A 57671-nucleotide genomic window follows, 5' to 3' on the forward strand; every position below is an offset into this window, starting at 1 on the left:
CAAATCCTCTAGGTGTTGTTTACAAATGCAGTGTCTGCAGATGCGAAGTAAGGTATTTTGAGTCAACATGGCTAGTGCCGAAAATAATTGACTAAAAACAAAGATACAAGTAAACATAGTTGTGCTTTCAACTAAATTAGTTGTTAATGCAACTAATGTCAAGTTTTAAGTATTCCCTTGCGTACTTTATTTTGCTTTATGGTAAGAGAAGAACGCTATAGTGTGATATAAGTTGTTACCGCTATTTTTACGTAAACATAAACCATAAGGTTTGTATTAATCACGCCTAGTGACGATAAGTTTAAAGAACACTTTATGAGCGATAAAAACGAAAACACGACAAAAACGTCACTTCTTATCTTAGAAAGGTATTTGCCTTACAGGCTGTCAATATTATCCAATAGAACCAGCTCGCTTGTGGCTCAGTCTTATAAAGACAGATTTGGTTTGTCTATTACCCAGTGGCGTATAATGGCGGTGCTGGGAGAGTATCCTGGTGCGTCAGCTGATGAAATATCAGCAAAAACGCAAATTGAAAAGTCCCTAATAAGCCGCGCAATAAGTAATCTGTTAAACCGTAATTTAATTCAACGGCAAATTTCTAAAGAAGATAAAAGACGTACTAAAATAGATTTAACTGAAACGGGATACGATGTGTACAGCCAAATTGTTCCCTTGTCTTTAAAGTATGAAGAGCAGATATTAAGCTGTTTATCCGATGATGAGCAAGCGCTGTTAAGTGAATTAATAGATCGTTTGTATGTTAATGCGGTGAAGCTACAGTTTTAATTTCATGCGACCAATAAGGCGACATAACACAGGCATAAGGGGTGTTGTTTTGCGTGGCTTTTGCAACCAGTCCAGTGGCCAAATCACTTACGCATTCACAAATTAAATTAATACTAGTTATGGCGTCGGCTACCACCACAATAATGCTTTGATTTTTTGTCGCAATATCCATAAATGCAATCTACATCTCTTTGTAGTGTATGTATGAGTGTCTTTTATACCTCTATATTTTGCTTGTTGTTAATGTAGCTTAGGTAAGTCTCGTTTCCATTTAGTATGGGGCCAAAGTGTAACAACACATGCTGACTAAACATGTGGTGCAGATATATGAAGGAATACTATAATGCAAAGCAATAAGCTTGAAGAAACCCCGTCTAACATAGGGTTGAGTACAATAAATTGGGCAGTGCTTGGCTGTGGTCAAATTGCTAAAACGTTTATGGCGGGTGTTAAAAGTCTAGTGCATGCTGATGTAATAGCCTGCGCTGCAAGCGACGAAGCTAGAGCTGCAGCCTTTGCTGAGAGCTTTAATATTCCTCAACACTTTGGTGACTATTTAAGCATGCTGCAACAGCGCTCGATTCATGCCGTGTATATCGCTACAACGCACAACTTTCATTTTGACCATATTATGTTGTGTCTGCAAAATGGTAAACATGTGCTGTGCGAAAAGCCCCTTACGCTTAATGCCCACCAAGCAAAAAAAGCGTTTGCACTGGCCAAGCAGAACAATCTTTTATTGATGGAAGGCGTGTGGACGCGCTTTTTGCCTGCAATTAGCGCCTTACAGGCGGTACTAGACAAAGGCAGCATTGGTAATATTCAATGCGTGCAGGCTAACTTTAGCTTGAATATGCAATTTCCAGACGCTCACCGCCTTAATAACCCCGAGCTGGCTGGCGGAGCCTTGCTCGATTTAGGTATTTACCCTATTACGATAGCCGATATAATTTTTAAAAAGTCGCCCGTAAAAATTACAAGCAGCTGGATCCGGACATCCACCGGTGTTGATAAAAACTCATTTTATACTTTGGAATACGACACAGGAGCAGTCGCCCAACTTTCAGCTGGGTTTAGAATGAGTGGTCCAACTTACGCAAACATAATGGGCGATAAAGGTGATATTTACGTGCCGTTTTTCTTGGGTGCTAAATCATTTAGCGTCACACTAAATGGCGAACCGCCCCAGCTACATCGTTACGATTTTGAAGAAAGCGACAATTTTAAATTTGAAATAGAGCACTTCACGCAGTTGTTGCTATGTGGCTCTGAATCAAGTCAAATCAATAGTCAAAGCCGCGCTGCAAAAAGCGACTGCAATGCTGAACAACTGTTGGTTAGTGACCTTATGCCAGAAAACACTACGCTAAGAGTCATGGGTATTATGGACACCATCAGAGAGCAATGGGGACTGCGCTACCCACATGAAGATGCGTAAATAGCTAAGCTTAAGGAAGCGGGATCTCCGCGCGTAAATACTGAAAAATTTCGCGTGCAGCCCCCGGTGGTTTATTCTCGGCTTCCTGTTTTTGCGCATTTCGTAGCATTTGACGCAGTTTCTGTCGTTCAAGTTGGGGATATTCTGTAATGACTTTATTTATACCGTCGTTGCCATGCTTAAGAATATCATCGCGCATTCTTTCAAGAGAATGAAAATGTCGGTTGGCGACTGAATGCGACGATCTTAAATTAGCTAATGCAGTTTCAATGGGCTCTACATCGCGGGCTCGTAGCCTTTTACCAATAAGCTGAAGCTGGCGTCTAAAGCCATCCTTTTTCCGATTTATGCGAGTGCATAACTCAATTGCGGTAAGCAGTTCTTCGTCAAGGGGAATTTTATTGCGCTCCCCTAGCGTAAGATCAACCAATTCCAAACCTAACTTTTTCAGCCTTTCAGAGTCTTGTTTAAGCTGTGTTTTACTAGGCGGCTCTTGTTCATCTTGCACGCTAACGTTTTTATCTTTACTGTTGTTTTGGGGTGAGTTGGTGGTCATCTACTGTTTTTCGGCCATTTAATGGTAAACTATCCGAATTGTAACGAGAGCCTGACCAATTTAATAGTTAAACATAGCGAAATTTATCATATGGAAGTAAAGCAACAACTTAGCGACATTCAAAATATAGTAGACGAGACCCTTACTTTTGCCAAGAAACTGGGCGCCACCGCCGCTGAAGCAAGTATGTCTAAAATACAAGGCATAGCGGTTGGCACACGATTAAGAGAAATAGAAACACTTGAATTTACTAATGACGGCGGTCTTGGCATAGCGGTATTTGTTGGCAATAAAAAAGGCAGTGCGTCAACCGCCGATTTATCCCCACAGGCCCTAAAGCTAGCCGTTACCAAAGCCATTGAAATTGCAAAGTACACCAATGAAGATAGTTGTGCTGGCGTGGCAGATGCCGACTTAATTGCAAGCGACTTTCCTGATCTTGATTTATATCATCCGCAGCCGCTAGACGCGGAATTTGCGCTAGCCCAAGCGCTTGCTTCAGAAACAGCAGGTTTAGAGTATTCTGATCTTATCGTGAATTCAGACGGTGCATCTTATAATGCCAATATAGGCGTGCGCGTATACGGCAATACCCAAGGTATAAATGCGGGCTATGCAAGCAGCCGCTTCAGCCTAAGCTGTGTGCTTATTGCTCAACAGCAGCAAGACATGCAGCGCAATTACGCGTACACCGTATCGCGCGATGCTAATAAGTTAGACACGCCCGTAAACATTGGGATTGAAGCAGCAAAAGAAACGCTTTCTCGCTTAGGTGCTCAAAAGCTTGGTACCACCAAAGCGCCGGTTATATTTCATCGCGGTATTGCCTCAGGCTTATTTGGACATTTGGTTGCGGCTATTAGCGGCGGCAGTTTGTATCGTAAATCGAGCTTTATGCTCGACAGTTTAGGCGAAACAATTTTCCCGACATGGCTAAGCATTAACGAGGTGCCTTATTTAAAGCAGGGCTTAGCTAGTGCAAGTTTTGACAATGAAGGCGTGCAAACCCATGATATGGATATTGTTAAAGACGGCGCCCTAGCTAATTACTTGTTAACCAGTTACTCCGCGCGCAAACTAGGTCTGCGCAGTAACGGCCATGCCGGCGGTATTCATAATTGTATAGTAAGCGACACTGGCCACAGCGACGAAGAACTATTGCGCACAATGGGCACTGGCTTGCTGGTAACAGAATTAATGGGCCAAGGCGTTAACATTGTTAACGGCGATTACTCTCGTGGCGCTGCAGGTTTTTGGGTTGAAAATGGCGTAATTCAATACCCAGTACATGAAATCACCATTGCGGGTAATTTACGTGACATGTTCGCTAACATAGCAGCTATTGGAGCGCAGCGTGAAGTACGAGGCTCTTTGCAGACGGGCTCTGTTTTGGTGAGTGATATGCAAATTGCGGGTGCCTAAACTGCAAGCTAAGTTGACTTCATAAACTGCAGCAAAAAAATCCCAAAGACGTTAAACTTTGGGATTTTTTGTTGTATACTATTTTAAATGCTTAGTCTACCGCGCCACAAAAACGGTAGCCTTCACCGTGAATGGTCACAATTAACTCTTCGTCGTTTGGTTCAGACTCAAAATGCTTGCGAATACGACGAATGGTGACGTCGACCGTGCGGTCATTAGGGCGTAATTCACGGCCCGTCATTTCCATAATAAGCTGCTCACGGGTGAGTATTTTACCCGGATTACTTAAAAATAAATGGAGCGCTCTGAATTCACTGCGCGGAAGTCTAAACTCGCGACCTTGATGAGAAATTAAGCTGCGGCTGTCACCGTCCAAAGTCCATCCGTTAAACTTAACTTTGCTAGGCAGGTCGTCATCTTCAGAGGCATTGCTGGTGCGCGACAGTAAATTGCGTGCGCGTATAGTAAGCTCACGAGGATTGAAGGGCTTAGTTAAGTAGTCGTCGGCACCAATTTCTAAACCCAATATGCGGTCAACATCGTTGTCACGTCCGGTTAAGAATATTAACCCAACGTTTTTGCGATTGCGCACTTCGCGAGCTAGTATAAGCCCGTTTTTGCCGGGCAAATTGATGTCCATAATAACAAGGTTTATATTATTATTCTTAAAAAATTCATGCATTTCGGTACCGTTTTCGGCTTCAAATACGTTGTACCCTTCAGCTTCAAATAAACTCTTTAAGGTCGTACGAGTTACTATTTCATCTTCTACTATTAATATATTTGGCGTTTGCATAAACTCTACACTGTATTGTTATAATTATTGAACTAATTAAGGTAACGAATAAAATTTTTGTTTAGTCGTTTTTATAAAGCATGACCCAATTCTTTGCTGAAACACGACTTTAACCTTTTGTTTACTTAATTTACTCTCTTTTGCGGAGTATTTCAAAAAAAAAGCACTTTGAGGGGCTCATTTTGTCGATCTGGGTTCAAAAACGGTGGCAATCATCCAGTTTACACTATATGCCTAGTTAAATTCTGTAAATCTACTTGCTTTTATAAACATGTTCGTAGTGCTTAGCGGCAGTTTCCCACGTGAATCGGGTCTGCATGCCTTGTTTTATCATTTTTTTTATTTTGCTGGGTGAGTCGTGATAGCTCAGCAAAGCATTACGAATGGTAGATAGAAGATTAAGCGCTGAAGGCTCAGTGAACGAAAAGCCGGTGGCATTAGACTGGCTAATATCAATAACGGTGTCGGCCAATCCGCCTACATGGCGAACGATGGGCAATGTGCCATAGGCCAGACTATACATTTGGTTTAATCCGCAAGGCTCAAATTCAGACGGCATTAAGAAGAAATCGCTGCCCGCTTCAATTAAATGCGATAGGTTGGGCTTAAAAGCTTCTAAAAAATGAAATTTATCAGGATGACGGCGGCTTATGTCATGTAGTTTAGCCACGATTGCGGCGTCTCCTGTGCCCATAATCACAAACTGGACCTTGTGCAACAGTAAATCTTCAATAATGGGCATAATAAAGTCAAAGCCTTTTTGCTTTGCCACGCGGCAAACCATGCCAATTAAGGGCGTTGATTTTAACTGCGGTAAACCGGCCGTTTTTTGCAGCACTTTTTTACACTCTTGCTTGCCCTTCATATTGCCAATCTCAAAATTCGCCGGTAGGTGTTTATCACTTGCAGGGTCCCACTGTGAATAGTCACAGCCGTTTAATATACCAATAACCTTGTGCGGTGCTTGGTTAATAACATCAGACACACCATGGCTGCCTAAATAACTAGTAATTTCATGCGCATAGCTAGGGCTAACTGGGCATATCTTGTTTGAAAACATAAGACCAGTTCGCAGCATATTCACATGATTGTTGTCGCTGTAAATATGGTGTTTGTCGTGGTCATTTAGCAAAGGCACACGGTCAAGTTTTTCTGCGCCTTGAAAGGCAGCATTGTGAATTGTTATAACACTTTTTGTCTGTGCAAAAAAATCGTGCTTGTTAATAAGCTGATGTCTTATTAAATAATCGCTGTGCATGAAATAAGGAGTAAGCGCAGTGTGCCAGTCGTTACAGTGTAAAATGTTAGGCGCAAAGTCTAAGTAGTAGCTTACGCTCAGCGCGCACAACGAAAGTAAACTAAAGCGCTGTGCATTGCTGGCTAAAGACTCGTCTGCGTATAAACTTTGCGCTTCACTAAAATAAGGGTGGTCTATTAAATAGATTTTAATTCCGTGAAAACCTAGCTCTTTAACCTTGTATGTATAATGAGCGCCGTTAATGTGCATAATTTGACTTTGTATGGTGTTTGTTAAATCAAGATCTTTAGCCACTTGCTTGTAGTAGGGCATAACAATGCGCACATCATGTCCTAGTTTTGACAAGGCTATGGGAAGAGCTTTGCCTACGTCGGCTAAGCCACCCGTTTTAATTATGTCTTCAACTTCTGATATAACAAACAATATTTTCATAATAGGTAGATTCTTTTGAGTCGCATAAGTTTAAGATTTCGCGAATTTTTTAGCGCCATATACGCGAAACTTGTTGCTAACAGCTACTTCGGTGAAGCCTTTATAAACAGTGTCTAAAATACCTGGGTAGGGTAAAAAACGGTTCGCTACTATCGTGATACTAGCATGGGGATGCGAGCGACTATAGGCCTGTTTTATAAAGTTGTCGGTAATGCTGTAGTCTTGTTGAATGCCTTCGTGAAACGGCGGATTTGAGACTATTACGTCAAACTTCGGATCGCACTGGGCAACGCCGCTGCAAGCAATAATGTTTACCTCTACTGCATTTAAACGCGCCGTTTGTTCACTGCAGTAAGTGGCTAAGGCTGAAATGTCGCTCATGGTAACGCGTTTGGTTTTTGTGATAATTTTGGCTAAGTAACAGCCAATAATACCCGTACCGCAGGCGAAATCGTATATATGGCCGCGTGTTTTAGCCAGTGACTCTGGGGTGAGCTGCTGTAGTAACAAATCGGTGCCCGGATCTAATTGTTTGTGACCAAACACGCCGGGTAAGGAATATATATGCATGCTTTGCTGGTTAATCTTGTACTCGTGCACTTGCGCGTAATCGGCTATTGTAAAGCTTGGCAGTGGATTGGTAACAGCAACGGCGAATAGGCCGCAGTGTTTTGCGCTATCTATTTTATTAACGTGCTCACCAATTTTATCTAACAGCTTCGGTGCGCTTTTTATACCGGCCTTATTCTCACCCACTATTAATACTTTGCCGTTTGGCTTTACTAAATAGCTAGCGTTATTTATGAGCATGGCCAATTGCTGTTTAGATTTTGGCATGTATATAACCACGCCGTCTAAAGCGTGTTTTGCTATGGCGTCAGCTTTATTTGCTTGGCTATTGGCGACGGTACTTTGGTCAGTAGCTTTTTCATCATCGGCAGTTTCGCCAAACACGCCTTCGCCAAAAGCAGCGCCAAAGTATTGAGCTTGGCTGCATGCACGTTCGCATTCGCTAAAATGATGATGATATTGATGTAGGCCAATTATATTAGGGTTATCGATATTGTTGAAAACCGCCGCGTCTAATGGGTTTATGAATGCCCACTTGCCTTGGCTGAAAAGGTCTTCGCTTCTAAGCAATAGCAGGCTTTGGTTTGATGTAGTGTTAAATGTAGACATATGCTTAAAAATAACCTTATTGTGTTCGCGTAAAAATAATATCCCAAACGCCGTGGCCTAACTTTTGGCCGCGTACTTCAAATTTGGTAATAGGCCGGTAATCGGGGCGCGCTAAATAGTCTTGACTACTTGACTTGTTTTCGAAGCCGTGGGCGATCTGCATCACTTCTAGCATGTGTTGGGCATATGGCTCCCAGTCGGTTGCCATATGAAATTCACCGCCAATTTTGAGTTTTGTACGAAGCGCCTGCACAAATTCGCTTTGCACAATTCGGCGCTTATGATGACGTGTTTTATGCCAAGGATCGGGGAAGAATAGTTGTAAGCGATCTAAGCTTTCATTGGCGATGCACTTGTCTAAGACCTCTACGGCGTCGTGCTCAAACACGCGTAAATTAGTTAGCTCAGCCTGCTGCGCGGATGCCAAGCAGGCGCCTATGCCTGGGCGATGTACTTCAATCCCAATAAAGTTGGTGTTTGGCGCGTTTTGCGCCATTTCTACCAAAGATTTACCCATACCAAAACCAATTTCGAGCACGGTTGGGACGTTGCGGCCAAAAACATGCTCTAAATTAAGCTGGCCTTGATCTATGCTTAGGCCCATGCTGGGCCAATTTTCTTCAATGGCACTGCCTTGAGCTTTCGTTAAGCGACCTTCGCGTTTCACAAAACTTCTGATCTTTGATATGTAAACGCCGGCGGCGCGTGCTTCTTCTTCAGAGTTAAACCGACTCATGAACTGTAGTGCTCTTGTAAAAACGTTGGCGCGTATTATCCCAGTGTTGGTGGTAATTGCAATTCATAATAGCTTGTGTGAATTGGCTTGCTGGCTTAACGGTGATTATTTTTAGTTTTCTGAGGTGTTAATGAAGCTAATTGCTGCAAAATCGAAAGCGGTTGCATAGAAAAAGCTTTTGCTTTAATTTGTATTTATTTGAATTTAGGGTGTTTGAACGGATGCGATCTGCAAATGAATTTTCCAGGTAGAAAAGTTAGCTGTTCCTCGTGTGATAAGCCGTTTTTAGAAAGTAGAGCCTATAAGTTTGATATTGAGCACCCTCGCGACAGCTTTACGTGCCCGTACTGCTCACAAGAATTCGGTGCTACTTTGTATGGCCAATCTATGCTTCGATTTCACACGGTAGGAATTGCAATTGCTTTGCTTGCATTCGCTGTGGTTTGGTTGTTGGTTGATATAATCGCAAAGACAATATTTGACTATAGCTCATTTCAAACGAGTTATTTAATCGGTATGTTTGGCGCCGTTCCAGCTTATGAAATATATAGAAGGAAATACTCACCAAAACTTATCATTACGCCTAAAAAAGGCAATAAATAGTTAGCCTTTACCTTTCAAATGAATTAGAAAAAATGCCCAATAAATTACCACCTTTTAATTTCAGTCAGCATTTGCTTGCATGGTTTGATCAACACGGCCGCAAGCACCTGCCTTGGCAGCAGCAAAAATCGCGCTATTCAGTGTGGGTGTCGGAAATTATGCTGCAGCAAACCCAAGTAAGCGCCGTAATTCCTTACTATGAGAGGTTCATACAGCGCTTCCCAAGCGTAATTGATCTAGCCAATGCGACGCAAGATGAAGTGCTGCATTTATGGACAGGCTTAGGATATTACGCCCGAGCGCGTAATATGCATAAAGCTGCCCAGCGTGTGCGTGATGAGTTTGGTGGTATATTCCCCAAAGATTTTGACGAAGTATTGTCACTTTCGGGCATTGGTCGCTCTACGGCATCTGCGGTGCTGTCGCTAGCAAGTAACCAGCCTTATGTGATTTTAGACGGTAATGTAAAACGCGTACTTGCTCGTTTTTTTGCAGTAGAAGGCTGGCCGGGTAATAAAAAAGTAGAAGACGCTATGTGGATAATGGCTGAATCACTTAAACCTAGTACCCCCAAATTAACCAAGGTTAGCGATAAAGATGACTATGATAATGTCTCAGACGCTACTAGCGAAGATGATTTACCTTTATCGATTAGTGATGATAAGCTGCGATTTGACGACTATACCCAAGCGATAATGGACTTAGGCGCAACGCTATGCACGCGAAGCAAGCCTAAATGCGATGAGTGCCCATTGCAGTCTCACTGTTTAGCTTTTGCTCAAGGCAGACAGCAAGAACTTCCGCACAAAAAGCCCAAAAAAGCGATTCCAACAAAATACACCTACATGCTCATTCCATTTACCAGCGGCAGCATTCTTATGCATAAACGACCCTCTTCAGGTATTTGGGGTGGTTTATGGGGTTTTTATGAAAGCCAAGAGCCACTAGAAACTTTGAAAGGAACGTTTAACGCTTCATTGCCCGCAGAGTTAGCTAGCCTGCTGGTGGATAAAAAGCCACAAATTAAAGCGCTAGAACCCTTTACACACACCTTTAGTCACTTTCATTTGCATATTTCGCCCATACTAATAGAGTTAGAAAGTGTGAAGCAATTACAGCAAAGCTCGGCTACACTAGCGTTTAATGAACCCGCGCCGCAAAGCGAAGTGGAAATTGAGACGCCAAGTAGCACGGATGTAAAGTCGCTTTGGTTTAATATTCAAGAAGCATCAAAAGTTGGCCTTGCTGCGCCCACGGTTAAAATAATTAAACAAATACAGTTAATGTATTAAATGAACAAGCAAAGGAAAATAAAATGGCTAGAGAAGTATACTGCGAACATTTCAAAAAAGACGCCCTTGGTCTAGATTTTCAACTATACCCTGGCGAGCTAGGCAAACGTATTTTTGATAACATATCAAAAGAGGCGTTTACGCAATGGCAGAAGAAACAAACCATGTTGATAAATGAAAATAAACTTAACATGATGGAAGCCAGCGATCGCAAATATTTGGAAGAAAAAATGAGCGCATTTTTGTTTGAAGGTGTCGAGCCAACTATAGAAGGTTACGTGCCGCCTACAAAATAGGCACTCAAACGATTTTTGGATGGAAAGTAGCAAATATGGCAAAAATTTGTTGACTTAACGCCCCAAAATCCGTTTAATACGCCCCTCAAGCGAAATGCTGCATTTTATGTAGCGTTTCATGCCTCGATAGCTCAGTTGGTAGAGCAGCGGATTGAAAATCCGCGTGTCCCTGGTTCAATCCCGGGTCGAGGCACCACTATCCTAAAGCCCTGCAAGAAATTGCGGGGCTTTTTAGTTTCAGGGTCAAGGTCACAGGTTCTTTCGAAGTAGGTGCTACCGCTATAGCCGCCTGCCATCAAGATAAAGGTACATGTAGGCGATGTCAAAATGCTATTAACGCTTAAACAGCCTACCTTTAAAATAATATCGCTCGATATAGACACCGCCCCGAAGGCTTTAGATAATCTATAACAGGCACTTTTGGCAAGATTATTAAGAGCTACTCTTATAAATTAGGATGATTTACGCAGCTTAGTGCCAAATGTCAAAACCCATAGCCCTGCTAAACTAATCACAAAATATGTCAACATCCGAATATAATAGCTAGTTGGTTCCTGCGCGAGTGTTAGTAATTGATCTCTGCGGACAACCTCTTGCAAGACATAACCGTCAAACAATTCTAGACCATAATAGACACATAAAGTGCCGGCTATTATCTTTACCATAACGAGTGGAAACAAACTCAGGCGAGCTACTGCAAAACTTAATTTTTTGCGCAGAGGTGATGTTTTACCTGAATCGATTTGTGGCGAGCCGTGCCCAGAAGGCTCAGTTTGTTGCCGAATAGAAATTTCACGAACAATCTCCTCATATTCATCAGGGTTTTCCTCTTTCTCGATACTGCGTTTTGCTTCAAGTAACTCGTCAATAGTATACCTTGCAAAATTTGGTTCCATACTAATTCCTTTTAAAAGCTAATTAAGATCTTTGATGCGCTTTTCTGATTTTTTCATGCCAGCCATAGCGAACATTTATTGCCAATATTTTTCATGCATATTATGTGAATATTGCAAGTTTGTCAGCGTATTCAACACAAATAAAGACATTAAAATATGTTTTTTATGTGCTCTTGCAAAATTTTGCTCGCTATGTTTTGCAAGTTATTTAGCATTGTTTGCAGCTCATACTTTTGAATGGGTTAATACAAAGCTTAACCTGTAGTAACAAATTCGGCATAAATCTGCGTAGGTATCACATTGTCTAAGCTTAACTGAAACGTTATCGGTTTATGGGAGGATTTATAAATATGCGATAAGTATACGCCCTCGCCGATATAAATGTAGGGCTGTACCACTGCATCTATCTTTCTGAATTTGCGCACGAAAAGGTGTAATTTAAGTCCTTTTTCTACATGCTTAATAATATCATCGCCGCGGCCTCTGTCTGGACGACTCGACTCTGGGCTGTCCCACTGCATCTGCTGTGGGCTAAGCAACTTGTCTTGATAGGCAATTGCATCTTCATCTTTATGCAGCTCTATAAACAAAAAATAATGCTGACGGTAGCTAAAGACACCCGCGCCTCTAAACGCACTGTGTTTTTTGCTATATTCGCATGCTAATGCAACATCGCGCATATTGTATTGTTTATAAAGGCCTAGGAAGTTATCACCGTTTATTTGGTCGCTAAATTCTTGTTCATGCCTGGCTAATGCGTAATTTACAGCGTCATGTAAAAAATGGCGCTTATCGGGTGAGTTTATGGCCTCGCTAAATGCGCTTGAGCGCGCAAATTCAAGCTGTGAATAAGATGGAAACTCATAGTGTTTGCCGTTAAAAGGTACTTCTTGCAGTTCAACAAAAGTCGCTTGAAAATATGCCTCCCAGCCACTTTTCGCTTTCACTGCGATGCTGCCTAAAGAGCCGTATTTTGCGATATCAATTTTATCAAAATAGTTACCGGCTAAATAGTTAAAGGCAAATACAATACTACTTGCGTTATAGCGGTAGCCGTTTTGAACGAGTAGCTGCACGACGTGCTGTATGCTGACTTTTTCTTGCGACAGAAGTAATTTTACAATATAAAGTTCAGGCACACGTTTAGCGGGCATATGGTCGCAGATGAAGCGATAAACTGATGTAAAACATCCCTCTAAGCGCAAGCCTTGAATAATAGCGTTATCGGGCTCTACTCTAGACAAAAATTCAATGTAAGTATTCGCATAAGCGACGAATTTTAATGGCTCGGGCGAGCCGTCAATCATCAGATAATGATTGAGCATAGGCAATTTTAATTCATTAGTATGTGCGCTGGTATTACACACTGCTTTGAAGCCGTAGTATTGTTCTTTTAAATACCTTAGTGAGCTGAAACTCTCATTTTCAAGCTGCGCGAGAATCTGCTCTTTAGCAATTTCATCTAAACTTACATGAGTACAACCGGGTAAATCTATAAAGTTGCGTTTAACAGCAACCTTTAGGCTGTCTTTGTCAAACGATGTATGCCCATATAAGGCAATCGCAATCATAAAACTACGATTATGATTGCCGATAAAGTCTAAAACCGTTAAGAAAGTTTTGTTTGTATGTTTACGCAACCCTCGCCCTAACTGCTGCAAAAAGATCACAGGCGACGCGGTAGGGCGCAGCATTAACACTAAGTTAATGGCTGGAATATCTATGCCTTCGTTAAAAATGTCAACGGTGAAAATCATGCACAATGGATGGCTGTCATCTGCTAATTGCCGCATAGCAAGCTGACGTTCACTTTCTGAATGAGTGCCGGTTAACGAAATAGCCTCATAGCCTCGCTGCTTAAATTGCGCTGCCATGTAGTGGGCGTGATCGATGTTTGCGCAAAAGCCAACTGCTTTTAAAGAGTCACCTTCATAGCCATAAAAATCAATTTTATCAACAATATGTTCAACGCGATAGTGAGTTTTTAGCAGCCTTGCGATGTCTTCAATTTTTAGCTGGTTGACTGTGTTGTAGTCGATGCCGCTGGCGTCGGTTATGCCAAAATAATGAAATGGCACCACAAGGTTTTCTTCTAAAGCGTGTCTTAGGCGTATTTCTAATGCAATATTATGGTCAAAATTTTCATAAATTGAATTAGCATCGCCGCGTTCAGGTGTGGCTGTCATGCCCAAGGTGAATTTAGCCTTGAAGTGTTGTACTACTTTTTGATAGCTACCAGCGGTAATGTGATGCGCTTCGTCTATTACAATATAGTCAAAATGGTTCGGCGAAAACTTATGCAGGTGATTGGCAATAGACAAGTTAGTTGCAAACAAAAATGGTGCGGTAATATTGTAAGAGCTGCCGGTTAATAGCCCAAATGAAGACTTTTCTACTTCAAGTACTTTGGCAAATGATTCCATCGCGTCAAGTAATATACTTTCTCGGTGTACTATAAACAACATCGTTTTGGGTTTAACGGCCTTCACGTCAAATGCCGACATAAAGGTTTTGCCACTGCCAGTGGCGGCTATCACTAAGGCCTTGCTTTGTTGGGCCTGTCTTAAACGGCTGAGCTTAAAAACAGCCTCTTCTTGCATCGAGTTGGGGACAATTTCGCTATTAGCGGTAAATAAAGTCGGATGAGAAACGGCGTGCGCAAACGACTTAATAAAGGCTTCGTATTTTGCAATAAGGGCGTCGGTAGACTGTTCTGACAGCGCCCATACCTTTTCAAACTCTGCGTACACAGAATCAATAAACGCATTCTTTTTAGAAATCGTTTTTACATTCCATTCAATATTACTTTTTAAGGCCGCTTGAGTAAGGTTTGATGAGCCCACAAATACTTTGTAATAGCCGCTGTATTCAAAGATGTAACTTTTAGGATGAAAGCCTTGCTCGCGCTTGGCCACAAATATTCGAAGCTCTATGTTATTAAAATTTCTCAGCTTGCGCATCGACTTAGGATCGGTGAAATTTAAATAGGTGGAGGTAATGACTTTACCTTTAGTGCCATTTAGCTCTGCATTTTTGAGTGTGTCTAGTAAAATTTGAATGCCACTAAAGGTCACGAAAGCCACGTTAATTCTAAACGAGATGCAGGTTTCAAAAGCTTCTACTAATTCACTATAGAAGTTTGCGCCCTTGTTGTTAACAGTAAGGAAATTTTGTGATCCTTGATGAGTGTCCAGCACGGTTAAGTTTCCTGAACTAAGCTTTGTAATTGCGACACAATAGGAATGTCGGCTGCCGCCCAATCAAGACTAGCTAACGCATCTTTTAGCAACCATTTTTGGTCGATATGCTCTGTGAGTTCAATTTCATCAGGATTGCTAATTGAACATAAAAAGCAGTGCATGGTAATGTGAAAATCGGGGTATTGATGCTCTACCGTAGTGAAAAAGGCTAGATGCTCTAACGTTACTGAAAGCTCTTCTGCTATCTCACGCGTAAGCGCCACTTCGGGCGATTCACCGGCCTCGATTTTACCGCCAGGAAATTCAAATTTCTTTGAAATATAATCAAGCTCAGAAGGGCCCCTTTGCACACAAAGAAAGCGCTCTTGATGTTGGATAATAGCCGCAACAACTTCAACTGATTTCATGATTTATCACCCTTTTTAGCCAGGATAAACATTAGCTTGCAAAATGTCTAGGGCCTGATCTTTTTAAAAGCAGGCCTTGTTCTTATCACAAGCACGTCTTTAGTTGCTTTGTGAACATTAAGCAAGTAGACGAAAGGGGTTTTCACTTGAACAAGTAGATACATTGTGTGTGCTTAAGCCATTAGCACTTAACGGTGCTTACACATAAAATTTGAAACGGAAAGTAAACAATGGGGCAATTCATTAGCGCTAACAGTTTCTGCTGCGATGGTACAGAAACCTATGCTCGCGAGACGTCTTAAAGTTGAAGTCGAAACTTCAAATAATAAGCAAATCAGACCTTACACTGCTTACCTGCAATATAAGTCGCCTCAACCGCCCGCTCATCACCTATAAAACTCAACGCGAACAGAATATCTTCGCCACTTTCAAAATTAGCCATGCGTAACTCTGCAAGTTGATTGAAATGCGGGTCTAAAACCACAAAATCAGCAAAAGTGCCGGGGTTCAAATTGCCAATTTCATCTGCCATCGAATAGGCTAGCGCTGGTCCTTGAGTCATCAAATATAAGCCTTCTAAAGCGCTTAAGGGATTGTTTTGTAACTGCCCAATTTTATAAGCTTCACCATAGGTTCGCAGCATGTTAAAGCTAGTTCCGCCGCCTACGTCAGTGGCCAAGGCAATAGACACATCATTTGCTTGTGCTTCTTTGAGGTTGAACAAACCGCTGCCTAAAAACAAGTTAGAAGTAGGGCAAAATACTGCTGTTGCCTTAGCCTCAGCTAGGCGTTGCCAGTCTTGCTGTTCTAAATGTAAACAGTGGCCAAATAAGGCGCGTGGCCTTACCATATTATAATGATCGTAAACATCCAAGTATGACTTTTGTTTAGGAAAGAGGCTTTTTACCCAATCAATTTCACTTTGGTTTTCAGACAAATGAGTTTGAATAAACACATCAGGATACTGCTGCGCTAGTTCACCTAACAAGCTTAATTGCTCATGGCTGCTGGTAGGCGCAAATCGCGGCGTCAGTGCGTATAAATTACGTCCTTTACCGTGCCACTTGTTGATTAAGTCTTCGCTGTCGCGCTGAGCTGACGCGGGCGTGTCTTTTAACGCGTCTGGGCAGTGGCGGTCCATACAGACCTTACCGCTTATCATCGCCATGTTGTGCTTCGAGGCTTCAATAAATAGGGCGTCTGCGGCATGTTTATGAACGCTGGAATAGGCAAACGCAGTGGTGGTGCCGTTATTTATTAACTGTGTCACAAAGTGCTTAGCCATAAGCTCGCAATAAGTGTATGACTCGAATTTTTGTTCGGTGGGAAAGGTAAAGTTTTCAAGCCAAGTCAGCAACTGCTCACCATATTTTGCGATCATTTCGGTTTGCGGGTAATGCAGATGGCTGTCGATCAGGCCGGGAATTATTAAACGATTTCGATAATCTACTAGCACCGATGTTGCATAATCCGGAGCAAGTTCACTGAAGTGACCAACGGCCACTATGCGGGCGTTTTGCACAATTAATGCGCCGTCTGCGAAGTAATCGCCCTGATCGCCGTGGTCGCCAAAATTATGAGTCGTTTGGCTAAAATGAAGAATACTAGCGCGATATAAAGTAGATGAGTGTGTCACTAATTTCCCTTTAAGGTTTGTGGCGGCAATGTTTGCGCTGCAGTTGAAGATGCAGTTTTATCGTAAGTAGAGGCATCTACTTGAGTTTGTTGACTTGGCAATACAGCGTTTTGAGAAGGGCCGTGCAGCAAGCGTATAAGCTGCGCACAAATAGACACCGACACTTCAAGCGGGCGCTTACCTGGAATGTTCAAATCACCAATAGGGCTTATAAACTTGCTCATTTGTTTGGCATTAAAGCCTCGATGTGCCAATTTAATCATAAATCGTTTTGCTTTAGTTTGCGAACCAATCATGCCTACAAAACCTAAGGTAGGCAGTTTTAATGCTGTTTCAACAAGCTCATAATCAAGCTGATGATTGTGAGTTAGAATTATTACCCACGTGTTGTCAGGCAACTTCGCTAACTCCTCAGTGGGGTCATCATTCGTGATGGCTTTAACGTTCGTTAACGCTAAGGTCGACTGGGCTACTGTGCTTGATTCGCCATTAAAGAAGTTTTCACGACTGTCTACCCAGCTTATTTGCATGGGCAACTGCGCTAGCATAGGCACTAACGATTGCGCGACATGACCTGCACCAAACACGGCTATATGCTGATGATGATTTACATGCACCTCATAAAGTACTTTTACCGCGCCGCCGCAGCATTGACCTAAGCGACTCGACAAGGGATAAGAAACTGTTTTTTGAGCCTGCTTGTTATTGGCCAGTAATTCACGGGCTGTTTGTACCGCTTCGTGCTCTAAATGGCCGCCGCCAATAGTGTCGAACTGTTCACCGGCGCTTACAACCATTTTACAACCCGCTTCGCGTGGGGTAGAGCCGGCGCTTAAAAGAACGGTAATAATGACATAGCCAAGCCCTTGCTGCTGGCAGACATTAATGGCTTCATACCATGTTCTAACGTGAACAGGTGCCTGCATCACTGCTGTGCCTCAAGGCTAGCAATAGCATCCATTACGCGCTCTGGGGTTGCCGGCGTTTCAAGCTGCGGGTCAAGCGTATAGTTTGTTAAGCTCGACAGTGCGTCTTTCATTGCGCACCACACTGAAATAGCTAGCATAAACGGAGGCTCACCCACCGCTTTTGAGTGGTAAATACTGTCTTCTTCATTTGGTCTGTCAAACAAATCAACGTTGAAAATAGCCGGCGTATCACCAATTGCAGGAATTTTATAGGTGGCTAAGTTATTGCTTATGAGCCTTCCTGCTTCATCCCAGACTAAATCTTCGGTGGTTAACCAGCCCATGCCTTGAATAAACGCGCCTTCAATTTGTCCAATATCGATGCCTCGGTTTAGGCTTTTACCAACGTCGTGCAATATGTCTACGCGGTCCACTTTGTGCTCTCCGGTAAGCGTGTCTATGCTTACCTCGGTCGCTGCTGCGCCATAGGCGAAATAGAAGAAAGGGCGACCTTTGCCTGTTTCGCGGTTGTAGTCTAGTTTGGGTGTTTTATAAAACCCGCTGGCGGATAAAGACACGCGCGCATAATAGGCCTGATGAATTAGGCTTTCCCAGCTAAGCTGATGTTCGCCGCAGTGCACCGCACTGTTAGAAAATGTGACTTGTTGATCCCGTAAACCCACTAATTGTGCATAAAATTCAGCCAAGCGCTGTTTAATAATAATACACGCATTTTGCACTGCTTTACCGTTTAGATCTGTGCCGCTTGATGCGGCAGTTGGCGAGGTGTTAGGCACTTTGTCAGTGCGCGTTGAGGTAATTTCAACCTCATTTAGGCTAACGCCAAATTCATTAGCCACGATTTGGCCCACTTTAGTGTGTAAACCTTGGCCCATTTCTGTGCCGCCATGATTCGCCTGTATACTGCCGTCGGTGTATACATGAACCAGTGCGCCCGCCTGATTCAAATGTTTTGCGGTAAAAGAGATGCCAAATTTTACGGGCGTTAGCGCTAGGCCTTTTTTGATGATAGGGCTATTTTTGTTAAAGGTAGTTATAGCAGCCCTGCGAGACCAATAATCGCTCGACTTTTCTAAGGTTTCGATAATAGCGGCGCTGAAGTCATGCTCTATCTGCATGCCGTAGGGGGTTGTTAGTCCGTTATGTTCACCGTATAAATTAAGCTTGCGCACGCTCAGTGGATCTTTGCCGATGGCCCTTGCTACTTTATCAATCATGGCTTCGGCCATTATCATGCCTTGGGGGCCCCCAAAACCTCGGTAAGCGGTATGCGACACTTGATGTGTTTTTAGGCGATGCCCGTCAATGTGGCAATGCTCTAAAAAATAGGTGTTATCAACGTGAAACATCGCTCTGTCTACTATGGCGTCTGACAAATCGGGCGAATGGCCGCAGTTCCCATTAACTTCTATTTTAGCGGCGCTAATTTTTCCGCTATCGTCAAAACCAACTTCAAAACTGTTTTCAAAGGGATGGCGCTTACCGGTCACTATCATGTCTTGGCGGCGGGGAAGGCGAAGCTTTACTGCGCAGTCTTTGCGGGCAGCAAAAAGCGCGGCTATGCAGGCCCATTGAGCTGCTTGGGTTTCTTTTCCGCCAAAGCCTCCGCCCATCCGGCGCATATCCACAACGACTTTATTGAGTTTGATGTTGAGTACTTCTGCCACCAGTTTTTGTACTTCACTAGGATGCTGGCTGGAAGAGTAAATAAACATGCGGTCTTCTTCTTCAGGTATTGCCATAGACACCTGACCTTCTATATATAAGTGTTCTTGGCCGCCAATGCTTAATGTGCCTTTTGCAGTATGTTGCGCGTTTTTAAGGCCTTGGGCTGCATCTCCCTGCGACATTTTCTGAGAAGGGCGCACAAAAGACTGCGCGGCTTTAGCAACTGCCACGCTTAAAATAGCAGGCGTTTCTTCAATCTCGATAATAGCTAGCGTAGCGGCTATCTTAGCTACTTCTACGTTATGCCCTAATACCGCAAAAATGGGTTGCCCATGAAACTTAATTTCGCCGTCGGCTAACACCGGGTCGCCTTTGAATACTGGGCCTATGTCGATATGGCCGGGTACGTCTTTTGACGTAATGACGTCTATAACGCCGGGGCTGGCCCACACTGCATCCAGGTTTATGTGTTTGATAATGCCGCTGGCAACGGCGCTGATGCCAACCGCTGCGTGTTTTAGATTGGCGGGCTCGGGGATATCGTCAACGTATCGCGCGCTTCCGCTGACTTGGCGCACCGCACTTTCATGCGGACTGGAACGCAAATTAGCGATCTTTGCTGTAGGCTTATCAGCGGTATCTGGATGGATTTTTTCTTTTAATTTACGCATGTTGAATAACCCGTGTTGCTATTGCATTGTCTTGGGCATTGGTTTCAAGCCAGAAGCGATGCCACAAGTTCACCATCATCTTATTGCGATACTGCGCGCTGGCGCGTACGTCGCTTAAGGGCGTAAAGGCGCTGGCTAATATGTTTTGGCCTATGTCTACGCAGCTTTTATGATGCCAGCTTGTACCCACTAAGCTTGTTTCTAGCTTTTCACAAAATGCCGGTGTGGCTGCTACGCCACCAAACCCTGTGCTTAGTTGCGTTACTTTACCGTTTTCTACCGTAAGATTTAAGGCCATGCATACAGCTGAAATATCGTCTTCAAAGCGTTTGGATATCTTATAGGCCACTAGGTGCTGGTTAGCCGACAATAAAGGAATATTAATGCTGTGGATCCATTCATTTTTGGCCAGTTGAGTAGTGCGGTAACCGGTAAAAAAACCTCTTAGAGGAAGCGTGCGGGTGTTAATGCCATTGTCTACCACCACCGAAGCATGCAAAGATATAAGCACTGGAGCCATATCGCCTATTGGAGAAGCACCGGCGATGTTGCCCCCCAGTGTTGCTTGATTTCTGATGGGGATACTAGCGAAGCGCTCAATAATTTCATGAAGGCTAGGAAAGTGTTTTAAAAGAGCAGGTTCCATATCGCTAAGCGTACAGGCGGCGCCTATACTCAGTGTATTATTGTTGACTGAAATCTCTTGTAGAGTGCTCATGTAGGACAGGCTGATTAATTTTTCTAAGGGCTGTAATTCTTGGGTATGCAGCAGTGCTAAATCGGTACTGCCGGCTACCAGCATCGCCTTTGGAAAATGCTGGATGCATGCGGCTAACTGCTGACGTGTTTTGGGTAGGTATAAATTGTCGCTAGCGGGCGCGTCGCTATTATTATTTTGCTGGTCGTTTTCTTTATTAATGTGTTGACCATTTTTGCTCATGTTCATTGTGGCGCTAGTAAAGCCTGCGTCGTTATCTCGAATCTCGTTTAGCTGCGCTATTATACGCTTACTCTGCGCTGTATCTTGGCTAGGTTTTTGTTCCCGACATACCGCAAGTGTGGCTTCGATAATAGGCTTGTAGCCAGTACAGCGGCATAAATTCCCCGACAGTGCGGTGATCACGCCTGCTCTATTTACGGCTTCTTGTTGCTGATACAAAGCGAATATCGACATAACAAACCCGGGTGTACAAAAGCCGCACTGCGTTGCATTTGCCGTTACCATTGCCTGCTGTACTGGATGCAAGGTGTTGTTTTGTCTTAAATGTTCAACGGTAATTACTTGCTTTCCATGAAGCGCAGACAAAAAAGTAACGCAGCTGTTAATTGCCTTATAAGACAAGGCTGCGGATTTGTCTGCTGAGACTTCAGCTATTTGGGATTCAGTTGTTCGAGCCACATTCGTTTCTTGCAAACCAGAGGCTTTTTGGAAACCAACAGCTTCTTGCAAACAGGCAATGCCTTGAGCTTCAGCGGCATCAAAAGGCACTAAAGTAGGTTGTGCAATGACAACGGTACAAGCCCCGCAGTCACCTGAAGCACAACCTTCTTTAGTGCCTGTTAGGCGGCGATTCTCTCTTAAATAGTTAAGTAAAGTGAGATCTGCTCGTTCATTTTCGATGCTTACTTTTTGGTCATTTAAGAGAAACTGTATCATTGTCTTTAAGAGCCTCAAGGAATTCTCAAATTTTAGTATAGCGCTATTATCTTATAAAAAGTAGACCGGTTGGTCAGTTTTCTATAATCTCCATAGCATCGCAGTCTATTTAAAAAGACGTGGGTAGTGCTCACTTCTCGGGTAAACAATAAGTCACTTATGGGCCGAGCTATCGCTAAAACGTTTTGGAGTGTTTCCTATTACAACAAAAAAGAAGTCAAACCCCACCACATCGATAGGGCTTAAACGGCGAACGCTTATCATTTCTGCGGCATTAAAGGCTTTTGCGGAGCATGGCTATAGCGGCGCATCGATACAAAAAATTGCAGATAGCGCAAACTTATCAAAAACTAATGTGCTGTATTACTTTAGATCTAAAAAGTTGCTTTACAGTGAGGTAATGAGCTCTATTTTAAGTATATGGGATTCGAGCTTTGACAGGGTTACCGTAAACGACTGCCCTGCCCAAGCTTTGGCTAATTACATTGCTGAAAAAATGGAAAACTCGCGCACAATGCCCTTGTCTTCAAAGGTATTCGCGATTGAAATAATAAACGGTGGGCCAAATTTAGATACCTCTTTTAAGCACACTCATAAGCTGTGGGTGCAAGACCGCATTACGCTTATAGAAGATTGGATGACCGCGGGTAAAATGGACAATATTAACCCTGAATACTTATTGCATCACATATGGGCAAGTACTCAATATTATGCTGACTTTTCATATCAAATAGAAAATGTGCACGGGGCACACATGTCACAGCAAGAATTTACACATGCAACAAACACGGTGATTAAATTGATTCTGAAAGGCTGTGGATTAATAGTCCCTGAGCACTACCTTAGCTAAGCGATTCGGTCTAGCTAGTTCTTCATGCTAACATTGCTAGGGTTCGAGATTTTTATAAACGCAAGAGCCTATTTTACTAAAGAAAATTAATGAACAAACAGGGACAAAAAAATGCAAGCAGACTTCTGGCACCGAAGATGGCAACAAAATGAAATAGGCTTTCATGAGGCCGACGGAAATCATTTACTTAAAGCACATATTGATGCACTAACACTAGCAGATGGTGCGCGCGTGTTTGTGCCTTTATGTGGCAAAACCCGCGATATTGCTTGGCTTTTATCTAAGGGCTATAGCGTGGTGGGCATAGAACTGAACGAATCTGCGGTGTTACAACTGTTTGGCGATCTCAATTTAGCTGCGAAACCATCATCAAACCTTAATAAAGACACTGGTTTACAGTATTTTCACAACACGTTCTCAAATGGACTTACGCTCGACATTTATCAAGGTGATTTCTTTGCATTTCACGCTAAGGTGTTAGGCGATATAGATGCAGTGTATGACCGCGGCGCCTTAGTTGCCTTGCCTGCTCAAATGAGAAGACAGTATTGCGCCCACCTCTTAAATCTGACGCAAAGCGCCAAACAGTTGTTAGTATGTTATCAGTATAAAGATGGCTTAATACAAGGACCTCCTCACAGTGTTAGCCACGAAGAAATAAATTCACACTATCGGCATACTATGCACATACAAGAGTTATATACGGGTCGTGTTGAAGGCGGATTTAGAGAAAAGTCAGAGGTTTTTGAAAGTGTTTATTTACTGTGTTCTCATAAAAATTAAAAAACAATTCAACTTTATTCCAACTGTCTATTTCGTTTCTAGTCAACAAGGTCTATTATGTTTGACTGTTTATTCAATCAAAGTTAAATATGTCCACTCTCGTCCGTCAATTAATCGCCTTCGATATCATTAAGCAAGAGCTTGAAGAAGTAAGCTTACTCAACGACGAGTTAGACAAAGACAGTATAGAACAAGCCCACCTGCAGTTACTTAAACATTGCTCTGCGGCCAATCAAGCTATTATAGACAGCACCTTAAGTATAAGTGAATACGATTTTGCTAAAATAGTGAGTCAGGTTGAACTTGAATCACCTGTTTCAACTAAACAATTGCTCACTGTGCATAATAAATTATTGAGCTGGGCAATTAGTTTTTTTGTTGCAAAAGAAAGGGCCAATAGTATTACTTCTATCGACTTCTCCGAACAAGCTGAAATAAGGCTCGACCTGTGGCAAACCAAAGCAGCGAAAGCTAAAAATCACATCAAAACACTTGCTAGTGCGCTAGGCAAGGGCGAATATATAGAGTTTATTAGACAATATCGCTTAAACAAAACTGAACTAATGTGGCCATTGGGAAAGTAAAACCCTTACAAAGCTAAGCAATAGAAAAGCGTAAATCGACTTTTATTTGTTTTGATTTTTAGTACCAATCTTTAATCTTCTTGCAAAGCGAAACTCTCTCGCTAATTCTTAATTTCGTTGTACTAATGTCACTCATGCAGTAGTCTAAGCGCAAGCCCCCGGGGTCTTATTCGTAATACCTCACTTAGCAATTTGTACCTACTCTTTTAAAAGGAAGTATCCTATGGAGCTACTGTTTGATTATATTCTAACGGTTGAAGTTGCCATTATCATTTTAGTGCTGGTTTTTTTGAAAAACAGTATTAAGTTTGTCCCCCAAAACCGTGCTTTCATTGTCGAACGCTTTGGTAAATTCCAGTCAACTAAAGAAGCTGGTCTTAATTTTATATTGCCGTTTATCGACAAAGTGTCGGCCAATCGCTCTTTAAAAGAGCAGGCAGTTAATATACCCGAACAAAGTGCGATTACTCGTGACAATATATCGCTCATGGTCGACGGTGTCTTGTATTTCAGAGTACTTGACCCCTACAAAGCGACTTATGGTGTTGAAGATTATATATTTGCTGTTACTCAGTTGGCGCAAACCACTATGCGTTCAGAGTTAGGTAAAATGGAGCTTGATAAAACATTTGAAGAAAGAGATATCTTAAATATCAATATCGTAAGTGCAATTAATGCTGCTGCTGTGCCTTGGGGAATACAAGTGATGCGCTACGAAATAAAAGACATTATTCCACCGCCGTCAATTATGGAAGCAATGGAAGCGCAAATGAAAGCTGAGCGGGTCAAGCGTGCGCAAATACTTGAGTCGGAAGGCGACAGACAGGCCGCTATTAACCGTGCAGAGGGCCAAAAAGCATCTGTTGTGTTAGCCGCAGAAGGAGATAAAGCAGAGCAAATATTGCGCGCGCAGGGTGAAGCTGAAGCAATTATAGCGGTGGCTAACGCACAGGCAGAAGCGATTAATAAAATAGGGGTAGAAGCTAACACGGAGTCAGGACAAAAAGCGATCCAATTAGATCTTGCCACTAAAGCGATAGCAGCAAAGCAAGCTATTGCAAAAGAATCATCTGTGGTGTTGTTGCCCGACGGCGGCACCGAAGCGGCCGCTATGGTTGCTCAGGCCACAAGTATTATTCATGCCTTAAGCAAAAATAAAGGAATGTAAAATGGAGTGGTTTGCCAACAATTTTATCCAAGCGATTTTTATTATTGGTGTGGTATTGCTTATTTTCGAGGTAGCAGTGCTAGGGTTTAGCACCTTCTTTTTATTCTTTGCAGGCTTAGCCGCAATAGTAAGCTCTATTCTGATGTGGGTAGGCATTATACCCGATACATTTTTATACGGTATTGCGTCAATAGCAGTTTTTACCTTTATCTTTGCACTGTCGCTTTGGAAGCCAATGGTGAGAATGCAGAAGACGGTGGATAAAACACGTGCCAGCAGTGACCTTATCGGATACACCTTTGTGTTACCTGAAGATATAGTGGCAATAGCAGCTATTAATGATAAGCCTTTATATCAATTTTCAGGTGTACATTGGCGACTTCAAAGTGAAGTAGATGTGTCCAAAGGCAGTCTTGTAGAAGTATCGCAAACTGATGTTGGAGTGCTGTGGGTTAAGCCCAAGCAAAAACAAGTTTAAAGCAGCCTCTACTAGTATTTTTATAAGGTAAGTTTTACTTGTCAATGCTGCGCTATTTCTATAATATACGCGCCCTTGCAGCTACCAACCAAACTCCTTGTCTTTATGATAGCTAGCTGCACTATCCGAGGCTACAACCGTAGGGAGCAGTAATGCGTCATTACGAAATAGTATTTATGGTTCACCCAGATCAGAGTGAACAGGTACCTGGTATGATCGAAAAATACAAAGGTATTCTACAAACTGACGGCGGCACTATCCACCGTTTAGAAGACTGGGGTCGCCGTCAATTGGCATATCCAATTGAAAAGCTTCACAAAGCACACTATGTACTTATCAATGTTGAAGCTACGGCTGCAGCAGTTGAAGAGTTAGAAACTGCTTTTCGTTTCAACGACATCATTCTTCGTAACTTAGTTATGCGCACAAAAGGTGCGGATTCTGAACAGTCACCAATGGCGAAAGAAGAGCGTCGCGACGAACGTAAAGAAAGACCAGCTCGCAGCGAAGCACCGGCTCAGCCAGCCGCATCAACTGAAGCTGCTCCAGAAGCGGGCGCAACTAATGAGAAGGGAGAGGAATAATGGCGAGATTTTTTAGACGTCGTAAATTCTGTCGTTTTTCTGCAGAAGGCATAGTCCAGATTGATTATAAAGATATTGCTTTGTTGAAAAACTACATCACTGAGAGCGGCAAGATTGTACCTAGCCGTATTACCGGAACTAGTGCGAAGTACCAGCGTCAGTTGTCAACAGCTATTAAGCGTGCGCGCTTTTTATCTTTGCTTCCTTACACTGATTCACACAAGTAATTATTGGCCATTTAAAGAGGTAGCAAATGAATATCATTCTACTAGACAAAATCGCCAACTTAGGTGGTTTAGGTGACAAGGTCACAGTAAAGTCAGGTTATGCTCGTAACTTCTTATTCCCACAGGGAAAAGCAGTGCCAGCAACTACAGCTAACGTAGAGAAATTTGAAACACGTCGTGCTGAGCTAGAATCTGCAAACGCAGAGAAATTAGCTAAAGCACAAGCACGCGCAGACAAATTAAATGCATTGGAAAACTTAACAATTGCTGCTCCAGCTGGCGATGAAGGTAAGCTTTTCGGTTCTGTTGGTACTCGCGACATTGCTCAGGCAATTACCGACGCTGGCATTGAAGTCGCTAAAGCAGAAGTTAAGTTACCTGAAGGTACTTTACGTGAATTAGGTGAGTTTAACATCGACATTCAAGTGCATTCTGAAGTAATGGCTAATGTAAAGTTAGTCATTATTGCAGAAGCTTAATGTAAGATTATTTTGAACTTACTAAAACACGCTTATTGGCAACAACTAGCGTGTTTTTTTTGCCAATTTTTGGCATCCCAGTAGGAAGCAATGTATCCATTAGCGAGCCCAACGAAAGCGCACCAACATTCGAGGCCGATGTTAACGGCCTTTATGAACTTAGACTTTTGTTAACGACGGTAAGGGCCAACTGCAAGTACAGCAGTGTTAGTAAATAACACTTTGCCTACTCTTAGCTTTACACGTCCTCTTGTTGGCACATGTATAGTGCAGTTGATTGTAAATAACGGCATACAAAATAGTCTTTCTTTTTTGATCGGGCTTTTTTTAACTTCTACAAAAAAGTATCACGCTTTTTAGCCACTAGTCATAAAAGGGAGAACGACTTTCTGTCAGGTTTCTTAGTTTGATAGGGCGCTGCAGCATTTGACCACCGTCTCGACCAATTGGTATCCATGGAATGTTGCCACGGCCCTTAGCGGGTGCAAACGAAAACAGGTCAAAGGGAATAGACAGGTAGAACCCTTTGGTAAAACTACCTTCGCCATAGTCTTGGGCCGATACGTCTGTGAATGCGGCATAGGCACCTACAATAATGCCGCTGTCAAAGCGTTTTGCAAAATCGATGTTTACACCTTTGTCTTTAGCTAAAAACTGTCCCGCGCTCACCGTAAGCTGAATGTCGGGTAAAAACTTAGGTTGCCAATACATAGTTACATGGCCCGTCATTGCCTGGTAATCAAAAAAAGCGGTCTCGCTGTCAAAGTCACGCTGTTTTACGAAGTTTACATCTATACCAAATGCCACTTGGCCGTTTACTGGGCTGTATAAAAGCTCACCTCCGACTCCGCCAAACATGGTTTCTAAATAACCGCCGTAGGCTTGGGCATAAACATTAGGTGCAATTCTGTCAAACCAGTGTAAATAGGCATTTTCCATGCTTACTTTACTTCGGGTTACATATTCCCTTACAAAGGTGCGCACTCTTGGCAGCGGCGATTCTTGACCATCAACTTTGAAATTAAATTTGTCAAAATTTTCAATCAAAGTGACCTTCAGGCCTGTGCGTACAGAGAAGTTGCTTTCAAAAAGGTAGCCAGTATTGATATAAGCACCGCCCTGATACAAATAGAAGTCTTCTGGGTTACCAAATGTTTGGATCCAGAATGCTTCTGAACTTAGTAAAAATCCCGAAAGCTTGTTAGGGTCAAAATTTTCTACCATGTTGTTGGACGGGTCAATGCGCTCGTAAGTTTTTGCTATCGCTGTTTCAAGGCGCGAGTAAGAAGCGGCTATCTTAAAGTCTTTAGCGTTAATTTTAGTCGCCACAATGGGAGTACTCGCGGCGGTTTCAACAATGTTATAGGTAGTGATAGATTCAGGAAGTTCCGATGCCAAAATTCGTCCAACGCGCTGCGTCGCCTCATCATGATCCCTATAGCCTAGTTGCACGCCGTAAAACGTCATTTCGTCGTTGTACTGATGAGTCGCATTGATTAAGAAACTGCCTTGGTTGACTAAATCAGCGTATAAGCGCTCTCTGTTTAAATCTTCTAAACTTTGTGCTGGGGTGAAGTCGACAAGAGAACGCGGTGGGTTGTCAAACTTGGCTTGCGTGATTGTGTGCATGTTAAAGCTGTAAGATACCCCAAAACCAAGGGTATTGCCGCGCTGATAGTTGAGGCTAAAATCCCAGTTTTCATACTGATAAACGGCGCCTACATTCCATTGGCTATCTTGTTTGAGCTGGCCTGCTCTATCGTTTATGTAGTCGTTGCCATCGTATTCGAGCGTAAGCTGCAGACCATTGATAGGTGTTTGATATTCAATGCCGCCAAAAATTGATGTAGGTCCTTTGAAAAATGCGCCAAACTCTACTTGTCCGCCAGAACCTGAAAAGCTAGCGGGGCGATCGCAAAAGGATTCTGTTAGCTCACACAGAGGATTACTAGTGTTGCCGCTGGCGCCAAGATAGCCGGTGCCAATACCAATATGAAAATCGAGCTGCCTAAATCGTTTGCTGATATTAACGAATTCGCTAGCAAAGAAACCCGTACCTCCAATGTCTGTAAAGCCAATGGATAAATCGGGCAAGTAGTAGCTTTCTTGCAAAAGTCTAAATTTTACATCAATGCCCTTGTCCTTTAAGGTTTGATCACCACTGAAGCCTTCAAACCGACTGTAACGTCGTGTACGCACATCCGTATAGCGTACGGTTGATTCCATCCATGGGAAAAGCTGCAGACTGGCTGACCAGAAACGATACTCACCAATATCATTGTAATTAACACTAAAGTCGCCTTCTTTTGCCATTCGAGCAGTGGGTGTTTGTAAAAGTCCTGTGCCACCTCTGACCATTTGTGTGGGCTTTCGATTGCTGTCTACACCAAGGCTAGATGTTTGAGACGCGTATGTACTTGTCGTATGTAGACTTGATGCCAACACAAGCGAGACAAAAATACGAGTAGCTTTCATTGTATTGTTATCCTATTGACTGCTAACTCTGCCATTTTGCTATTAATTATGCGGTGCTGAGGCGAAAACAGACTTTCGCGTAATGGAATATATATCATTGCGCCTGGCATGAGTAAGGTACACTGAGTGTTCCAATAGGCTATGGGCTTCTTTGTGATTTGGCCTTGAGCAGAGATGACATAAATATGGCTTTTATCCGCCAAGTCAGAATAAGCGACTTCAGCGCTAAATGCTTCAATGCAGGTGTCGTTTTTGTAGGGTAAATTTACGTCTTTTTCGAGCGCACCAAACACGTATACACTAGAAGCACGTTTAGATAAAAATATTCGGTACTGGCCATTTTCTACGAGAGGATTATGTTCTGCGGAAACGCGCGCTAAGTCAAAATCAATCGTTAAGGGCACAAAATCGGCAATATCCCACATTATTATTTGGTCAGACATGTCATTGTAAACTAAGCCATGCTTTCCATCATTTTGTTTTTGTTGAAACAGTATTTCAATAATTTCGCTACGCAGTGCTTGAGATTTACCTGTATTTGTTCTGAATAATTTGCTTTGCGGCCAGTACCAATCATCTGCTAGGGACATTGGCGCTAAAATTTCAGCTAAACGTGGATTAGCGCTGTAGGAATATGCGGTGTTGTTTACGCTTATTTCTACCTTGGCATGTGCTGAAAATGAGAAATGACTATAGATTAATGCCAATATGAAGCTTAAACGAACCACCATACTATTTCTCCAGTAGTCGTAATGCGCGACTAATATACGTTATTTCTATTGCGTTGCTGTGTGGTGACATTTTCTGCGACGACTTAAGTAGTTGCCCTGAGGATTGATCTAACCAGAAGGTATTTATCCACGTGTGCTTGCCATGCTTCTGGCTATTATAGTGAACGGTTTCAAGATATTTCTTGGTCATTAACTGCGCATCTTCTATGTCAACTAACTGGTTGATGAAAACAGAAGTACTCGATGATACGTTTACGCCATACTCACCATGTTGCGTGTCAATGACTCTGTCCCACTGCAAGTCTTTGTCGTAGAAAGAGGGAAGTGCTAAAGGGTCGAGTGAGAGGTTACTAACATATATAAGGTTTTTGTCTAGGTTAAGCGTACGCACTAAACGGCCGTTTTCAGTGATGAACATTACACCGTCTCTAGACACCCATTTATACTGCCCATTTTCTATAAAAGCTAAGGCCATTGTCACTTGAGAACGATCGCCATTTTTTACATAGATAAGATCGGCTGCAGATTGCCTTATTTCTTCAGTGGAAAGATTAACGGCAGTGTTGCTTTCAAAGTACATTTCGACATTTCGAATATACGCTTGTTGTGTAGTGGAGCAAGCGGTGACAAATAGAATTGAAATGACAACTATTAAAAATACCTTGAGCGGGTTCATGATCTCTCGCAGGGTTTACGTCCAATAAAAAAGCCGCTAGAAAGCGGCTTTCAGGGTATGTGGCAAATTAATTTGTTGGTGCGTAAGTAAATGTTACTGGCACTGTTACCGCTACTGTGCCGGTGTTAGTGCCGGTACCTGTTCCTGTTACGGTAGTCGTTACAGTGTTGCCAATACATACGCCGTCAACTAAAGCATCGTCACCGTTACACGTTGGTGGGGTTGGCGCAGGTGGCGTCGTTGGGTCAACTATGCGCGCTGGCGCTGATGCATTACCGTTAGAAATTATGGCTGCTGCAACGGTAAGCGCTGTTGCCGCTGCCGCAATAGCTTCTTCTTTTAAACTACCGTCGGCCGAACGAAATGCGCTTTCTTCCCCAGTCCGTTCTTGCGCCTGTAAACTAACAGAAGCAATAGATGCTGCAAGTGCAAAACAAATCAAACTCTTTTTCATAAATTCACCTTAAAAAAATATACTTGCTGTGAAGAGTACTTTACTAGGAAGTTCATTTCAAGATATAAATTCAATACCTGCTGTGTTATTACAATATTCTTTTACGATTATTGCTCAGACCCTAACAGGGTTAAATAAACGTCAATGATACGCTAGTATATCGGCTGCGAGATCCGCAAACATTACGTAAATTTTCGTCAAGTTATCGAATGTTTTGACCATAACCTTAGCAATATAACAAAGACATGGAACACGGTGCATACTGCATGGGTAAATTGTATAGACTCAATCAATTGTTAATAACTAATTATAAATATTAAAAATGACCTAATTCGCGTCACTATATTAGTATAGAGACATGAAACCATAAGCACATGTATATTCTTATCTACCGTTATGCGATGCTTATCAAACGTACAGTTTTGCGTTTTACAAAACTGTACGACAACTATCACTTTAAAAAGGTCTTACAATGAAAGAAGCCGTAATTGTTTCAACTGCCCGCACGCCGATTGGTCGCGCTTTTAAAGGTGCTTTTAATAACACCAAGTCGCCTACTATGACCGCGCATGCTATTAAACATGCTGTCGCTCGCTCTGGCGTTGACGCTGCGCAAATTGATGATGTAATTATAGGCTCTGTGCTAAACGCTGGTAGTGCAGGCGGTAATATTGCGCGTTTAGCAAGTTTGGCGGCTGGTTTACCTTACAGTGCGTCAGGTCAAACAATTGACCGGCAGTGTTCATCGGGTGTTATGGCAATAGCCACCGCAGCTAAACAAATCATGGTTGATGGCATGAAAGTAATTGTAGCAGGAGGCCAAGAGAATATTTCAGAAGTACAGCAAAAGTACTTTGAATGGGCCAGCAAATGCACCGATGAAAATGTGCTTAAGCACGCACCAAATGCGTATATGCCTATGCTACTTACCGCTGAGCACGTGGCCAAGAAATATAAAATCTCACGTGATGCACAAGATGAATATGGTTTACAGTCGCAGTTACGCACAGCTGCGGCGCAAGAGGCAGGAAGGTTTGACCAAGAAATTGTGCCCATGTCTACCACTAAGAGTGTTTTCAACAAAGAAACGAAAGAACTTACTTTTGAAGAAGTAACCTTAAGTACAGATGAAGGTAATCGTCCGTCCACTACTTTAGAGGGTCTGCAAAGCTTAAAGTCTGTCATTGAAGGCGGTTGTATTACCGGCGGAAACGCTAGTCAGTTGTCTGACGGTGCATCAGCATGCGTCGTGATGGATAGAGCATTAGCCGAGCAGCGTAATCTAGATATTTTAGGTACTTACCGAGGCATGATGGTGGCTGGTAATAAGCCCGAAGAAATGGGTATTGGGCCTATTTATGCGGTGCCTAAACTGTTAAAAGTACATGGCTTGAGTATCAATGATATTGGTTTGTGGGAGTTAAACGAAGCTTTTGCCTGCCAAGCACTTTACTGCCGTGACAAATTAGGCATTGACCCTGAAATTTACAATGTTAACGGTGGCGCTATTTCAATAGGTCATCCTTATGGAATGACAGGCGCACGCACAGTAGGGCACGCATTAATTGAAGGCAAACGTCGTGGTGTAAAATATGTTGTTGTCACAATGTGTGTTGGCGGCGGTATGGGCGCGGCCGGTTTGTTCGAAATAAATAATTAATAGCGGTTAATTTTCGATTGAACAGCTTACTTTGGCAAATGGTGACGAAAAAATACTGCTAACCAGTAAAAAAATGTTCGAAGGAGTAGACGGCAGCAAGTACCGCATGTCGGTGTTTCGTGATGTGACTGAAAAAGAGATTTTAATACACGATTTAAAGCGTCCAAATGAAGATCTTGCGGAAATGTTAAAGCGCATTAAAAATGCCGGTAGTTGCTCAAGGAATAGAAACTTAAGCGCATTTGGACATGTGTAAATCGTTGAAAATTGACCATGGACAGGGATTCTTTATAGGCCGTCTTGCAGCAGCTGAAAGTTTCGATGATTACTTGAGTTGAGTTGTGGTGATTTGTATACTCGCATTAAAATCAAAAGGCTAATTTTTCTGCGTATACTATTAGGTAGCTTTGTATTGGCGGGCGCATTTTTTTTGCTGTTATCTTTGTATATTGATGGTGTATAAAACACTCCTTGGACAAGCATGAAGCAGACGGCAAAACACTACTGGCATGGATTGAAGAGCAAGGTTTGAGTAGCCATCCTGTAGGCTCGCCTGCAAACAAATATTCAACATACGATAGGCATTTCATAGTGCTTTATCTCGTAATTTATATCGTGTAATTTCGCCAGTGCGAATGCCTATTTCAAGTAAAACTGCCATACAAAGGTATGCTATCTTATCCAATTCTGACGAGACAAACCGTTTCGCTTAGCGCATAATAACCAACTGTTTTTAAACTTTAAGGATTTTTGTGGCCCAGGCACCCAATCAACCGTCTTTTTCTGCGACTAAGAACAAATCGCAAGACGACGATATCGCAAGACTCAATACGCCCCCGCACTCTTTAGAGGCAGAACAGGCTGTATTAGGCAGTATTATTCAGTCGATAGACGCATGGGATAAAGTCGCAGAAGTACTCATACAAGAAGATTTTTATAATCGCTCTCATCGCGTTATCTTTACGGCCATTACGCGTCTAATTTCTAAGAGCAGTGCAGCCGACCCAATAACCTTGAAAGCTGAGCTAGAACTACACAATGAACTTGACGATGTAGGTGGTTTTAGTTACCTAGTTAATTTAGCCAGAAACACGCCTAGTTCTTCAAACATAACCGCCTATGCAAACATAGTGCGAGAGCGCGCGGTGGTGCGTGAACTTATAGGCGCGGCTAACGACATTGCCGATGTTAGTTTCAACCCACAAGGCCGTGACAGTAGAGAGCTGCTCGATTTAGCTGAAACCAAAGTGTTCGAAATAGCAGAAAAGCGCACAGCGGCTAACGAAGGTCCTATAAGTGTGTCTACCGCTTTGCAAAAAACGGTTGGGCGAATTGAAGAGTTAGCTAAGTTAAAGAAAGCGGTGACGGGTGTATCAACCGGATACACTGACCTTGATAAAAAAACCAGTGGCTTACAGCCCTCTGATTTGATTATTGTTGCTGCACGTCCCTCAATGGGTAAAACAACGTTTGCCATGAACTTAGTTGAAAATGCTTTACTGCTGGAAGATAAGCCAGTGCTGGTGTTCAGCCTTGAGATGCCGTCTGAACAAATTATGATGAGAATGCTTGCCTCTTTGAGCCGAGTTGATCAAACCTCAATACGCACAGCGCGCTTAAACGACGACGACTGGGGTAAAATTCAATCAAGTATGGTGATGCTAAAAGAAAGAGATAATCTTTATATAGATGACTCATCAGGACTAACGCCCATGGAAGTGCGCACGCGAGCGCGTAAATTAGCGCGGGATAAAGGCGGTATCTCTATGATAATGATTGATTATTTACAGTTAATGCGTGTGCCTACTTTGTCAGAAAATAGAACCTTGGAAATTGCAGAAATATCAAGATCGTTAAAAGCCTTGGCAAAAGAGTTGAAGTGTCCCGTTGTTGCGTTATCGCAGCTTAATCGTGGCTTGGAGCAAAGGGCTGACAAACGACCCATTAACTCAGACCTGCGAGAGTCGGGTGCAATTGAGCAGGACGCCGATCTTATTATGTTTATATACAGAGATGAGGTGTATAACGAAAATAGCGACATTAAAGGAGTTGCTGAAATTATTATTGGTAAACAAAGAAACGGCCCTATTGGTACCACACGATTAACGTTTCAGGGTCAGTTTTCTCGTTTTGATAATTATACGGGTGCAGCTTACGGTGAAGACTAACTTACGATTTTGTCAGTGAACGTAGCACACAACTATGACCATAAAAAAAGCCCCGAAGAATTAGCATCTTTGGGGCTTTGTTATTTGGGGCTAGTGCTGTACTAGCCTTTTTGTTTCTTAGAGATTAACGTTAGTATCGACCAACGTGCTAACTTTAACTTCTATGCGACGGTTAAGACGGCTTGCTTCAGCTGTATTAGCGGTGCTCTTAAGTCTTGTCTCGCCGTAACCAACTGTTTGTAAACGAGTACCATCTACACCGTATTCTTCAATCAGAAGGGTACGTACTACATTGGCGCGCTTTTCAGATAGCATCTGGTTGTAGTCAGTTTCACCTACCGCTGAGCTATGGCCTTCAATAACCGCTTCGGTAGTGGGGTGCTGCTCCATGAAAGCAGCGAACTCTTGAATGCGAGCCGAATCAGGATTTGCCACTACGCTGCTGTTATTAGCAAACAACATATTAAGCGCCACTGATACTTCTCTTTTTTCCATGAGGCTACAGCCGTCAGCGCCCACTTTGTCGTTTGCAGGTGTGTTTAAGCACTTATCAACGTTGTCAAGAACACCGTCGTTGTCTGCATCGCCAACTACACAGCCGCGTGCGTTAACTACCGAGCCGGCAAGTGTCATAGGGCATTCATCTTGTGCGTTTAATACGCCATCGTTGTCCATATCGATGGCACAGCCTGTCGCATCAACCTGCGTACCTGCTAACGTTCCTGGGCAACGGTCTATGCCATCGCTCACGCCGTCGCCGTCGCTATCAGGGCTGTATACGCTGGTGTTAACACCAAAAACGTAGGCTAAACCTACTTTTGCGCTATATTCTCTGTAGCTTTCACCGAAGTCGTGATAGGCAGCAAGCTCAGTTACTAAACGAATATTATCAGTTAATTCCCAATGCTTACCAACACCGGCAGCGGCCATGCGGAAGTTGTCACTGTTAAGCGATTGCTCGCGCACACCGCCGAAGAAATATGCAACATCATTTTCTAAGAAATACATGGCGTCAACGCCTAGTAAAGTGCCGTCTTCGTCTCTTGCTAATGGATCATTTTTGTCGTTGTCGATTAACAAACGACCTAATTCAAATCTTATTGCCCATGAAGGATCAAAACGAAATCCACCTTCAAGGCCAAAGCCTCTGCCGTCATTAAGTCCGCCAACAGGTTCGATCTTTTCAATGTCAGCACCATAATACTGAGCGAATCCGCCTACCCAGCTTTCATAGGGAGGGGCTTCTTGTGCTTGAACTGAAGTAGTCAATGCCGCAGCTAAGGCCGCAGCCACACAGATTGTAAGTTTTTTCATTATCAAATTTCCTTTTCTTGTATTGTAAGTTGTTCTTGTACACAGCATTTGTGGTGCAATGTAAGTAAGTATTAATAGCGCCGACGTTTTATACTAGGTATCTACACAAAATTTTAAGTAAGCGCTGCCAAAATTGCTAATAGTGTGCGAATATTTTTGGGACCTCTCGCTTTGATCTGCATAATATAGATGTCTATTGATAAAACAAGCGCTGCTATACCAAAGTAGCAAATAATTTTTCTAATTCTTGTTATATTGCTACGTCGTCTGGTTTACGATTTCTATGAGTAATTTCATCTGAAATTAGCCTTGTCCTTTATTTACTTGCTAAAAATATAAATGAAAGATTAGCTATCTCTGTTGTTAACTTGGCACTTTTGACAAATGCCATGAGCTTCTATGGTTTGACTAATTATTTGAAAGTTATTTTGTCTGGCTTGTAGCTCTAGTGTTTCTTCTACCCCTTCAGAGCTGATTTCTTGAACGTCGCCGCAGGCGTCACAAATTAAAAACTGCACGGGGTGTGAACAGCCGAAATGATGACATGCCTTAAAGGTGTTAGTCGACTCAACTTTATGCACAAGGCCCAGTTCCAAAAAGAAGTCTAACGCTCTGTATACGGTAGGTGGCTTAGCAGAATCTTCAATTAGTTTTAGTTTGTCGAGCAGGTCGTATGCGCCTATCGAGGAATCTTCTTGTAGCAGTATTTCGTAAATCCGAGCACGAAGTGGCGTAAAGCGAGCGCCTTTTTCTTCACAAAAAGTTCGAGCCTTGATAAACAAAAGTTGTTTACTCTTATTAAGGGCTACGCTCACGATTTTTTCATACTTTTGGCACGCCTCTTGTTTACAATAGCCCAAATTACCTTAGCGCAATTTGTCTCAATTCAATGTATGTTAATAGGATCTTTGAATGATAGCATCTTAAATCTACAGGATTCCTATTTCATGATCACCTATTAATAAGCCTAAGTATATCATTCAAGGGATTGTGAACAAGTCGTTATATACGTAAAGTGTTATAGTTGTAAAATAAAAAATGTTAAATCTAAATTATTTATGCACAAGGTCAGTGTCCATTGAAAAGTAAATCCCGCCTATTTTTTGTATTTATCAATCACAAGATCCTATTAAAGCGCTCAGTGGCCAAGATTAATAGTGGCATTAGCAATGAGCAATCTTTAGGCGATTTAGTCGGTTTACCTGCGGCATTGGCTCATTATCAAGAACAGCAGCAGTCCCTAGTAATGAGCAGTGAACACGGTGAGCATTGGTTAGTTGACATTCACCATATAGAATTTGTAGAAGGGGAATATCGTTTACATACATTAAGAGAGTTGTTGGGTCTTTTATCACGCGAACATTTTCAATATATTGCGCAAGCATGGCAATATGCATTGTTTTTACGTACACACCGATATTGTGGGCGCTGCGGTGAAGAGCTACGAAAGGTTACATGGGAAATGGCGATGCACTGCGACAAGTGCAAACATAGGGTCTATCCGCGTGTATCTCCGTGTATTATTGTGGCTATTCATAATGGTTCGCAAATTTTATTAGCGCAAGGCGTAAGGCAATCAGGCGGGGGGTATTATTCAACCTTAGCTGGGTTTGTGGAAAGTGCAGAATCGTTAGAGCAGGCTGTGCACCGAGAGGTTATGGAAGAGGTAAGCGTGCGCGTAAAAAATGTTGAATACTTCGACAGCCAGCCGTGGCCATTTCCTCACTCATTAATGGTGGGGTATATTGCTGAATATGACGGCGGTGATATAAAGGTAGACGGTAAAGAAATTCACGATGCACAGTGGTTTGATATTGACAATATGCCCAACACGCCACCTAAAGTTTCCATTGCAGGACACTTGATAGAAGAAACGCTGCGACGAATAAAGAAAAATCAAAAAAAATAGCGTATACTTTCGCGCAAAATTAATAGTCAGACATTCCTTATATTAGTTAGACAGAGATTGCAACTACCTTATGACGACATTGAAAAACGATAGATACATCCGCGCATTACTCAAACAACCTGTAGATGCCACGCCCGTATGGATGATGCGCCAAGCAGGTAGATACTTACCAGAGTATAAGGCTGTTCGCAAAGAAGCCGGTGATTTTATGGCAGTGTGTACTAATCCTGAATTGGCATGTGAAGTTACATTACAGCCACTTCGCCGATTCAAGCTAGATGCCGCGATCCTTTTTTCTGATATTCTGACTATACCAGATGCAATGGGTTTAGGTTTGTACTTTGAAGCCGGCGAAGGTCCGAAGTTTAAGCACCCAATAAAGAGTCTGGCGGATGTTAAAAAACTGCCCAATCCTGATCCTGAAATAGAGCTCAAATACGTGATGGATGCGGTACGCACAATACGTAAGAACCTTAAAGGTAGTGTGCCGCTAATTGGGTTTTCTGGCAGCCCTTGGACGCTAGCTACATATATGATTGAAGGTGGTTCAAGCAAAGCGTTTACCAAAATCAAGAAAATGGCCTTTGCTGAGCCGCAAACATTGCACTTATTACTCGACAAAGTTGCTGATTCTGTTACTGCATATTTAAATGCACAAATAGCGGCTGGTGCCCAGTCGGTCATGATATTTGATACATGGGGTGGGGTGTTGAGCCCTCGAGATTATAAATTGTTTTCACTGCAATATATGGAAAAGATCGTGGCTGGCCTTACGCGCGAGTACGAAGGCAATAAAGTGCCTGTTACATTATTTACGAAAAACGGTGGCATGTGGCTCGAGTCTATTGCGGCAACAGGTTGCGATGCACTTGGGCTAGACTGGACTATTGACATTGCCGATGCTAAAGCACGAGTAGGTGACAAAGTTGCGCTGCAGGGTAATATGGACCCATCGATTCTGTATGCAAGTAAAGAGAGGATAGAACAAGAAGTGCAAGATATTCTGGCCGGTTTTGGCGCGGGAGAAGGACATGTGTTTAATTTAGGGCACGGCATTCATTTAGATGTCCCGCCTGAAAATGCCGGTTATTTTGTTGACGCGGTGCATAAGTATAGTAAGCAGTATCATAAGTAAAGACTCCATTTATAGGCGGTGAGTTGTGCCTTTGTAAAATAAAATTGTACGCCTAAGTATGTTTTGCATAAAGTAATGGGCACAATTTCCGATAAAGAACCCGCCGCAAAAGAACTTGAGGTGACTCATGATAATCGTTTTGAGCTAGGAACTATTTACTTTTTTACGTTAACTGTATATTATATGCATGAGCGAATGGTTAATCGTAATGCTTGTTTTTTACGTGTGTGTCTTTTGCAAAGCTAGCAACCATGTAAGAGTGAAATGACAATTATGAAACCTTATGCAAATATAAGCGAGTTAATTGAAACCTTAGAGTTGGAAATAGCATCTTTGAGTGATACAATAAAAACCTTGAATAAAGAACCGCAAAGCGTTAACGAACAAATCATCTTTAAGTATATCGATACTCGTAGTACAGGTAAAACAAAAGATTACGTTAGGGGCTTAGATATTAAATCTGAGCGTGGTACTTTATTTTCGTCCGGCGATGTAAGCAAGCTTATTAAAGGCGGAGCAGATGATATTTCATCTGAATTGCTAGGAATAGCGAAAAAAGTCGTCAATATAAGAAAAAATAGCGGTAATTAACGTTAATTCGTATTATAGTGAGACGTAACAATTCAAAGCTCTACCGCTATTGTGGGTGAGCAAGATTAAAGTTCTGATTATGTGATGGTGATAGCAAATCAGAATTATATTTTTCACCAAATATAAAGAGAGTGTTATGAGTAAAGGTACAGTTAAGTGGTTCAATGCAGATAAAGGTTTTGGCTTTATTACTCCTGAAGACGGTAGCAAAGATTTGTTTGTTCACCATTCAGAAATTCAAGCTGGTGGCGGTTACGCTACATTGAACGACGGCCAAGCGGTAGAGTTCGAAGTTGGCCAAGGACAAAAAGGTCCATGTGCAAATAAAGTTGTTGCTATCTAAGTAATAATGCATATTTGGGTAGCGGGAGGTTTTACCTCCAGCTACCACATTTCAAAAATGCTTTCCTAAAGCAAATAACATTCATATTTTCCTAAAAAATTCCCCAGCTGCTTACTCTAAAAAAACTCTTCCTTTCTAAAAAGCTAGTATCATTTCTAAACTTTACTGAGAATAAGTGCGAACTTAGCGTTTAAATTGCTTTTATATAGCTACAAGTCGGTAGGAGATTGTTTCCCCCTATATTTGGAGCATATACTTGTTTGATAATAAGCACGTATTAATCACAGGTGCAACTGGTTCCTACGAAAAAACGTTTTCTTCCTTAACCGCTCTTAATACCAGATTCTATGTGCTACATTACGTTGAGTACCATCAGTTAACTTAATGAGCTACAACACTTACTTACTTTTACTAGCGCAGCATAATGTGGGCTCTATTGACACAATGTATGTATGCATAAAGGTACAAGCGAGCAACGATATGACCCCTGCGATTGATATCCTAATAGAGCAAAAAGTAGTATTTCAACTTCATCGTTATTCGCACGACACGCAAGCAGGTGCATATGGAGAAGAAGCTGCGAAAAAGCTAGGTATTGCCTATGAGAAAGTGTATAAAACGCTTGTTATTGCAGGAAGCCAAGGTCAAATGGCGGTAGCGGTAGTGCCTGTGTCTCACAAATTGAGTATGAAGAAAATGGCAAAAGCACTCGCTTGGAAAAAAGTAGCATTGGCTGACAAAGAACAAGTAAGTCGTTCTTCAGGGTATGTGATCGGTGGCGTTAGCCCTTTAGGGCAAAAGAAGTCCCTAAGGACTATAATTGACAAGTCTAGTGTTGCGTTTCCTACCATTTTTATCAGTGCCGGAAAAAGGGGCTTGGAGATAGAGCTAAGTTCACAAGATTTAGCTTTCCTAACTAAGGCCAAATTTGCTGATATTAGCGGAGACTAGCAAGCAAAGCTTACCTTATCACATCCACAAAACAACCTAAATTCAGTTATAATGTTAGCGTACAGCATCCATAATAAAATAGGATAATTTTGCAAATAATCATAGATGAAATAGCCTCGAACATGATGCAACTGCAGGATAAAGGCAATGTCGCTAGCTATATTCCTGAGCTTGCGAAAATAGATGCAAATCAATTTGCAATAAGTGTGGCTTTGCCTAACGGTGAGATTTTTAATGCGGGATGCTTTAAAACCTTGTTTTCTATCCAAAGCATTTCAAAAGTATTCACGCTCACTTTAGCCCTAGACAAGTTAGGTGAAACGCTTTGGTCTCGCGTAGGTCGAGAACCTTCGGGAGACCCATTTAATTCCATAGTGCAGCTTGAACATGAACATGGTAAGCCTCGGAATCCATTCATTAATGCAGGCGCCATTGCGGTAGCTGATGCAATTATGCAGGGTCATAAATCTAGCAAAATGTTAGCCGAAATACTCCATTTCGTGCGTTTTTTAGCCGATGATAAGAGCATTGGGATTGATGAAAATGTTGCGCGCTGTGAAGCACACAGCGGTGCTAGAAATATCTCATTAGCCTATTTTATGGCCTCATTTGGACAGTTTGAGAACCCTGTTCCGGATGTGTTAAACACTTATTTCAGCCATTGCTCAATTGCGATGAACACAGAACAGTTAGCAAAAGCTGGACTATTTTTGGCGAATAATGGGAAAAATCCAAATACAGGTTTCCCTATTGTGTCATCTCAACGCGCCAAGCGTATTAATGCACTCATGCTAACATGTGGACACTACGACGGTTCTGGCGAGTTTGCCTTTAGAGTCGGCTTGCCAGGCAAAAGTGGGGTGGGTGGCGGAATATTGGCTATTGCACCTGGCAAAGCTTCCATTGCCGTATGGTCGCCTGGTCTTGACACTATTGGTAATAGTAAATTAGGCACTTATGCGCTTGAATTATTTGCGGCTGAAACGGGCTGGTCGGTTTTTGGTGATTAGCCTCAAACAAAGCCAGCCCTAGTGGCGCGCCGCCTTGGTTAATAATATTATATGCTTATTTTTTTGTTTTACATTTACCCTTAGAGCTACCTTATATGCAATTAATAAATATAGATAAAACGCGCTACCGTCGGCACTTAAATCGAGTAATTGTTGCTTGTATAGCGACCCTGGCGATTGGGAGCTTAGCAATTTCACAAACGCTTATTGCTTTGTTTCCTGATGAGACCGGAAGCCACTTTCATTGGAACTTGACCGGCGTCATAATTTGTACGTTGAGTGTCGGGTTGCTGCTCAATAAGTATCGTAAACATACGTTTATGACAGAAGTTGTTTATGTGTGGGACCTTAAACAAGCGCTCAATAAAATAAATCGAAAAATGATGAAGCTAAGGCCAGCTAGCCTTGCCGGTAATGCCGATGCAATGCTGGCCATTCAATATAGTTTTGCAGGCTCTAAGCTACTGTGGCAGCTAGACGACAACACCATAATCATGGATGAATTAGTTATACAGCAAGCAGAGCTAGACAGTCTAGCCACAAAATATGGGATAACTATTGATGTTGAAAAATATGATGACAGCATACTGCGCAATTTCTAAATCTAAATAAAGTCAACATTAATATTTGCTTGGCGCCGTCTGTGCTATACTTTGTCGCCTAAATATTTCACAACATAAGCAAACATACATGAGTTTTTCCGCTTTAGGGCTTAGTAAAGAGCTGGTCAGTGCTGTAACTGACAAAGGCTATACCACCCCAACACCTATTCAAGAGCAAGCAATTCCGGCAGTATTGTCAGGAAAAGATGTAATGGCAGCCGCGCAAACCGGTACAGGTAAAACCGCAGCGTTTACACTGCCTTTAATTCAGCGCTTTGCCACAAATTATTCAGAGCCAAGGCCAAATCATATTAAAGCCTTAGTATTAACACCTACTCGCGAATTGGCTGCTCAAGTAGCAGCGAATATTGACGAATACAAAGTGAATACTCCTATTCGATCAACGGTGGTTTTTGGCGGCGTGTCAATAAACCCGCAAATGAAACATTTACGCCGCGGCTGTGACATTTTGGTGGCAACACCAGGGCGTTTACTCGATTTGTTTCAACAAAATGCAGTTAAATTCTCTGACGTGTCAGTGCTTGTGCTAGACGAAGCTGATCGTATGCTTGACATGGGCTTCATACACGACATAAAACGTATTTTGAAACTGTTGCCTCAAAAGCGCCAAAATTTATTGTTTTCAGCAACCTTCTCTGAAGATATACGTGGTTTAGCCAGTCGCTTGGTCAATAATCCCGTTGAAATTTCCGTGACGCCAAACAACGCAGCTGCCCCAAGCGTAGAGCATTCAATTGTATATCTTGAAAAAGCCAATAAAAGTAAGCTTTTAATTCATTTAATTGAAAGCAATGGTTGGCAACAGGCCTTGGTATTTACGCGCACGAAACATGGCGCGAACAGATTAACTAAGCAGCTATGTAGTCACGAAATTTCAGCAGCAGCGATCCACGGTAATAAAAGCCAAGGTGCACGCACTAAAGCACTGGCATCGTTCAAAAATGGTGAGTTACGTATTTTAGTAGCCACTGACATAGCTGCGCGCGGCATAGATATTCAGCAGCTTCCTAACGTAGTGAATTATGATCTACCCAACGTACCTGAAGATTATGTGCATAGAATTGGTCGAACCGGTCGTGCAGGTTCAGTCGGGCAGGCCGTCTCATTTGTAACGGCCGAAGACTTTAAGCAGCTTAGTGATATACAAAACTTAATACAGCAAGTCATTCCAGTGCTACATGTTGAGGGTTTGTCTTCTAAACAAAAATTGCCTGAAACTAGGCTCAAGCAGCCAAAAGTCAAAAAACCAAAAGTGAAACAGTATTAAGTTAGGAAAAAAAAGTTAGCAACAAAAAAGCGGTTTTGGAGACCGCTTTTTTATTTTCTGGCGCTTTGATTAACAGCTTTGCACAATAGTTCTCAAAACTATGATGCTGCCGATGCTGCGCCAGATTCAGTACTCTCACCGGCCGTTGACAAATTGCCATCGGCAGATTCTAGATGCGCTCTTACAAACCACTGAAATTGTTCAAGTGCGGTTAATTGCTCTATCAACATATCTTCCGATACTGGGTCAAGGCCGACCATTTTGCCGATCGCCTTTCGGTGATCGCCATTTACGCCATTATAAACCATGTCTAGCGCACCCAGGTGCTCAAGCACTAAGGCTTTACCCAAAGAATAGTCTTGCCATGACCGACGATCTACTATTGACTTAGGCGTTCCTACGGGCACGCCGCCCATAGTGGCAATTCTTTCGGCAATGGTGTCAACCATTTCACGAACAGATTCAACCTGTGGGTCTAACATTTCGTGAACACCAATAAAGTTTGGCCCTACTACGTTCCAGTGAACATGTTTTAGGGTAAGGGACAAATCGAGCAGTGAGACCATGCGATTATCTAAAATAGCAACTGCTTTGTCTGCATGACTGTCGTCCATTCCAGGTACTGTAAATTGTGTATTAGCTTGGTTATTTTGATTACTATTAGTCATTATTCCTCCAGTGTGGTTAAAACTAAGCGATAAGTAATAAGGTGTATAAAACTGAAAGCTAGATAAAATGTTTTAGCTCAAAGGTTTGAATAATTACTTATCCCCACGTTCAAATAACCAAGCATTAAGGATGCCAATTGACGCACAGTACAGGTGAGCGCCCTTGATACCGAGCTTTGGCTAGGAGCACGTAAAATTAAATAAAGCAATGAAGGGCCTTTTGTAAGCAAAAGTGGGAAAAATTGGCAGAGAATTTTGTAAGAGTTACATGTACAGGTAGGCCAATTGATTATGCGTCGCGCGGCAGGCCCTTTTGCACAATACGGATAAGGCGCTCGTGTTGTCTAGTGCTGACTGCCTTTTCCGGATTTGCCTTACGTGTTTTTTGCTCGGCAATAGCCCACGCGAAATGTTCTTTTAATACATCTGACACAGCACAAGACAGCGCTCGCTGCAAACTTGAAAGTATCTGTTCGTCAAAACCCGCATTGCCCATGGCAATGGATAGGTTTCTTTGCCAACTTTCATACCCTATTCGGCGAATGGGCGAACCTTGGGTTTTTTCTAAAAACTCAAGCTTTGTTAATTCAAATAGGCTAACAAGACTAGCGCCTTGCAGAAATTCTTTAGCGAAAAAATCTTTCTCTTGCGTTACTTCCGCATACCTATTCCAAGGGCATACCAGTTGGCAATCATCGCAGCCATAAATACGATTTCCCATTGCTTTTCTGTATACCAATGGGATGACACCTTTATGTTCAATGGTGAGATATGAAATACAGCGTCTTGCATCTAATTGGTAAGGCGCTACTATCGCTTGAGTGGGACAAATGCTGATACATGCAGTGCAGGTGCCGCAGTTTTCTTGGGCACTTTCATCAAGAGGTAAAGGAATATTCACAAACAGCTCGCCCAAAAAGAACCACGACCCAGCCTCTTCATTCAGGGTAAGTGTGTGTTTGCCCGTCCAGCCTAAACCCGCTTTTTGCGCAATAGCGTGCTCTAGCACTGGCGCAGAATCTACAAATGGTCTGTAATCTAAGGCTTCACAATGCTGCTTTATACGTTCTCCTAGTTTTTTTAGACGAGAACGCATCACTTTATGATAGTCACGCCCAAGCGCGTATCGGCTGATGTAGGCTTGTTTATCATTTTGTAAGTTGTTTGCAAACTGAGCTTCTGGCGGAAGGTAGTTCATGCGCACGCTGATAATACGACAGGTGTTAGGGTGAAGTTTTTCGGGCGCTAAGCGCTTGTCAACGTTGCGCGCGAGGTAGTCCATACTGGCGTGATAACCCTTCTCCAAATAGGCTTCAAGCATGGGTTTTTGCTGGCTTACGTCAATGTCACACACGCCCACTTGCTGAAAGCCTAGCGCCTTGCCCCAAGCCTTGATATTGTTAGCAAGTGCAAGTAAGTCAAGGCAAGAGCTGTCATTGACGTCTGCGTGCGCGCTACCGTTAGTTGAATTTATTAAGGACATTCATTTATGCTGCAAGAGAAATTTAACCATAGCTTAACACAAAAATTATATCGAACTGATCAAGTAAGAATGCATGAGCAAGCCGCGGCAAAAACACTCGGTATAGATATGTTTAGCTTAATGCAGCGCGCAGGTGCCTGCGTGTATCAGCACTGCGTTACTCTATTTCCTAATGTAGATAATTATTTGGTAGTCGTGGGCAGCGGCAATAACGCAGGCGATGGCTATGTGGCGGCGCTTAGTGCTTATAACGCGGGTAAAAATGTGCGCCTGTGCGCCGTGCAAACAAATAAAGAAGTTGCTGGTGATGTGAAGCGCGCGCAGGTTGATTGGCTTGCGTGTGGCGGTAAAGTAGAGGGGCTGACAAAAGCCTTTGTAGATAAAGCAGATATCATTATTGATGGTTTATTAGGTACCGGGATAAGCGGCGCAGTTAGATCAGACTTCGCGCAAGCCATTACACTTGTCAATAACAGTAATAAGCCTGTGGTTAGTATAGATTTGCCTAGCGGCTTAGATGCAAACACAGGGGCTGCATTGGGAAAGTGCATTGTAGCAAGCGCTACGGTCACTTTTGTGGGCATAAAACTTGGCTTAACCACATCAACTGGCATAGAGGCCTGCGGTCAGCTTATATTTGAAGATTTAGGCATTGGAAAAGCGTTTGCTAGTATTGCTAAAAGCGATGCAAGCGCATTAGATTTGAAATATCTTAAGGGTTTAGCGCCGCGCTCAGTGAACAGTCATAAAGGCACGCACGGCCGCTTGTTATGTGTAGGTGGAAACGAAGGAATGTCAGGCGCTATTCGCATGACATCCGAAGCGGCGCTTCGTGCTGGTGCGGGTCTGGTGAAAGTATTTACACATCAAAATTCTATCGTACAAATTAGTGCAGGCAGACCTGAACTTATGGTGGTAAGTTCAGGTCTCAAAGAGATGCTAAAATGGGCAAGCTGTATCGTCATTGGTCCTGGTTTGGGCCAAGACGAATGGGGTAAACAAGCTTTTGACGCGGTAATGCTGCACTGTCAACATACGTCAAAACCAATAGTGATAGATGCAGATGCCTTGAATTTAGCCGCGCTTGATACCGAGTTTGTTACGCTAAGAGACTCTATTATTACGCCACACGTGGGTGAAGCAGCGCGTCTGTTAAACGTCTCTATTGCAGAGGTTGAGGCAAATCGATTTGATTTTGCTAGGCGCTGTTCAATACGCTATAAGGCTACCTGCGTATTGAAGGGAGCGGGCAGTATCGTCGACAATCAACGCCATGCTTGGGTCTGCAGGCATGGTAATCCGGGCATGGCAACGGGCGGTACGGGCGATGTATTAGCCGGTATCTTGGGCTCTTTAATGGCGCAAGGACTCAGTAAAGACATGGCTTGTTTATACGGGGTGTCGATTCATGCGAAAGCAGGTGATATAGTAGCGCAAAAATATGGGCAGCGCGGATTATTAGCTAGTGATTTGTTTGCCACCGTTAGATTACTAATAAACGAAAAAGAATGAAAATAAAGCAGTATTGCAGCAGCGAAGCCGACACCCGTAATGTCGCGTTTATTTTGGGAAAAGCCTTTACCGAAGAAGGTTACGGGGGGACATGCACATTTTTGCGCGGTGACTTAGGTGCCGGTAAAACGACTTTTAGTCGTTTTTTATTGCATAGCTTAGGGCACAATGGCAATGTTAAAAGTCCTACCTATACGCTAGTAGAACCCTATGAACTAGGCCCTAACACCTTATTTCATTTTGATCTATACCGGGTAGCAGATCCAGAAGAGCTTGAGTTTATGGGCATACGGGACTACTTTACTCCTCAAAGTGCTTGTTTAGTGGAGTGGCCAGAAAAAGGACAGGGGCTATTGCCGGTCCCCGATTTAATTGTTGATATTAGCTATCATCGCAGCGGCCGTATGTTCGAATTTGAAGGATTTAGCCCTTTTGGTCTGCTTTGCATAGAAGGGCTAAAGAGTAACAGGCAATGAAAAAGTCAGCAGGTACCTATGTAAAGCAGGCCAACAGCGCTATTGCGTTATTTGTATATCTTACGTTTACAGTGTTTGCGCTTTTTATAGGCTGTGTTCAAAGTGTGTCTGCAAAACAGGTAAATGTGACAGATGTGCGCTTTTCTGACTCTCGCGATTTAGCGCGCATAGTACTCGAATTCGACGAACCACCAAGTTTTTCTTACTTTTCGCTGGCTAATCCCGAGCGCGTTGTCATCGATTTACAAAATGTAGACAACGCATTCAATTTTTCGAGTATAGGGCTGTCGGGCAATAAAGTCAGCAAGTTGAGACATTCCACGCCAATAACGTCTAAAGATAGTCGCATAGTGATTGAAACCAACAAGAAACTTAGCGTTAGACTATTCACTTTAACGCCAGCGGATGAAGACGTTAAGCAGGCGAGGCACCGGCTAGTGATTGAACTTATTGACCCTAATCCTCCATCTGAGGTCGCCATAAGTAATGCGCGCTCGAATAACGCTGATCCAAATGTTGCCGTTAATGCTTTGGAACCTGACCGTGACAGAGATATTATAATAGTAATAGATGCAGGGCATGGAGGTGTTGATCCCGGCTCAATTGGCCCCGCGGGTACCTACGAGAAGCACATCACATTAAGCATTTCAAAAATGCTGGCCAGGCAAATTAATGCACAACCTGGCTTACGCGCAGTGCTAACCCGCGAAGGCGATTACTACATATCTCCAAACGACAGGCCTGAAATTGCGGTTAGAGAAAACGCCGATTTGTTAGTCTCTATCCACGCTGATGCATTTACTTCACCCCAGCCAAGAGGTGGTTCGGTTTGGTTTTTATCTAAAGGCAGAGCCGACAGTGAACTGGGCCGATTGCTGGAACAAACCGAGCGTAGCTCACAGCTTCTTGGCCCCGCCGCAGATATAATTGAAGATAGAGATACCGAACGTTACTTTGCAGAGACTATTTTGAATATGTCGATGGATTTATTTCGTGCATTAAGTTACGAGCTTAGCCACGAGCTGATAAAGGATATGAAAGGGGTTACAAGGATGCATAAAAGCCTGCCGCAAAGCGCCAGTTTAGCAGTGCTTACAGCACCAGAAACGCCTTCTATTTTGGTAGAAGTTGGTTTTATTTCTAATCCTCAAGAAGAAAAAAATCTTAATTGGGCTGAGCATAGGCAGCGTTTAGCAAATGCAATGTACACGTCTATTAAACGTTATTTTAAGAAAACGCCACCCGATGGAACCGCTTGGGCTTTAGCTAAGTATTCCCAACCCCTTAGTCATAAAGTGGTCAGCGGCGAGTTTCTATCACTCATTGCCCAGCGTTACGGGGTGAGTGTTAAAGCGTTAAAAATGCAAAATAAGCTCAACTCTGATTTGCTTCAGGTTGGCCAAGTATTAACGATACCCAAATAGTGTCCGATTTTTCTTCGTGAGCAAAGTATAATGGTAGACATAACGAATACTTCACCAAGCGGCTCAGCCGTGCACAGGCCAATAAAGATATTGTCGCCTCAATTAGCAAACCAAATTGCCGCAGGCGAAGTGGTTGAGCGCCCGGCGTCGGTGGTCAAAGAATTACTTGAAAATAGCTTAGATGCGGGGGCTACTGTGGTGCTCATTGAAATCGAGCAAGGCGGCCAAAAGCGTATATTAATTCGTGACAACGGCGCGGGTATTGCTAAAGATGAGTTAGCCCTTGCCTTGAGCCGTCATGCTACCAGTAAAATTAGCAATATAGATGACTTAGAACACATAACCAGCATGGGGTTTCGCGGTGAAGCACTTGCTAGTATTAGCTCGGTAAGTCGATTAAATCTTACGTCAAAACCCAGTGCTCAGGCACAAGCATGGCAAGCGTGCGCTGAAGGTAAACAAATGCAGGTTGAGCTTAAGCCTGCCGCGCATCCAGACGGTACTTCAATTGAAGTGCTTGACCTTTTTTTCAATACTCCGGCAAGACGCAAGTTTCTTCGCACTGGTAAAACAGAGTTTCAACACATTGAGAATATTGTCAAAAGAATCGCGTTAACCCGACCCGATGTGCAGTTTGAGCTAAAACACAATCAAAAGCTTTGCTGTAGATATCCCCGCGTTAAAGATATTGCGAAGCGAATTGAGCAAGTGTGTGGTAAAAATATGCTGCTTAACTGCACGCCAATAGACTATTCCTTTGATGGGATGGTGTTAAGCGGCTATTGCAGCAAGCTAGGCCACGGCATTGCCACCCGTGATTTACAATATACTTTTGTAAATGGTCGCATGGTGAAAGATAAGCTCCTTGCGCATGCACTGCGGCAAGTTTATGAAGACACACTGCCACCGCAAAGCTTTGCAAGTTACGTATTATACTTGCAAGTATCACCTCAGCAAATAGACGTAAACGTACATCCAGCGAAGCATGAAGTCAGATTCCATCAGTCAAGACAGGTCCATGATATTGTGTTTAAAGCCGTTAACGACGCTATTAGTTACTACGCTGATAACGCTGCGACGAGCGGCAAGAATGTGCTAGAGGCGCCCAGTCATAACTATATTCAAACCTTAAGTCCCGCTCGCAGCGATAGTTCAAACAAAGATGGTATGAGCACTAATTTTGTAAATAACGATTATAGCGACACTCAAGGCAGCAGGTCGCAATCACCGCTTGGATTGGCGAAGTCTTCACAGCACCGCTCAAATGTACCCGCAAGAAGAGAAATAAAAGCCAACCATGACTTTTATGCAGGCATAGATTTACCAAGCTCTTCGCAGCACCCCTTACCAACAGTTGAGCTCACTAAAGCCACCCAGCATAATCAAGCGGCTCATTCTAACGAAGGCCAAAATGAGCAACATAGACAGCTAGCAAGTCCTTCTTTGACTATGCATCATTATCTTTATAATTCACCATATGTAGTACTAGCTCGCGGTGAAAATCTAGATGTGCTGCCTATAAGTAAATTGCTGGCAAAGATAGTTAAGATAAGAATCTTGGACTCTACCATTGCACAGCCTTTGCTAATGCCGGTGTCTGTTGAAAACAAGCTAAGCATAAAACAAACTCAGTTAGATTATTTTGCAAACATGAACATGCTAATGTCGGTAAGCCATCAAAAGCTTATTTTGAAACAGGTCCCTTGTGAGCTTCGTCAGTTGCCTTGGGCGAGTATTTTTCCCCAGCTCATAAGCGCTGAAATTATTGCTCATAAACTTGATGCAGATATACTTGCCAGCACAATCGCGTTAGCGTGGCTCAGGAGTCTTGAGGTAACAAGTAGTATGCTGAACGGGTGGATGAATGAGTTAGGCGCACAGCAGTTGCAAACATTGTGTGAAAAACATGCGAAGTCACTGCATTTGTCAACTTGGATGTCACCAGATAAATGAGTATTGAGGCAGAAAAGAATGATGCGCTGCCCACTGTAATATGCATAATGGGCCCCACTGCGTCTGGCAAAACAGCTTTAGCAATTGAATCGGCCAAGGTTTTAAACGGTGAGGTAATAAGTGTAGATTCAGCGCTGGTATATAAAGACATGGATATAGGCACCGCTAAACCGAGCTTACAAGAGCAAAGTGGGGTTACTCATCATTTAATTGATATTATTAGCCCTCAAAACAGCTACAGTGTGGCTAACTTTATGTCAGATGCCCAAAATGCAATTGTTACCGTGTTGGAAAAAGGTAAGCAGCCTATACTGGCCGGTGGCACCATGATGTACTTTAATGCTCTTATAAATGGCTTAAATGAGCTACCAGCCGCTGAACCAAATATTCGTCAACAAATTAGTGAAATGACTTTAGCTAGCGTACATAAGCAGCTAAGCGAAGTAGACCCTCAAAGTGTCCTGCGTATCGATAAAAACGACGCCCAACGTCTAACTCGCGCGCTTGAAGTGTTCATGGTGTCGGGTAAATCACTGAGCCATTTTCAGGCGCAGCAAAAAGTGCGTTTACCATTTAACTTTTGTCAGTTTACCATAATGCCTCGTCAGCGCGCAGATCTCCATGTGCTAATAGAGCAGCGTTTTGACAGCATGTTACTCAGTGGACTTGTACAAGAAGTGAAAGAATTATTAGTGCGTTATTCGCTAGAAGCTGACATGCCCTCTATGCGAAGCGTCGGCTATAGGCAAGTGTGGCAATATTTAGAGGGTGAGTATAGCTACTCACAAATGCGTGAGAGAGGAATTATTGCAACACGACAGTTAGCCAAGCGCCAGCTAACTTGGTTGCGGGGATTCAATGATGTTACTGCACTTGATAGTGCAGATTTTAATAATCTTCAAAGACTTGTACAAAAAGTGGGTGCAACCTAAGACACAATTATGTACACTCAAAGCGGTCGTATAATATAAGCCGATAATAAAAATAAGGATGACTAATGGCAAAAGGTCAATCACTGCAAGACCCGTTTTTAAACGCACTACGTAAAGAGAGAATCCCTGTAGCCATATACCTTGTTAATGGTATAAAATTGCAAGGACAAGTTGAGTCTTTTGACCAATTTGTGGTTTTATTGAAAAACACAGTCAGTCAGATGGTTTACAAACATGCTATTTCTACTGTTGTGCCTTCGCGCGCAATAAGCATGCCTACAGAGCAGTCAGACGACACCACATCAGATTAACTAAGCTGGAGCATTTATTTGTTTGATCGTTACGAGGGCGGTGAACAGGCCGTACTAGTTCATATAGACTTTTCAGACGAACAAAACAAAGAAGATATAGACGAACTACAGCTGTTAGTATCTTCTGCTGGCGTAAATAACGTGGGCATTGTTACTGCATCGCGCAAAGCACCTCATGCGAAGTTTTTTGTGGGCACTGGAAAGGCACAAGAGATAGCAGACACAGTGGCTGCACTTTGTGCAGACCTTGTAATATTTAACCATGCTTTATCACCTTCACAGGAGCGCAACCTCGAAAAGTTGTGCTTGTGTAGAGTCCTAGATCGCACCAGTCTCATTCTTGACATATTTGCTCAACGTGCGCGTACCCATGAAGGTAAACTGCAGGTTGAACTTGCGCAACTTCGTCATATATCAACACGCCTCATTCGAGGCTGGACACATTTAGAAAGACAAAAAGGCGGCATAGGCTTGCGCGGGCCGGGCGAAACGCAACTTGAAACTGACAGACGCTTATTAAGAGGGCGCCTTAAAACTATTTTGAAACGCCTTGACAAAGTGCAAAAGCAGCGTGAACAAGGACGACGATCTCGTAAGCGGGCGGAAATACCCACCGTTTCCTTGGTAGGGTATACTAACGCCGGCAAATCTACCTTATTTAATACCATAACCGACGCTGGGGTTTATGCTGCTGATCAGTTATTTGCTACCTTAGATCCCACCTTGCGCAAAATTGAATTACAAGAGGTGGGTCAGGCTATTTTGGCTGACACGGTAGGATTTATTCGTCATTTACCGCACGATTTGGTGGCCGCATTTAAGGCTACACTGCAAGAAACGCAAGAAGCGACGCTATTACTACACGTGGTTGACTATGCAGATGAGCAATATGCAGAAAACATGGGTCAAGTAAATGACGTGCTTAAAGAAATAGAGGCTGATGAAGTTCCTCAGCTTATAATTTGCAATAAGATTGACCGCCTAGACGGTGTGGTGCCTAAAATTGATCGCGATGATGAAGGTAGGCCAACAAGAGTATGGGTGTCGGCTCAAAACGGCACAGGGATTGATTTATTAAAACAAGCCCTAACTGAGTGTTTACGCCAAGAAATGGTGAACTATACCTTAGCAGTCCCGGCGGGAGATGGAAAAATTAGAGGCATGCTGTATGAGTTAAATTGCATTAATGAGCAAGAATACTCTGATACAGGTGACTGGATAGTTAGTATCACCATGATGGCCTCGGACTGGCATAGGATGGATAAAAAAGTGGATAACAGACTCAGTCATTACATCATTTAATAATCCACACAAGCAAATCAGTTTTTAAACAATAAAAATGCGAATACTTTATAAGAATTTAATTTGATTTTTACAAATCTATTCATCTACAGACAGCGTATAAAGCGTGTAAATTTTAACTTCGGAGTGAATGTATGGCTTGGAATGAGCCGGGTGGTAATAAAAACGACCCTTGGAAAAAAAGCGGTGGCAAAGAGCAAGGTCCACCAGATATAGATGATGTACTTAAAAACCTGTTCGGTAAATTCGGAAAAGGCGGGGGTAATGGCGATGGCGGAGGAACATCAACAGGGCCTAGCTTAGGCGGAAAGAGTATTGGCTTGATAGCAGTAGTTGCTCTGTTGATTTATGCATTAAGCGGAATATACACTATTAAAGAAGCAGAGCGTGGTGTAGTACTTCGCTTCGGTGAATTTCATTCTTTGGCTTCACCAGGCTTGCAGTGGCGCTTTCGCTTCATTGACGATGTAATCCCAGTCAACATTCAAGAAATCCTATCTTTGGGTTCGTCGGGCTCTATGCTAACAGAAGACGAAAACGTTGTTACTGTGGACATGGAAGTGCAGTATAGAGTGGTTGATCCCAAACAGTGGTTGTTTGCTGTGCAAAATCCACAAACGAGCTTGTCTCAAGCTTTTGATAGTGCAATTCGCTATGTGGTGGGTCATTCTAGAATGGATGAGTTGTTAACGGCTGGTAAGGAAGTTGCTCGCCAACGTGTGTTTGAAGAACTTCAGGGTATTATTGATCCTTACCAGATGGGTGTTGCGATTGTTGACCTCAACTTTACTAACGCGCGTCCACCAAATGAGGTTCGTGCAGCCTTTGACGACGCCATAGCAGCGCAAGAAGATGAAGAGCGTTTTATTCGTGAGGCCGAGGCCTATGCGCGTGAAATCGAACCACGTGCTCGTGCCTCGGTGAACAGATTAAACGAAGAAGCTCAAGCTTACAAAGAAAGGGCGATACTAGAATCCCAAGGTGAAGTTGCCCGCTTTGAGGAATTGTTGCCACAGTATGAAGCTGCACCGGTGGTGACCCGCCAACGGCTTTATTTAGAGACGCTCGAGAGTGTTTATTCAAACGTTACAAAAATAATGATAGACACCGAAGGCGGTGGCAATATGATGTTCTTGCCCCTCGATAAGATAATGGAGAGACAAGGCCAAGCGCCAGCAACAGGCACGATGGGCACATTGGAAGGTTTGCGTAATCAAGGGGCAGATTCTGATAATCAGCTCCCTGACCCCATGCTTAACACCGGTCGCATAAACAACCGTTCGGGGAGAGATTAAATGGTAAAAAACTTATCCATAATTATAGTAATTTTAGCACTTCTTATTGGCTATAGTTCAGTATTTGTAGTTAAAGAAGGTACTCGTGCAATAGTGATAACCTTTGGTAAAGTTCAGCAAGAAGCTGATGGTACTACCGCAGTGCGTGAACCAGGCTTACATTTTAAAATCCCTGTGTTTGACAAAGTAAGAACGCTTGACGCCAGAATACAGACGCTTGATGAAGGCTCTGATCGCTTTGTGACGAGTGAAAAAGAAGACTTAATAGTTGATTCGTATGTTAAATGGAGAATCGAAGATTTTGCTACGTACTTCCTTTCTACAGGCGGCAACAGAGTGCAAGCTGAGGCGCTGCTTAAACAGCGAGTTAATAACGGCCTGCGTGCAGAGTTTGGTACCCGTACAATCCAGCAAATTGTATCAGGTGAACGTACTGAATTAATGAATTCAGCTATGTCACAGGCTTCTGAAGGCTCTGACGAGTTAGGCATTAAAATTGTTGACGTTAGGGTAAAGAAAATAAATTTACCTGAAGAAATCAGTATTTCAATCTTCAACCGTATGCGCGCCGAGCGTGCAGCGGCGGCTAGAGAATATCGTTCACAAGGTAAAGAGCAGGGCGAAATTATAAAAGCGAATATAGATGCGCGAGTTGAAGTAATGTTGGCTGATGCCCAGCGTAATGCTCGACAGCTTCGTGGCGAAGGTGATGCCCAAGCAGCTAATATATATGCACAAACCTATAATAAAAATCCAGAGTTTTACGCATTTTTGCGCAGCATGGACGCTTATCGTAACAGCTTTAACAGCAAGCAAGACGTGCTTGTCATAGAGCCTAACAGTGACTTCTTTCGATTCTTGAACGACAGTTCAGGTAAGCCATAAAGAGTGTTACTACCGTAACAGCAGGTCAAGAGGATTGATAAAAATCCCACAGAATTAAAAATCTGTGGGATTTTTTTTGTACTGCTGTGAATTGTTTGAGTATTAAATTGTATTGGCTTTGCAGGCAGATTAAGCAATGAAATAAACAATTATTTTTGTTATTCTTTAGCCGTTTAGTAGCAAACAAATGTTGAAAAATCTAACGTGGATTAGTTTAGATATAATCGTTTACCATAAAAATTATAAAAGAGGTTGTTTTGTCGAGTAACAATGCAAATAAAAATACACCTAATAGCGCAGACACGCACAATGCAAACGGCTGGTTTTCTCGTTTTCTAGCGAGCGTAGAATGGCTAGGCAACTTGCTTCCGCATCCCATTACCTTGTTTGCTTCGTTAGCCGTCTTTATTGTGATACTCAGCGGTATTCTTGGCTACTTTGATGTCAGCGTAATGGATCCTCGTCCAGTAGGCGCAAGTGGTCGTGAAGCCGATGGTATAATAGAGGTCATTTCTTTATTAAATGCCGACGGTCTGCGCCAAATTGTAACGGGCCTGGTGACTAACTTTACCGGCTTTGCACCTCTAGGAACAGTCCTTGTGGCGCTTCTTGGGGTGTCGTTAGCGGAGCATTCAGGTTTATTAAGCACTATTATGCGTTCAATGGTAATGAACGCATCGCCGCGCATGGTAACGCTGGTTATCGTCTTTGCGGGGATAATTTCTAATACTGCATCTGAGCTTGGTTATGTGGTTATGATCCCGCTCGCTGCTATGATCTTTCATTCATTAGGTCGCCATCCTATTGCAGGCTTAGCGGCCGCCTTTGCCGGCGTATCGGCAGGTTATAGTGCTAACTTATTCATTGGTACGGTAGATCCACTGCTTGCGGGTTTTACTCAGAGCGCTGCTCAAATTCTCGATCCTGAATACTTGGTGAGCGCAGAAGTGAATTGGTATTTCATGATTGTATCAACCTTCTTAATTGCGGGCCTTGGCGCATTCGTTACTGAAAAAATAGTAGAGCCGCGCTTAGGTAAATACGATCCTAGCGAAGCAACAATCGATTTAGCCAAGCAAGAAATAGGTAAAGTAACCGCCTTAGAAATA

55 protein-coding genes, 1 tRNA gene and 1 pseudogene (1 of these 57 running past the window's edge) are annotated in these 57671 nt (G+C 42.8%); 37 read left to right on the top strand and 20 right to left on the bottom strand.

The annotated features are described in order from the left end of the window. Positions 1–315: 315 nt before the first annotated feature. Together BAE46_RS07240 and BAE46_RS07250 are read left to right on the top strand one after the other, a co-directional pair. A complete protein-coding gene (locus BAE46_RS07240; protein WP_006005759.1) occupies positions 316–789 on the top strand; it encodes a MarR family winged helix-turn-helix transcriptional regulator in 474 nt (157 codons plus the stop codon). 343 nt (positions 790–1132) lie between these two features. Then, a complete protein-coding gene (locus tag BAE46_RS07250) occupies positions 1133–2227 on the top strand; it encodes a Gfo/Idh/MocA family protein (RefSeq protein ID WP_083256824.1) in 1095 nt (364 codons plus the stop codon). 10 nt (positions 2228–2237) lie between these two features. On the opposite strand, the gene yjgA is transcribed toward BAE46_RS07250, so the two are convergent. Next, positions 2238–2783 carry a ribosome biogenesis factor YjgA gene (gene yjgA / locus BAE46_RS07255; RefSeq protein ID WP_006005753.1) on the bottom strand — a complete coding sequence of 182 codons (546 nt, stop codon included), beginning with the start codon at positions 2781–2783 and terminating at the stop codon, positions 2238–2240. 90 nt (positions 2784–2873) lie between these two features. Between yjgA and pmbA the strand changes: the two genes are divergently transcribed. Then, the gene (pmbA, locus tag BAE46_RS07260) at positions 2874–4205 is read left to right on the top strand and encodes a metalloprotease PmbA (protein ID WP_006005751.1); all 1332 of its coding nucleotides are present in this window, start codon (positions 2874–2876) and stop codon (positions 4203–4205) included. Between the two features lie 91 nt (positions 4206–4296). Here the strand turns inward: pmbA and arcA are convergent, their stop codons facing one another. The 4 genes from arcA to trmB all read right to left on the bottom strand — a co-directional run bounded on the left by arcA (position 4297) and on the right by trmB (position 8606). Next, entirely contained in the window at positions 4297–5001 is a 705-nt protein-coding gene (gene arcA / locus BAE46_RS07265) for a two-component system response regulator ArcA (RefSeq protein ID WP_070112172.1), read from the bottom strand. Positions 5002–5254: 253 nt separating this feature from the next. Next, positions 5255–6691: a glycogen synthase gene (locus tag BAE46_RS07270; RefSeq protein WP_070112174.1), complete on the bottom strand. Its 1437-nt coding sequence runs from the start codon at positions 6689–6691 to the stop codon at positions 5255–5257. Positions 6692–6721: 30 nt separating this feature from the next. Continuing rightward, on the bottom strand, positions 6722–7870 hold the full coding sequence (locus tag BAE46_RS07275) for a class I SAM-dependent methyltransferase (RefSeq protein WP_070112176.1): 1149 nt from the start codon (positions 7868–7870) through the stop codon (positions 6722–6724). Positions 7871–7886: 16 nt separating this feature from the next. After that, positions 7887–8606: a tRNA (guanosine(46)-N7)-methyltransferase TrmB gene (gene trmB, locus BAE46_RS07280; RefSeq protein ID WP_070112178.1), complete on the bottom strand. Its 720-nt coding sequence runs from the start codon at positions 8604–8606 to the stop codon at positions 7887–7889. A 234-nt stretch (positions 8607–8840) separates the two neighbouring features. Here trmB and BAE46_RS07285 point away from each other — a divergent pair, with 234 nt between their 5' ends. From BAE46_RS07285 to BAE46_RS07300, 4 genes are all read left to right on the top strand, one after another. Beyond that, positions 8841–9209, top strand: coding sequence for a hypothetical protein (locus BAE46_RS07285; RefSeq protein ID WP_040520782.1), 369 nt, complete (start codon positions 8841–8843; stop codon positions 9207–9209). Positions 9210–9241: 32 nt separating this feature from the next. After that, positions 9242–10501: an A/G-specific adenine glycosylase gene (locus BAE46_RS07290; protein WP_006005738.1), complete on the top strand. Its 1260-nt coding sequence runs from the start codon at positions 9242–9244 to the stop codon at positions 10499–10501. 23 nt (positions 10502–10524) lie between these two features. Then, positions 10525–10797 carry an oxidative damage protection protein gene (locus BAE46_RS07295; RefSeq protein WP_070112180.1) on the top strand — a complete coding sequence of 91 codons (273 nt, stop codon included), beginning with the start codon at positions 10525–10527 and terminating at the stop codon, positions 10795–10797. 120 nt (positions 10798–10917) lie between these two features. Continuing rightward, positions 10918–10993: transfer RNA gene (locus tag BAE46_RS07300), tRNA-Phe, on the top strand. A 256-nt stretch (positions 10994–11249) separates the two neighbouring features. Here BAE46_RS07300 and BAE46_RS07305 read toward each other — a convergent pair. The 7 genes from BAE46_RS07305 to BAE46_RS07340 all read right to left on the bottom strand — a co-directional run bounded on the left by BAE46_RS07305 (position 11250) and on the right by BAE46_RS07340 (position 21861). Then, positions 11250–11693 (bottom strand): hypothetical protein, encoded by a 444-nt coding sequence (locus BAE46_RS07305; RefSeq protein WP_070112182.1) that lies wholly within the window; start codon positions 11691–11693, stop codon positions 11250–11252. Between the two features lie 254 nt (positions 11694–11947). Then, a complete protein-coding gene (locus BAE46_RS07315) occupies positions 11948–14890 on the bottom strand; it encodes a DUF3427 domain-containing protein (RefSeq protein WP_070112186.1) in 2943 nt (980 codons plus the stop codon). 2 nt (positions 14891–14892) lie between these two features. Continuing rightward, a complete protein-coding gene (locus tag BAE46_RS07320; protein WP_070112188.1) occupies positions 14893–15300 on the bottom strand; it encodes a (deoxy)nucleoside triphosphate pyrophosphohydrolase in 408 nt (135 codons plus the stop codon). 334 nt (positions 15301–15634) lie between these two features. Further along, positions 15635–16936, bottom strand: a complete 1302-nt coding sequence (gene guaD, locus BAE46_RS07325) for a guanine deaminase (protein WP_070112190.1) — start codon at positions 16934–16936, stop codon at positions 15635–15637. Next, positions 16936–17862, bottom strand: a complete 927-nt coding sequence (gene xdhC, locus BAE46_RS07330) for a xanthine dehydrogenase accessory protein XdhC (protein WP_070112192.1) — start codon at positions 17860–17862, stop codon at positions 16936–16938. The genes guaD and xdhC overlap by 1 nt, the downstream gene beginning before the upstream one ends. Continuing rightward, on the bottom strand, positions 17862–20204 hold the full coding sequence (xdhB, locus tag BAE46_RS07335) for a xanthine dehydrogenase molybdopterin binding subunit (protein ID WP_070112194.1): 2343 nt from the start codon (positions 20202–20204) through the stop codon (positions 17862–17864). The genes xdhC and xdhB overlap by 1 nt, the downstream gene beginning before the upstream one ends. Continuing rightward, the gene (locus tag BAE46_RS07340) at positions 20197–21861 is read right to left on the bottom strand and encodes a xanthine dehydrogenase small subunit (protein ID WP_070112196.1); all 1665 of its coding nucleotides are present in this window, start codon (positions 21859–21861) and stop codon (positions 20197–20199) included. Before BAE46_RS07340 ends, xdhB begins: the two co-directional genes overlap by 8 nt. 190 nt (positions 21862–22051) lie before the next feature. On the opposite strand from BAE46_RS07340, the pseudogene BAE46_RS15125 reads away from it, so the two are divergent. The 9 genes and pseudogenes from BAE46_RS15125 to rplI all read left to right on the top strand — a co-directional run. After that, positions 22052–22249: pseudogene (locus BAE46_RS15125) on the top strand (TetR/AcrR family transcriptional regulator); the annotation flags it as partial. Positions 22250–22261: 12 nt separating this feature from the next. Continuing rightward, positions 22262–22711, top strand: a complete 450-nt coding sequence (locus tag BAE46_RS07345) for a TetR family transcriptional regulator C-terminal domain-containing protein (protein WP_342341483.1) — start codon at positions 22262–22264, stop codon at positions 22709–22711. Positions 22712–22822: 111 nt separating this feature from the next. Continuing rightward, complete coding sequence (tmpT, locus tag BAE46_RS07350) at positions 22823–23494, top strand: thiopurine S-methyltransferase (protein WP_006005467.1); 672 nt, start codon at positions 22823–22825, stop codon at positions 23492–23494. Between the two features lie 89 nt (positions 23495–23583). Further along, complete coding sequence (locus tag BAE46_RS07355; RefSeq protein ID WP_070112198.1) at positions 23584–24078, top strand: hypothetical protein; 495 nt, start codon at positions 23584–23586, stop codon at positions 24076–24078. Positions 24079–24301: 223 nt separating this feature from the next. Further along, entirely contained in the window at positions 24302–25246 is a 945-nt protein-coding gene (locus BAE46_RS07360; protein ID WP_070112200.1) for an SPFH domain-containing protein, read from the top strand. Position 25247: 1 nt separating this feature from the next. Then, positions 25248–25724, top strand: coding sequence for an NfeD family protein (locus BAE46_RS07365; RefSeq protein WP_006005462.1), 477 nt, complete (start codon positions 25248–25250; stop codon positions 25722–25724). Positions 25725–25876: 152 nt separating this feature from the next. Further along, entirely contained in the window at positions 25877–26308 is a 432-nt protein-coding gene (rpsF, locus tag BAE46_RS07370) for a 30S ribosomal protein S6 (RefSeq protein WP_006005460.1), read from the top strand. After that, on the top strand, positions 26308–26535 hold the full coding sequence (rpsR, locus tag BAE46_RS07375) for a 30S ribosomal protein S18 (RefSeq protein WP_006005458.1): 228 nt from the start codon (positions 26308–26310) through the stop codon (positions 26533–26535). Before rpsF ends, rpsR begins: the two co-directional genes overlap by 1 nt. 26 nt (positions 26536–26561) lie before the next feature. Continuing rightward, positions 26562–27014, top strand: a complete 453-nt coding sequence (rplI, locus tag BAE46_RS07380) for a 50S ribosomal protein L9 (RefSeq protein ID WP_006005456.1) — start codon at positions 26562–26564, stop codon at positions 27012–27014. Positions 27015–27377: 363 nt separating this feature from the next. On the opposite strand, the gene BAE46_RS07385 is transcribed toward rplI, so the two are convergent. The 4 genes from BAE46_RS07385 to BAE46_RS07400 form a co-directional block, all read right to left on the bottom strand. Then, positions 27378–29489 carry a YjbH domain-containing protein gene (locus BAE46_RS07385; protein ID WP_070112202.1) on the bottom strand — a complete coding sequence of 704 codons (2112 nt, stop codon included), beginning with the start codon at positions 29487–29489 and terminating at the stop codon, positions 27378–27380. Next, positions 29486–30220, bottom strand: a complete 735-nt coding sequence (locus BAE46_RS07390; protein ID WP_070112204.1) for a capsule biosynthesis GfcC family protein — start codon at positions 30218–30220, stop codon at positions 29486–29488. Before BAE46_RS07390 ends, BAE46_RS07385 begins: the two co-directional genes overlap by 4 nt. Position 30221: 1 nt before the next feature. After that, entirely contained in the window at positions 30222–30896 is a 675-nt protein-coding gene (locus BAE46_RS07395; RefSeq protein WP_070112206.1) for a YjbF family lipoprotein, read from the bottom strand. 67 nt (positions 30897–30963) lie between these two features. Then, on the bottom strand, positions 30964–31350 hold the full coding sequence (locus tag BAE46_RS07400) for a hypothetical protein (RefSeq protein WP_006005449.1): 387 nt from the start codon (positions 31348–31350) through the stop codon (positions 30964–30966). A gap of 472 nt (positions 31351–31822) precedes the next feature. Between BAE46_RS07400 and BAE46_RS07405 the strand changes: the two genes are divergently transcribed. The 3 genes from BAE46_RS07405 (at position 31823) to dnaB (ending at position 35178) form a co-directional block, all read left to right on the top strand. Next, a complete protein-coding gene (locus BAE46_RS07405; protein ID WP_006005447.1) occupies positions 31823–33010 on the top strand; it encodes an acetyl-CoA C-acyltransferase in 1188 nt (395 codons plus the stop codon). Between the two features lie 31 nt (positions 33011–33041). Then, entirely contained in the window at positions 33042–33266 is a 225-nt protein-coding gene (locus BAE46_RS07410; protein WP_006005445.1) for a hypothetical protein, read from the top strand. Between the two features lie 496 nt (positions 33267–33762). Next, positions 33763–35178, top strand: coding sequence for a replicative DNA helicase (gene dnaB / locus BAE46_RS07415; protein ID WP_006005439.1), 1416 nt, complete (start codon positions 33763–33765; stop codon positions 35176–35178). A gap of 117 nt (positions 35179–35295) precedes the next feature. Here dnaB and BAE46_RS07420 read toward each other — a convergent pair whose 3' ends face one another. Both BAE46_RS07420 and BAE46_RS07425 read right to left on the bottom strand, forming a co-directional pair. Next, positions 35296–36492, bottom strand: a complete 1197-nt coding sequence (locus BAE46_RS07420) for an OmpA family protein (protein WP_070112208.1) — start codon at positions 36490–36492, stop codon at positions 35296–35298. A 347-nt stretch (positions 36493–36839) separates the two neighbouring features. After that, on the bottom strand, positions 36840–37307 hold the full coding sequence (locus BAE46_RS07425) for a transcriptional repressor (RefSeq protein ID WP_006005435.1): 468 nt from the start codon (positions 37305–37307) through the stop codon (positions 36840–36842). A gap of 326 nt (positions 37308–37633) precedes the next feature. Here BAE46_RS07425 and nudC point away from each other — a divergent pair, with 326 nt between their 5' ends. The 8 genes from nudC to BAE46_RS07465 all read left to right on the top strand — a co-directional run bounded on the left by nudC (position 37634) and on the right by BAE46_RS07465 (position 44321). Continuing rightward, positions 37634–38401 (top strand): NAD(+) diphosphatase, encoded by a 768-nt coding sequence (gene nudC / locus BAE46_RS07430; RefSeq protein WP_083256825.1) that lies wholly within the window; start codon positions 37634–37636, stop codon positions 38399–38401. Positions 38402–38471: 70 nt separating this feature from the next. Continuing rightward, a complete protein-coding gene (hemE, locus tag BAE46_RS07435) occupies positions 38472–39536 on the top strand; it encodes a uroporphyrinogen decarboxylase (RefSeq protein WP_070112211.1) in 1065 nt (354 codons plus the stop codon). A gap of 273 nt (positions 39537–39809) precedes the next feature. Beyond that, complete coding sequence (locus tag BAE46_RS07440) at positions 39810–40127, top strand: hypothetical protein (protein WP_070112258.1); 318 nt, start codon at positions 39810–39812, stop codon at positions 40125–40127. 136 nt (positions 40128–40263) lie between these two features. Continuing rightward, entirely contained in the window at positions 40264–40470 is a 207-nt protein-coding gene (locus BAE46_RS07445; RefSeq protein ID WP_006005424.1) for a cold-shock protein, read from the top strand. A gap of 480 nt (positions 40471–40950) precedes the next feature. Next, positions 40951–41421 carry a Cys-tRNA(Pro) deacylase gene (gene ybaK, locus BAE46_RS07450; protein ID WP_070112260.1) on the top strand — a complete coding sequence of 157 codons (471 nt, stop codon included), beginning with the start codon at positions 40951–40953 and terminating at the stop codon, positions 41419–41421. Between the two features lie 89 nt (positions 41422–41510). Continuing rightward, positions 41511–42431, top strand: coding sequence for a glutaminase (locus tag BAE46_RS07455; RefSeq protein ID WP_070112213.1), 921 nt, complete (start codon positions 41511–41513; stop codon positions 42429–42431). A gap of 95 nt (positions 42432–42526) precedes the next feature. Then, complete coding sequence (locus BAE46_RS07460; protein ID WP_040520689.1) at positions 42527–43033, top strand: DUF3087 domain-containing protein; 507 nt, start codon at positions 42527–42529, stop codon at positions 43031–43033. 88 nt (positions 43034–43121) lie between these two features. Then, a complete protein-coding gene (locus BAE46_RS07465) occupies positions 43122–44321 on the top strand; it encodes a DEAD/DEAH box helicase (protein WP_006005414.1) in 1200 nt (399 codons plus the stop codon). Positions 44322–44419: 98 nt separating this feature from the next. On the opposite strand, the gene dps is transcribed toward BAE46_RS07465, so the two are convergent. Further along, a complete protein-coding gene (dps, locus tag BAE46_RS07470) occupies positions 44420–44989 on the bottom strand; it encodes a DNA starvation/stationary phase protection protein Dps (RefSeq protein WP_006005412.1) in 570 nt (189 codons plus the stop codon). Between the two features lie 289 nt (positions 44990–45278). Next, positions 45279–46472, bottom strand: a complete 1194-nt coding sequence (gene queG, locus BAE46_RS07475; RefSeq protein ID WP_006005409.1) for a tRNA epoxyqueuosine(34) reductase QueG — start codon at positions 46470–46472, stop codon at positions 45279–45281. A 6-nt stretch (positions 46473–46478) separates the two neighbouring features. Here queG and BAE46_RS07480 point away from each other — a divergent pair, with 6 nt between their 5' ends. The 10 genes from BAE46_RS07480 to BAE46_RS07525 form a co-directional block, all read left to right on the top strand. Continuing rightward, positions 46479–47984 carry a bifunctional ADP-dependent NAD(P)H-hydrate dehydratase/NAD(P)H-hydrate epimerase gene (locus tag BAE46_RS07480; RefSeq protein WP_070112215.1) on the top strand — a complete coding sequence of 502 codons (1506 nt, stop codon included), beginning with the start codon at positions 46479–46481 and terminating at the stop codon, positions 47982–47984. Beyond that, positions 47981–48460 (top strand): tRNA (adenosine(37)-N6)-threonylcarbamoyltransferase complex ATPase subunit type 1 TsaE, encoded by a 480-nt coding sequence (gene tsaE, locus BAE46_RS07485; RefSeq protein WP_006005405.1) that lies wholly within the window; start codon positions 47981–47983, stop codon positions 48458–48460. Before BAE46_RS07480 ends, tsaE begins: the two co-directional genes overlap by 4 nt. Continuing rightward, complete coding sequence (locus BAE46_RS07490; RefSeq protein ID WP_006005403.1) at positions 48457–49884, top strand: N-acetylmuramoyl-L-alanine amidase; 1428 nt, start codon at positions 48457–48459, stop codon at positions 49882–49884. The genes tsaE and BAE46_RS07490 overlap by 4 nt, the downstream gene beginning before the upstream one ends. Positions 49885–49914: 30 nt before the next feature. After that, on the top strand, positions 49915–51837 hold the full coding sequence (gene mutL / locus BAE46_RS07495; RefSeq protein WP_006005401.1) for a DNA mismatch repair endonuclease MutL: 1923 nt from the start codon (positions 49915–49917) through the stop codon (positions 51835–51837). Then, positions 51834–52769, top strand: coding sequence for a tRNA (adenosine(37)-N6)-dimethylallyltransferase MiaA (miaA, locus tag BAE46_RS07500; protein WP_006005399.1), 936 nt, complete (start codon positions 51834–51836; stop codon positions 52767–52769). Before mutL ends, miaA begins: the two co-directional genes overlap by 4 nt. A gap of 65 nt (positions 52770–52834) precedes the next feature. Beyond that, positions 52835–53080: an RNA chaperone Hfq gene (gene hfq / locus BAE46_RS07505; RefSeq protein WP_006005397.1), complete on the top strand. Its 246-nt coding sequence runs from the start codon at positions 52835–52837 to the stop codon at positions 53078–53080. 18 nt (positions 53081–53098) lie between these two features. Beyond that, positions 53099–54382, top strand: a complete 1284-nt coding sequence (gene hflX, locus BAE46_RS07510) for a ribosome rescue GTPase HflX (RefSeq protein ID WP_006005395.1) — start codon at positions 53099–53101, stop codon at positions 54380–54382. A 134-nt stretch (positions 54383–54516) separates the two neighbouring features. Then, positions 54517–55677, top strand: a complete 1161-nt coding sequence (gene hflK / locus BAE46_RS07515) for an FtsH protease activity modulator HflK (RefSeq protein ID WP_006005393.1) — start codon at positions 54517–54519, stop codon at positions 55675–55677. Further along, a complete protein-coding gene (gene hflC / locus BAE46_RS07520) occupies positions 55678–56562 on the top strand; it encodes a protease modulator HflC (protein WP_006005391.1) in 885 nt (294 codons plus the stop codon). 257 nt (positions 56563–56819) lie between these two features. Further along, positions 56820–57671, top strand: the 5' portion of a protein-coding gene (locus BAE46_RS07525; RefSeq protein ID WP_006005389.1) for an AbgT family transporter. Its footprint extends 756 nt past the window's final position; 852 of the gene's 1608 nt are visible here — the first part of the coding sequence; its start codon is at positions 56820–56822; its stop codon lies beyond the right edge, outside the window.

The sequence above is a fragment of the Glaciecola punicea genome, assembly GCF_001756615.1.
Taxonomy (GTDB): domain Bacteria; phylum Pseudomonadota; class Gammaproteobacteria; order Enterobacterales; family Alteromonadaceae; genus Glaciecola; species Glaciecola punicea.

Coding starts and splice junctions, on each gene's coding strand:
- BAE46_RS07385 (WP_070112202.1), bottom strand. CDS start 29,489: ATGAAAGCTACTCGTATTTTTGTCTCGCTTGTGTTGGCATCAAGTCTA.
- BAE46_RS07360 (WP_070112200.1), top strand. CDS start 24,302: ATGGAGCTACTGTTTGATTATATTCTAACGGTTGAAGTTGCCATTATC.
- rpsF (WP_006005460.1), top strand. CDS start 25,877: ATGCGTCATTACGAAATAGTATTTATGGTTCACCCAGATCAGAGTGAA.
- arcA (WP_070112172.1), bottom strand. CDS start 5,001: ATGCAAACGCCAAATATATTAATAGTAGAAGATGAAATAGTAACTCGT.
- BAE46_RS07305 (WP_070112182.1), bottom strand. CDS start 11,693: ATGGAACCAAATTTTGCAAGGTATACTATTGACGAGTTACTTGAAGCA.
- BAE46_RS07405 (WP_006005447.1), top strand. CDS start 31,823: ATGAAAGAAGCCGTAATTGTTTCAACTGCCCGCACGCCGATTGGTCGC.
- hfq (WP_006005397.1), top strand. CDS start 52,835: ATGGCAAAAGGTCAATCACTGCAAGACCCGTTTTTAAACGCACTACGT.
- BAE46_RS07445 (WP_006005424.1), top strand. CDS start 40,264: ATGAGTAAAGGTACAGTTAAGTGGTTCAATGCAGATAAAGGTTTTGGC.
- pmbA (WP_006005751.1), top strand. CDS start 2,874: ATGGAAGTAAAGCAACAACTTAGCGACATTCAAAATATAGTAGACGAG.
- BAE46_RS07460 (WP_040520689.1), top strand. CDS start 42,527: ATGCAATTAATAAATATAGATAAAACGCGCTACCGTCGGCACTTAAAT.
- BAE46_RS07490 (WP_006005403.1), top strand. CDS start 48,457: ATGAAAAAGTCAGCAGGTACCTATGTAAAGCAGGCCAACAGCGCTATT.
- BAE46_RS07400 (WP_006005449.1), bottom strand. CDS start 31,350: ATGAAAAAGAGTTTGATTTGTTTTGCACTTGCAGCATCTATTGCTTCT.
- rplI (WP_006005456.1), top strand. CDS start 26,562: ATGAATATCATTCTACTAGACAAAATCGCCAACTTAGGTGGTTTAGGT.
- BAE46_RS07240 (WP_006005759.1), top strand. CDS start 316: ATGAGCGATAAAAACGAAAACACGACAAAAACGTCACTTCTTATCTTA.
- BAE46_RS07440 (WP_070112258.1), top strand. CDS start 39,810: ATGAAACCTTATGCAAATATAAGCGAGTTAATTGAAACCTTAGAGTTG.
- BAE46_RS07480 (WP_070112215.1), top strand. CDS start 46,479: ATGCTGCAAGAGAAATTTAACCATAGCTTAACACAAAAATTATATCGA.
- xdhB (WP_070112194.1), bottom strand. CDS start 20,204: ATGCGTAAATTAAAAGAAAAAATCCATCCAGATACCGCTGATAAGCCT.
- BAE46_RS07340 (WP_070112196.1), bottom strand. CDS start 21,861: ATGATACAGTTTCTCTTAAATGACCAAAAAGTAAGCATCGAAAATGAA.
- BAE46_RS07250 (WP_083256824.1), top strand. CDS start 1,133: ATGCAAAGCAATAAGCTTGAAGAAACCCCGTCTAACATAGGGTTGAGT.
- BAE46_RS07390 (WP_070112204.1), bottom strand. CDS start 30,220: ATGGTGGTTCGTTTAAGCTTCATATTGGCATTAATCTATAGTCATTTC.
- BAE46_RS07420 (WP_070112208.1), bottom strand. CDS start 36,492: ATGAAAAAACTTACAATCTGTGTGGCTGCGGCCTTAGCTGCGGCATTG.
- hflC (WP_006005391.1), top strand. CDS start 55,678: ATGGTAAAAAACTTATCCATAATTATAGTAATTTTAGCACTTCTTATT.
- BAE46_RS07395 (WP_070112206.1), bottom strand. CDS start 30,896: ATGAACCCGCTCAAGGTATTTTTAATAGTTGTCATTTCAATTCTATTT.
- BAE46_RS07270 (WP_070112174.1), bottom strand. CDS start 6,691: ATGAAAATATTGTTTGTTATATCAGAAGTTGAAGACATAATTAAAACG.
- rpsR (WP_006005458.1), top strand. CDS start 26,308: ATGGCGAGATTTTTTAGACGTCGTAAATTCTGTCGTTTTTCTGCAGAA.
- mutL (WP_006005401.1), top strand. CDS start 49,915: ATGGTAGACATAACGAATACTTCACCAAGCGGCTCAGCCGTGCACAGG.
- BAE46_RS07345 (WP_342341483.1), top strand. CDS start 22,262: ATGAGCTCTATTTTAAGTATATGGGATTCGAGCTTTGACAGGGTTACC.
- dps (WP_006005412.1), bottom strand. CDS start 44,989: ATGACTAATAGTAATCAAAATAACCAAGCTAATACACAATTTACAGTA.
- yjgA (WP_006005753.1), bottom strand. CDS start 2,783: ATGACCACCAACTCACCCCAAAACAACAGTAAAGATAAAAACGTTAGC.
- BAE46_RS07290 (WP_006005738.1), top strand. CDS start 9,242: ATGCCCAATAAATTACCACCTTTTAATTTCAGTCAGCATTTGCTTGCA.
- trmB (WP_070112178.1), bottom strand. CDS start 8,606: ATGAGTCGGTTTAACTCTGAAGAAGAAGCACGCGCCGCCGGCGTTTAC.
- queG (WP_006005409.1), bottom strand. CDS start 46,472: ATGTCCTTAATAAATTCAACTAACGGTAGCGCGCACGCAGACGTCAAT.
- tmpT (WP_006005467.1), top strand. CDS start 22,823: ATGCAAGCAGACTTCTGGCACCGAAGATGGCAACAAAATGAAATAGGC.
- BAE46_RS07355 (WP_070112198.1), top strand. CDS start 23,584: ATGTCCACTCTCGTCCGTCAATTAATCGCCTTCGATATCATTAAGCAA.
- hflK (WP_006005393.1), top strand. CDS start 54,517: ATGGCTTGGAATGAGCCGGGTGGTAATAAAAACGACCCTTGGAAAAAA.
- BAE46_RS07285 (WP_040520782.1), top strand. CDS start 8,841: ATGAATTTTCCAGGTAGAAAAGTTAGCTGTTCCTCGTGTGATAAGCCG.
- hemE (WP_070112211.1), top strand. CDS start 38,472: ATGACGACATTGAAAAACGATAGATACATCCGCGCATTACTCAAACAA.
- xdhC (WP_070112192.1), bottom strand. CDS start 17,862: ATGCAGGCACCTGTTCACGTTAGAACATGGTATGAAGCCATTAATGTC.
- BAE46_RS07465 (WP_006005414.1), top strand. CDS start 43,122: ATGAGTTTTTCCGCTTTAGGGCTTAGTAAAGAGCTGGTCAGTGCTGTA.
- BAE46_RS07275 (WP_070112176.1), bottom strand. CDS start 7,870: ATGTCTACATTTAACACTACATCAAACCAAAGCCTGCTATTGCTTAGA.
- BAE46_RS07320 (WP_070112188.1), bottom strand. CDS start 15,300: ATGAAATCAGTTGAAGTTGTTGCGGCTATTATCCAACATCAAGAGCGC.
- BAE46_RS07365 (WP_006005462.1), top strand. CDS start 25,248: ATGGAGTGGTTTGCCAACAATTTTATCCAAGCGATTTTTATTATTGGT.
- BAE46_RS07295 (WP_070112180.1), top strand. CDS start 10,525: ATGGCTAGAGAAGTATACTGCGAACATTTCAAAAAAGACGCCCTTGGT.
- miaA (WP_006005399.1), top strand. CDS start 51,834: ATGAGTATTGAGGCAGAAAAGAATGATGCGCTGCCCACTGTAATATGC.
- ybaK (WP_070112260.1), top strand. CDS start 40,951: ATGACCCCTGCGATTGATATCCTAATAGAGCAAAAAGTAGTATTTCAA.
- tsaE (WP_006005405.1), top strand. CDS start 47,981: ATGAAAATAAAGCAGTATTGCAGCAGCGAAGCCGACACCCGTAATGTC.